Annotated in this window: 50 protein-coding genes, 1 tRNA gene, 1 other RNA gene and 1 pseudogene; 23 read left to right on the forward strand and 30 right to left on the reverse strand. The window is 45.8% G+C overall.

The features are described from left to right. Positions 1-414: 414 nt before the first annotated feature. A tRNA-Gly gene (locus RIB93_RS03880) sits at positions 415-485 on the reverse strand. 71 nt (positions 486-556) lie between these two features. Beyond that, positions 557-1,519, reverse strand: a complete 963-nt coding sequence (locus RIB93_RS03885) for a hypothetical protein (protein ID WP_446370458.1) — start codon at positions 1,517-1,519, stop codon at positions 557-559. A gap of 106 nt (positions 1,520-1,625) precedes the next feature. On the opposite strand from RIB93_RS03885, the gene RIB93_RS03890 reads away from it, so the two are divergent. After that, positions 1,626-2,408, forward strand: a complete 783-nt coding sequence (locus tag RIB93_RS03890) for a class I SAM-dependent methyltransferase (RefSeq protein ID WP_446370460.1) — start codon at positions 1,626-1,628, stop codon at positions 2,406-2,408. Positions 2,409-2,504: 96 nt separating this feature from the next. Here the strand turns inward: RIB93_RS03890 and RIB93_RS03895 are convergent, their stop codons facing one another. Further along, a complete protein-coding gene (locus tag RIB93_RS03895) occupies positions 2,505-3,137 on the reverse strand; it encodes a hypothetical protein (RefSeq protein ID WP_446370462.1) in 633 nt (210 codons plus the stop codon). Between the two features lie 103 nt (positions 3,138-3,240). Between RIB93_RS03895 and RIB93_RS03900 the strand changes: the two genes are divergently transcribed. Then, entirely contained in the window at positions 3,241-3,675 is a 435-nt protein-coding gene (locus RIB93_RS03900; protein WP_446370464.1) for a hypothetical protein, read from the forward strand. A gap of 39 nt (positions 3,676-3,714) precedes the next feature. Here the strand turns inward: RIB93_RS03900 and RIB93_RS03905 are convergent, their stop codons facing one another. From RIB93_RS03905 to upp, 4 genes are all read right to left on the reverse strand, one after another. Further along, positions 3,715-3,975 (reverse strand): YggT family protein, encoded by a 261-nt coding sequence (locus RIB93_RS03905; RefSeq protein WP_006106652.1) that lies wholly within the window; start codon positions 3,973-3,975, stop codon positions 3,715-3,717. An 86-nt stretch (positions 3,976-4,061) separates the two neighbouring features. Then, positions 4,062-4,496, reverse strand: a complete 435-nt coding sequence (locus tag RIB93_RS03910; protein ID WP_446370466.1) for a hypothetical protein — start codon at positions 4,494-4,496, stop codon at positions 4,062-4,064. 88 nt (positions 4,497-4,584) lie between these two features. After that, positions 4,585-4,857: a hypothetical protein gene (locus RIB93_RS03915; protein WP_446370468.1), complete on the reverse strand. Its 273-nt coding sequence runs from the start codon at positions 4,855-4,857 to the stop codon at positions 4,585-4,587. Positions 4,858-4,875: 18 nt separating this feature from the next. Further along, positions 4,876-5,526, reverse strand: a complete 651-nt coding sequence (gene upp / locus RIB93_RS03920; RefSeq protein WP_446370470.1) for a uracil phosphoribosyltransferase — start codon at positions 5,524-5,526, stop codon at positions 4,876-4,878. 485 nt (positions 5,527-6,011) lie between these two features. On the opposite strand from upp, the gene crtH reads away from it, so the two are divergent. From crtH to RIB93_RS03935, 3 genes are all read left to right on the forward strand, one after another. Next, complete coding sequence (gene crtH, locus RIB93_RS03925; RefSeq protein ID WP_446370472.1) at positions 6,012-7,556, forward strand: carotenoid isomerase; 1,545 nt, start codon at positions 6,012-6,014, stop codon at positions 7,554-7,556. A 494-nt stretch (positions 7,557-8,050) separates the two neighbouring features. Further along, positions 8,051-8,296, forward strand: a complete 246-nt coding sequence (locus tag RIB93_RS03930; protein WP_446370474.1) for a UPF0175 family protein — start codon at positions 8,051-8,053, stop codon at positions 8,294-8,296. Then, a complete protein-coding gene (locus tag RIB93_RS03935) occupies positions 8,293-8,649 on the forward strand; it encodes a hypothetical protein (protein ID WP_446370571.1) in 357 nt (118 codons plus the stop codon). Before RIB93_RS03930 ends, RIB93_RS03935 begins: the two co-directional genes overlap by 4 nt. 86 nt (positions 8,650-8,735) lie before the next feature. On the opposite strand, the gene RIB93_RS03940 is transcribed toward RIB93_RS03935, so the two are convergent. Beyond that, a complete protein-coding gene (locus RIB93_RS03940; RefSeq protein WP_446370476.1) occupies positions 8,736-9,635 on the reverse strand; it encodes a radical SAM protein in 900 nt (299 codons plus the stop codon). A 106-nt stretch (positions 9,636-9,741) separates the two neighbouring features. Next, the gene (locus RIB93_RS03945) at positions 9,742-10,041 is read right to left on the reverse strand and encodes a hypothetical protein (RefSeq protein ID WP_446370478.1); all 300 of its coding nucleotides are present in this window, start codon (positions 10,039-10,041) and stop codon (positions 9,742-9,744) included. 251 nt (positions 10,042-10,292) lie between these two features. Here RIB93_RS03945 and RIB93_RS03950 point away from each other — a divergent pair, with 251 nt between their 5' ends. Further along, on the forward strand, positions 10,293-11,672 hold the full coding sequence (locus RIB93_RS03950) for an ATP-binding protein (RefSeq protein WP_446370480.1): 1,380 nt from the start codon (positions 10,293-10,295) through the stop codon (positions 11,670-11,672). Between the two features lie 287 nt (positions 11,673-11,959). Here the strand turns inward: RIB93_RS03950 and RIB93_RS03955 are convergent, their stop codons facing one another. The 6 genes from RIB93_RS03955 to RIB93_RS03980 form a co-directional block, all read right to left on the reverse strand. Next, entirely contained in the window at positions 11,960-12,106 is a 147-nt protein-coding gene (locus RIB93_RS03955; protein WP_446370482.1) for a hypothetical protein, read from the reverse strand. 332 nt (positions 12,107-12,438) lie between these two features. Further along, complete coding sequence (locus RIB93_RS03960) at positions 12,439-12,930, reverse strand: DUF3368 domain-containing protein (RefSeq protein ID WP_446370484.1); 492 nt, start codon at positions 12,928-12,930, stop codon at positions 12,439-12,441. Next, complete coding sequence (locus RIB93_RS03965; RefSeq protein WP_446370573.1) at positions 12,927-13,178, reverse strand: UPF0175 family protein; 252 nt, start codon at positions 13,176-13,178, stop codon at positions 12,927-12,929. The genes RIB93_RS03960 and RIB93_RS03965 overlap by 4 nt, the downstream gene beginning before the upstream one ends. Positions 13,179-13,604: 426 nt before the next feature. Continuing rightward, on the reverse strand, positions 13,605-13,970 hold the full coding sequence (locus RIB93_RS03970) for a DUF4435 domain-containing protein (protein WP_446370486.1): 366 nt from the start codon (positions 13,968-13,970) through the stop codon (positions 13,605-13,607). Between the two features lie 2 nt (positions 13,971-13,972). Then, the gene (locus RIB93_RS03975; protein WP_446370488.1) at positions 13,973-15,394 is read right to left on the reverse strand and encodes an AAA family ATPase; all 1,422 of its coding nucleotides are present in this window, start codon (positions 15,392-15,394) and stop codon (positions 13,973-13,975) included. Positions 15,395-15,431: 37 nt separating this feature from the next. Next, the gene (locus RIB93_RS03980; protein ID WP_446370490.1) at positions 15,432-15,782 is read right to left on the reverse strand and encodes a hypothetical protein; all 351 of its coding nucleotides are present in this window, start codon (positions 15,780-15,782) and stop codon (positions 15,432-15,434) included. Positions 15,783-16,123: 341 nt separating this feature from the next. On the opposite strand from RIB93_RS03980, the gene RIB93_RS03985 reads away from it, so the two are divergent. Both RIB93_RS03985 and RIB93_RS03990 read left to right on the forward strand, forming a co-directional pair. Beyond that, positions 16,124-16,480: a nucleotidyltransferase family protein gene (locus tag RIB93_RS03985; RefSeq protein WP_446370492.1), complete on the forward strand. Its 357-nt coding sequence runs from the start codon at positions 16,124-16,126 to the stop codon at positions 16,478-16,480. After that, positions 16,467-16,670 (forward strand): HepT-like ribonuclease domain-containing protein, encoded by a 204-nt coding sequence (locus RIB93_RS03990; RefSeq protein WP_446370494.1) that lies wholly within the window; start codon positions 16,467-16,469, stop codon positions 16,668-16,670. Before RIB93_RS03985 ends, RIB93_RS03990 begins: the two co-directional genes overlap by 14 nt. Before the next feature lie 143 nt (positions 16,671-16,813). Here RIB93_RS03990 and ssrS read toward each other — a convergent pair. Continuing rightward, positions 16,814-16,995, reverse strand: a non-coding RNA gene (gene ssrS, locus RIB93_RS03995) — 6S RNA. Between the two features lie 160 nt (positions 16,996-17,155). Between ssrS and RIB93_RS04000 the strand changes: the two genes are divergently transcribed. Beyond that, the gene (locus tag RIB93_RS04000; RefSeq protein ID WP_446370506.1) at positions 17,156-18,085 is read left to right on the forward strand and encodes a pentapeptide repeat-containing protein; all 930 of its coding nucleotides are present in this window, start codon (positions 17,156-17,158) and stop codon (positions 18,083-18,085) included. Between the two features lie 109 nt (positions 18,086-18,194). On the opposite strand, the gene RIB93_RS04005 is transcribed toward RIB93_RS04000, so the two are convergent. Then, entirely contained in the window at positions 18,195-19,328 is a 1,134-nt protein-coding gene (locus RIB93_RS04005; RefSeq protein ID WP_446370508.1) for a 5-(carboxyamino)imidazole ribonucleotide synthase, read from the reverse strand. A 262-nt stretch (positions 19,329-19,590) separates the two neighbouring features. Between RIB93_RS04005 and RIB93_RS04010 the strand changes: the two genes are divergently transcribed. From RIB93_RS04010 to hisS, 4 genes are all read left to right on the forward strand, one after another. Next, on the forward strand, positions 19,591-20,415 hold the full coding sequence (locus RIB93_RS04010) for an inositol monophosphatase family protein (RefSeq protein WP_446370510.1): 825 nt from the start codon (positions 19,591-19,593) through the stop codon (positions 20,413-20,415). 568 nt (positions 20,416-20,983) lie between these two features. Continuing rightward, complete coding sequence (locus RIB93_RS04015) at positions 20,984-21,937, forward strand: J domain-containing protein (protein ID WP_446370512.1); 954 nt, start codon at positions 20,984-20,986, stop codon at positions 21,935-21,937. A 274-nt stretch (positions 21,938-22,211) separates the two neighbouring features. Then, positions 22,212-23,177 (forward strand): L-histidine N(alpha)-methyltransferase, encoded by a 966-nt coding sequence (gene egtD, locus RIB93_RS04020; protein ID WP_446370514.1) that lies wholly within the window; start codon positions 22,212-22,214, stop codon positions 23,175-23,177. Positions 23,178-23,443: 266 nt separating this feature from the next. After that, positions 23,444-24,832: a histidine--tRNA ligase gene (gene hisS / locus RIB93_RS04025; protein ID WP_446370516.1), complete on the forward strand. Its 1,389-nt coding sequence runs from the start codon at positions 23,444-23,446 to the stop codon at positions 24,830-24,832. Between the two features lie 192 nt (positions 24,833-25,024). Here the strand turns inward: hisS and RIB93_RS04030 are convergent, their stop codons facing one another. Both RIB93_RS04030 and RIB93_RS04035 read right to left on the reverse strand, forming a co-directional pair. Next, positions 25,025-25,561: a peptidoglycan-binding domain-containing protein gene (locus RIB93_RS04030; protein WP_446370518.1), complete on the reverse strand. Its 537-nt coding sequence runs from the start codon at positions 25,559-25,561 to the stop codon at positions 25,025-25,027. 444 nt (positions 25,562-26,005) lie between these two features. After that, entirely contained in the window at positions 26,006-30,310 is a 4,305-nt protein-coding gene (locus RIB93_RS04035) for a S8 family serine peptidase (RefSeq protein ID WP_446370520.1), read from the reverse strand. 1,122 nt (positions 30,311-31,432) lie between these two features. On the opposite strand from RIB93_RS04035, the gene RIB93_RS04040 reads away from it, so the two are divergent. Beyond that, positions 31,433-32,959: a hypothetical protein gene (locus RIB93_RS04040; RefSeq protein ID WP_446370522.1), complete on the forward strand. Its 1,527-nt coding sequence runs from the start codon at positions 31,433-31,435 to the stop codon at positions 32,957-32,959. A 298-nt stretch (positions 32,960-33,257) separates the two neighbouring features. On the opposite strand, the gene RIB93_RS04045 is transcribed toward RIB93_RS04040, so the two are convergent. Further along, complete coding sequence (locus RIB93_RS04045) at positions 33,258-34,223, reverse strand: acyl-CoA desaturase (protein ID WP_446370524.1); 966 nt, start codon at positions 34,221-34,223, stop codon at positions 33,258-33,260. 318 nt (positions 34,224-34,541) lie between these two features. Then, the gene (locus RIB93_RS04050) at positions 34,542-35,390 is read right to left on the reverse strand and encodes an acyl-CoA desaturase (RefSeq protein ID WP_446370526.1); all 849 of its coding nucleotides are present in this window, start codon (positions 35,388-35,390) and stop codon (positions 34,542-34,544) included. Positions 35,391-35,495: 105 nt separating this feature from the next. On the opposite strand from RIB93_RS04050, the gene RIB93_RS04055 reads away from it, so the two are divergent. Then, complete coding sequence (locus tag RIB93_RS04055; RefSeq protein ID WP_446370528.1) at positions 35,496-36,803, forward strand: TetR family transcriptional regulator; 1,308 nt, start codon at positions 35,496-35,498, stop codon at positions 36,801-36,803. Positions 36,804-37,372: 569 nt separating this feature from the next. On the opposite strand, the gene RIB93_RS04060 is transcribed toward RIB93_RS04055, so the two are convergent. Continuing rightward, positions 37,373-39,283 carry an aspartate kinase gene (locus tag RIB93_RS04060; RefSeq protein ID WP_446370530.1) on the reverse strand — a complete coding sequence of 637 codons (1,911 nt, stop codon included), beginning with the start codon at positions 39,281-39,283 and terminating at the stop codon, positions 37,373-37,375. Positions 39,284-39,565: 282 nt separating this feature from the next. Then, a pseudogene (locus tag RIB93_RS04065) lies at positions 39,566-39,904 on the reverse strand (RRXRR domain-containing protein); the annotation flags it as partial. A gap of 374 nt (positions 39,905-40,278) precedes the next feature. Between RIB93_RS04065 and RIB93_RS04070 the strand changes: the two are divergent. Both RIB93_RS04070 and RIB93_RS04075 read left to right on the forward strand, forming a co-directional pair. After that, positions 40,279-41,940 (forward strand): D-Ala-D-Ala carboxypeptidase family metallohydrolase, encoded by a 1,662-nt coding sequence (locus RIB93_RS04070; protein WP_446370532.1) that lies wholly within the window; start codon positions 40,279-40,281, stop codon positions 41,938-41,940. A 310-nt stretch (positions 41,941-42,250) separates the two neighbouring features. Further along, a complete protein-coding gene (locus RIB93_RS04075) occupies positions 42,251-43,027 on the forward strand; it encodes a hypothetical protein (RefSeq protein WP_446370575.1) in 777 nt (258 codons plus the stop codon). Between the two features lie 154 nt (positions 43,028-43,181). On the opposite strand, the gene RIB93_RS04080 is transcribed toward RIB93_RS04075, so the two are convergent. The 4 genes from RIB93_RS04080 to RIB93_RS04095 all read right to left on the reverse strand — a co-directional run bounded on the left by RIB93_RS04080 (position 43,182) and on the right by RIB93_RS04095 (position 47,866). Then, positions 43,182-43,883, reverse strand: a complete 702-nt coding sequence (locus tag RIB93_RS04080; protein WP_446370533.1) for a DevA family ABC transporter ATP-binding protein — start codon at positions 43,881-43,883, stop codon at positions 43,182-43,184. Positions 43,884-44,026: 143 nt separating this feature from the next. Beyond that, a complete protein-coding gene (gene devC, locus RIB93_RS04085) occupies positions 44,027-45,175 on the reverse strand; it encodes an ABC transporter permease DevC (protein WP_446370535.1) in 1,149 nt (382 codons plus the stop codon). A gap of 109 nt (positions 45,176-45,284) precedes the next feature. Further along, on the reverse strand, positions 45,285-46,661 hold the full coding sequence (locus RIB93_RS04090; protein WP_446370537.1) for an HlyD family efflux transporter periplasmic adaptor subunit: 1,377 nt from the start codon (positions 46,659-46,661) through the stop codon (positions 45,285-45,287). 464 nt (positions 46,662-47,125) lie between these two features. Then, complete coding sequence (locus RIB93_RS04095) at positions 47,126-47,866, reverse strand: phycocyanobilin:ferredoxin oxidoreductase (RefSeq protein ID WP_446370539.1); 741 nt, start codon at positions 47,864-47,866, stop codon at positions 47,126-47,128. Positions 47,867-47,978: 112 nt separating this feature from the next. Here RIB93_RS04095 and RIB93_RS04100 point away from each other — a divergent pair, with 112 nt between their 5' ends. Together RIB93_RS04100 and tatA are read left to right on the forward strand one after the other, a co-directional pair. Continuing rightward, positions 47,979-48,143 carry a hypothetical protein gene (locus RIB93_RS04100; RefSeq protein ID WP_446370541.1) on the forward strand — a complete coding sequence of 55 codons (165 nt, stop codon included), beginning with the start codon at positions 47,979-47,981 and terminating at the stop codon, positions 48,141-48,143. 15 nt (positions 48,144-48,158) lie between these two features. Then, positions 48,159-48,323: a twin-arginine translocase TatA/TatE family subunit gene (gene tatA / locus RIB93_RS04105; protein ID WP_006100800.1), complete on the forward strand. Its 165-nt coding sequence runs from the start codon at positions 48,159-48,161 to the stop codon at positions 48,321-48,323. Positions 48,324-48,489: 166 nt separating this feature from the next. On the opposite strand, the gene RIB93_RS04110 is transcribed toward tatA, so the two are convergent. Further along, entirely contained in the window at positions 48,490-49,332 is an 843-nt protein-coding gene (locus tag RIB93_RS04110) for an SPFH domain-containing protein (RefSeq protein ID WP_446370543.1), read from the reverse strand. A 388-nt stretch (positions 49,333-49,720) separates the two neighbouring features. Here RIB93_RS04110 and RIB93_RS04115 point away from each other — a divergent pair, with 388 nt between their 5' ends. From RIB93_RS04115 to RIB93_RS04130, 4 genes are all read left to right on the forward strand, one after another. Continuing rightward, the gene (locus tag RIB93_RS04115; RefSeq protein ID WP_446370545.1) at positions 49,721-50,608 is read left to right on the forward strand and encodes a mechanosensitive ion channel family protein; all 888 of its coding nucleotides are present in this window, start codon (positions 49,721-49,723) and stop codon (positions 50,606-50,608) included. A gap of 20 nt (positions 50,609-50,628) precedes the next feature. Then, positions 50,629-51,213, forward strand: coding sequence for a pseudouridine synthase (locus RIB93_RS04120; protein ID WP_446370547.1), 585 nt, complete (start codon positions 50,629-50,631; stop codon positions 51,211-51,213). Between the two features lie 143 nt (positions 51,214-51,356). Beyond that, entirely contained in the window at positions 51,357-53,507 is a 2,151-nt protein-coding gene (locus tag RIB93_RS04125) for a serine/threonine phosphatase (RefSeq protein WP_446370549.1), read from the forward strand. A 607-nt stretch (positions 53,508-54,114) separates the two neighbouring features. After that, complete coding sequence (locus RIB93_RS04130; RefSeq protein WP_446370551.1) at positions 54,115-55,341, forward strand: protein kinase domain-containing protein; 1,227 nt, start codon at positions 54,115-54,117, stop codon at positions 55,339-55,341. A 54-nt stretch (positions 55,342-55,395) separates the two neighbouring features. Here RIB93_RS04130 and RIB93_RS04135 read toward each other — a convergent pair whose 3' ends face one another. Beyond that, positions 55,396-55,614 (reverse strand): DUF4327 family protein, encoded by a 219-nt coding sequence (locus RIB93_RS04135; RefSeq protein WP_446343381.1) that lies wholly within the window; start codon positions 55,612-55,614, stop codon positions 55,396-55,398. Between the two features lie 343 nt (positions 55,615-55,957). Further along, on the reverse strand, positions 55,958-57,670 hold the full coding sequence (gene cimA / locus RIB93_RS04140) for a citramalate synthase (protein ID WP_446370553.1): 1,713 nt from the start codon (positions 57,668-57,670) through the stop codon (positions 55,958-55,960). Between the last annotated feature and the right edge of the window lies 1 nt (position 57,671).

A 57,671-nucleotide genomic window follows, 5' to 3' on the forward strand; every position in this document is an offset into this window, starting at 1 on the left:
TGTTAAGGAGGACTCGGATTTAGAGTATTGAAGGAACAACACACTGTTATGTGTGACTGGAGGAGCTAACTGAGGTCAAATCGCTGTCTGCCAAGGCTTTTAGAGTTTGCGATCGCTCTTTGTGTGAGAAATGCGGGTCTAGCCCTCACAGCAGCACCAAACTTTTCGCGAAGTGTCATCATTACCTCTGCTAAGGATTGCTGACGCTAATAATCGGGTGGTGATGACTAAGAGTCTACAGACTATAAGTAGCGCTTGAGGGTCTGCAATTCACTGGTTATTGTCCATTAAACAGTTAAATGTCACCCCTTAAACATTTAGTGTCATGTCTGAAATCCTTGCTACACTTGGATTGTGCCAAGACAATAATTGCTTAAGCTGGCGACAAATAGCTCTTTAATGAAGAATATAAGAAGCGGGCAGCGAGAATCGAACTCGCATCATCAGCTTGGAAGGCTGAGGTTTTACCACTAAACTATGCCCGCATGCGCTCATAACTTTTCTAGTATAAACCACGATCGCACAAGTTTGGCAAGTTTCTACCAAAATTATCGGCTTAATTCCCCTGGGGATTAATTTCCAGGGTCAGGGAGTATGATCCGTACACAGGCTTACCTGCCATATAAGTTGGAGAAAACCGCCAATCGGCAATAATCTGGTTGGCGAGTTTCGTCGCTTGTGCTGGACTTAGCGTTCCTTGTTGCACTTGGGTCTTATCCGGTATAACCTCAGCGTTTATAACCTTAGCTTTGCCCCTATCATTGATCAAAACGATAACCTTGAGAACCACAGGTTGATCCAGAGTCATCTCGAAGGACGTGAGTTCATCCACCGAGAGGGGTTGACTCTCTTCCTGGATTTCAGCAAGTCGATCGCCCGGATTGCGTTGCGGATCGATAATAGAACCACCCCCGCTACTCACAATCCTGAGTCCATTAATAGAAGCAATGAAACCCCCACCCGACTGATTTTCCGGTGACTTGGGTTCTGTTGGTTCCTCTGGCGATGGGATAGGAGACGGACTAGGCGTAGTCGGGTTTGGAGGTTCCTCTGATGGCTGCGGAGACAGCGTTTCTCCCATCCCTTCAGAGGTGGTGGATGCTGGCGATGGGTTCGGGGTTGGGTTCGGTGAGTTGGGCGAGGAAACCGTTGTAGGTGAAGGGTTTGGGGTCTCCTGAGTATTGTTTGCGATCGCCTGAGTCGGGCGATTTGTCTGTGGTGCTGATTCTTGTTGACTCTCAGAACTCTTCGCTGGCGTTTTTGGGGATACTGGAGAAGGTGGAGGTTGAGTCGCTGGAGTTGGCATGGTAGCATTTGAGGCGATCGCAATCATCTCAACCGGAATCAGTCGTTGACTCAACCGCCAATCCTGAAAGCGTCCCAATAGCGCCAGACGCAGCAACCCCAAGCCAACTAAATGAATCGCTACAGAACTTAGAATAACGGTTTTCCACAGTGCTGGCGGGTCAGCGTGACGGCGTTGGGGTATCTCAGTTTGGTTGAATGTTGGTTGTGTCATTACAATCAGGTTGGGATGCTTTAATTCCATACTGCCAAAGAGCCACTGAGCATCTAGATTAATTCTTACCGTTCTTTTTGCGATCGCCCAATGACAGTCGTTACCGATGAATACTTATCGCTTGTCTAGGTTCAAGATTTTTATTATTGCCAGTGTTCTCCTATTCGGACTAATCCTCAGTGGGTGGAGAATTACCTTACCCACAGTCGCCGCCGAATCGGACAGTATCTATCATTATCGACTGGTTCACAGCGCTGATGGGATTGGTAAATTTTATATGGGTCGAGAGATTGCCAAAGTTATGGGACACACCGAAGCCCTTTGGTTAGAACGACCTAGCCGTCAGACGAAAGAACAGCCACAGCAGGTGATTGAAGCCTTGAACCTAAAACCCACGGATATTGTGGCAGATATTGGTGCAGGTACAGGTTATTTTAGTTTTCGGATCAGTCCCCTCGTCTCTCAGGGTAGGGTGCTGGCGGTGGATATTCAGCCGGAGATGCTGGATATGATTGAATTCCTGAAAACCGAGAACAATGTGACCAATGTTGAGCCAATCTTGGGAAGTACCACTGACCCCAATTTACCGCAAGAAACCGTTGACTTAGCCTTGATGGTCGATGCTTATCATGAATTTGCCTATCCTAGAGAAATGATGAGTGGAATTGTGCGATCGCTAAAACCGGGTGGACGAGTTGTACTGGTGGAATATCGCCGGGAGAATCCCTTAATTCCGATTAAAGGGCTGCATAAAATGACTCAGAGACAAGCGCGTAAAGAAATGAATGCGGTGGGGTTACAGTGGCTGGAAACGAAAGAGTTCTTACCCCAGCAGCATTTGATGCTATTCCAGAAACCATTCAGGGGCGATAAGCTACGTGAAAAATAGGCAGGGTGTAGGGTGTAGGGTGTGGAGTGTAGGGAAGAATTGAACCCCTCGATACGCACTCAAAATGATTTTTCTGTTTTGGACAAATACGCTAAATCAGTTTATCCAACGCCAGTTATAGCGATTCCACTCATAAATCCCTTGAATCTCATATTCCATGCCATTATCGAAGCGCACGACGCAGTTCCATCCCGAACCATCACCCTCTATACCCTGAGAAATCTGCACCACTGTACAAGGAAACCACTCCCGACTACACGGTCCATTGTCTTGCACCCATTCCCAGAGTCCATTAGACACTTCAATGCGATCGCCGATTTTTAACTTTAACCATTCTGTGGGGTTCTGTGCGTCTAAATACTGTGCCAGATGCACGCGCTTGACCCGATTTAGCCATTGGAATCCATAGCGATCGCGAATAAACTGGACAGATGAAGACTCGCGATTATGCAGCCAGTCATTGAGGAGTTGGATTTTCCAGGAATAGCCAGTCCGTTCTTGTTCCGTGACAAATTGCAAAAAGCGCGATCGCTCATCTGGAGTCAGTTCATCCAGAGGATTAGCCATTGTCTGATTCCCTATAGCCGAAGACTGTAAGGATTGACCCCTAACCGCTTCTATCAGCACCTGCCGTAAAATTTGTTTCTGCGAGTCTGTCAGGGGACATAAAACCGCTTCGCATTGGATAAAGGCGAGTTGCAAGACGGCTTCAATCTCGGCTGGGTTCATAACAGGCTTAATCAGCAGCCCCTAATTAAGGACAGTTTGCGGATGGATTCGCGCTATGCTGAGGAATGGAATGATTCAGTTAAGATAATTATTACTATAGTTTATGCGAATTCCAGGTTGGTTCACTACCATTACAGTTGCTTGTCTGTTTTGGCTCATCAGTATGGTCATTGCCCCTGCTGCGTTTGCTTTCGTTCAGGTAGAACTATCTGATCTGTCTTACCACGAATGTTCCTCCAAGTTTTCCGAAGGATTGGTCACACCCGGTTCCATCCAAGCCGCCGATTGCTACATCATCACTGGCAAAGCCATCAACAAGTCAGGTAAACCCGTGATCAACGCTGACATTTTTGGTCGGATTTATGATGCCAATCATAATCCTGTCTTTCAAAATCGTACCCGGCTGGGTGCCATTGATGAAGTCCCACCGGGCGTTAGTGATTTTGAAGTGCGAATTACGGTTTCGGCTAATCAACCCACCCCCTTGCAGCTTGAACAATTCAAAGCGTCTGGCTTTACGGGCAAAGTCCGCCGCTAAAAAAAAGCGTGTTGACTTTCATTAATATCTAACCCAAGACTATGCCATGCCTCCAAAAAGTCCAGCGATAAGTTGCAGGACAATAATCGCCAAAAGAGGAGATAAGTCCAAACCTCCAATCGGCGGAATAAAGGAGCGGAAAATATTCAGGTAAGGGTCAGTAATTGGGCTGAGGAACCCAGCCACCTGGTTCATCCATTCAACCGTGGGGAACCAGGTTAACAGAATGCGGACAAATATCAGCAGTAAATAGATGTTGAGGAAATTGGCGAGACTTTCGGTTACCAGTGCTGTAGGCATAAATTGAAATGTTTCCTTACTAAGTTTAGAGGGCGGATATGATAGTGCCTTTCTAGTCAGTTTAACGGATATCACTCCATTTCGGCTTAGGAATCGAGCGAACCTTCCCTATCGGTGAGTTCTGTACTCCCACTCCCATTCACTGGACCCAATTGCTGGCGCACATCATCAATCGCTGTATTAAGCTGGGCAATTTTATCTTCTAAACTGCGACGCGCCGCTTCAATGCTCTCCTCGGAGTTGAGTTGAGACTTTTTACCCTTCATGGCTTTCTTCTCCGAGAGGCGGGATTTGAGTAAAGACTGATCGGCATCTTCATCGCTACTATTGCGTTGTCCGGCTAGTATGGCTCCGATAACGCCACCAACTACTCCCCCTATAGCGATTCCCGCCAGAAGTCCGCCTGTAAAACCATCGCGCTGACTCATTTTTCCTTTAGTACCCTTGAAATAAAAAACGCAACTGCTTTTCCAGATTAACGGTTGGCTGATGCAGATGCCTACATCTTCGTCATTTGTCATTTGTCATTTGTCATTCGTCATTTGTCATTTGTCATTTGTCATTCGTCATTCGTCGCAGAATGCTGGTAATCCTTTGGGACGGGTTTAGTTATATCAGGGTGCAAAGCTTCCCGTTAGTGGTAAAACCCGCCCCCATCTCCCCCATCTCCCCTATCTCCGCCATCTCCCCTATCTCCCCTATCTCCCCTATCTCCCCCATCTCCCCTATCTCCCCCATCTCCCCTATCTCCGCCATCTCCCCTATCTCCCCTATCTCCCCTATCTCCCCTATCTCCGCCATCTCCCCTATCTCCCCTATCTCCCCCATCTCCCCTATCTCCCCCATCTCCCCTATCTCCCCTATCTCCCCTATCTCCCCCATCTCCCCTATCCCTTGCCATCATGTGCCAAAGGCGCGATCGCCTGCATCACCTAATCCGGGTACTATAAATCCTTGCTGGCTTAATTCTTCGTCAATTGTGGCGGTGTAGATGGTTAAAGTGGGATAATTAGCCCCTAACTTTTGCAAGGCGGGTGGAGCCGCAACCACGCTGATAATCCGGATAAATCCTGGATCAGCACCTCGCTGGGTCAGTTCTGCGATCGCGGACATCATTGTACCCCCAGTGGCAAGCATGGGTTCGGTAATTAAGATATGTGTACCCGGCTCAAATTGTTGGGGCAATTTATTTAAATAACACTTTGCTTCTAACGTTCCTTCATCGCGCACCATGCCTAGATGGTAAATGGATGCCAAGGGCAATAAAGTTTGCGCCCCTTCTAATAAGGCTAATCCCGCCCGTAAAATCGGCACGACGACTAAAGGAGTCTCTGGATTCACCATTGTGGCTGGACAAGGGGCTAGGGGTGTCTGAACCATTAACTCTTCCGTCGGTAGCCAGTCTCGAATCGCTTCGTAGGTGAGCCAGCGCCCTAACTCCGTCATCGCACTTTTGAATAGGGGGGAGGGTGTCGCTGCATCACGGGCAACACCAAGCCAGTGCTTGATTAGGGGATGAGGGGGAACATAAACACGTAATTGCGGAGCCATAGCGAATTAATCGATAACGACGAAGGAATACCTAAACTGAATCATGATAATGCTTTTTTTTCCCGACTGCCGAGATGGTATCCGGGCTAAACGCTGCATTTGCCCGTTTATTGCTAATTGTTTTCATTAGTGTTGACATTAATTTTCAACAAGGATATAGTAGTCCTCAGTGTTCTCCTCTCATTAAGGATTGGTAGGTGGGACGGGCAAGCGGTAGCAGCCTGAACCACCCTCTTTTTTTTGGGGGGGTGTGAAAGGGATGAGGGAGCTGGGGGAGATGGGGGAGATGGGAGTTGTAGGGGTTTGGTCTCCAAACCCCATTTCTTATGTAGGGGGAGATGGGGGAGATGAGGAAGAAAAAATTAAATGAGAGCTTATCCAACCAGTATGACGTAGCACGGTACGTCTGGCATGACACATCTGGAAGGGAGAATAGAGAAAAGTTAAACTCGAATTTGTAAAAGACCTCTCTCGTCTGATAATTCATGGCTATTGCTTCTCAATCTCCTTCGTCAACTAATCACGCTCTGAACGAAACCTCTGTATTTGATGTCATCGTCATTGGTTCTGGTATTGGCGGACTCGTGACAGCGACTCAGCTAGCCGCTAAGGGTGCCAAGGTGCTGGTACTGGAACGCTATCTGATTCCCGGTGGTAGTGCTGGATACTTTGAACGCGAAGGGTATCGCTTTGATGTTGGCGCGTCGATGATTTTTGGTTTTGGTACTGAAGGAACCACGAATCTGTTGACCAAAGCCTTAGACGCGGTAAATGTTGGTGTGGAAACAATTCCCGATGAGGTTCAGATTCACTATCATCTACCCGAAGGCTTAGACCTGAAAGTTCATCGAGACTATGAGAAATTCTTACACAAATTGACAGAACGTTTTCCCCACGAACGCCGGGGAATTCGGCAATTTTATGATGAATGCTGGAAGGTATTTAATTGCCTCAACGCCATGGATTTGCTGTCTCTAGAAGAACCTCGCTATTTGATGCGGGTGTTTTTCCAGCATCCTTTAGCTTGTTTAGGATTAGTAAAATATTTGCCCCAGAATGCCGGAGATATTGCCCGTCGCTACATTCATGACCCTCAGTTACTCCAGTTTATTGATATGGAATGTTACTGTTGGTCAGTCGTACCTGCGGATAAGACACCGATGATTAATGCAGGAATGGTGTTTTCTGACCGCCATTATGGGGGAATTAATTATCCTAAAGGGGGTGTAGGTGAAATTGCCCAGAAATTAGTTGAAGGATTGGAGAAAGCTGGGGGACAAATTCGCTATTCCGCCAGAGTCAGCGAAATTTTAACGGAACAGGGTAAAGCTGTAGGTGTGCGGTTAGCCACTGGGGAAGAGTATCGGGCAAAGCGGGTAGTGTCTAATGCAACGCGCTGGGATACGTTTGAGAAATTATTGCCCCCAGAACAAATGCCTGCCAGTGAGGAAAAGTGGCAACAACGATATCAGAAATCACCGAGTTTTTTGAGTTTGCATTTAGGAGTTGAGGAAAAGGTATTCCCGTCCGGAACAGAATGTCACCATATTTTATTGGAAGAATGGGACAAGATGGAGGAGGCTGAGGGGACAATTTTTGTGTCGATTCCAACATTACTTGACCCGGAATTAGCCCCGGAAGGCTATCATATCATGCATACTTTTACGCCCAGTTGGATGGAGAATTGGCAGGGATTATCGGTTAAGGAATATGAAGATAAAAAGGAAGAAGCGGCTGGGCGAATTATTGAACGATTAGAGGCAATTTTTCCGGGTTTAGATGCGGGATTGGATTATATGGAAGTGGGAACTGCCCGCAGTCATCGACGGTTTTTAGGGCGTGAGGATGGCACCTATGGACCCATTCCGCGCCGCAAGTTAAGGGGGTTATTGGGAATGCCGTTTAATCGAACAGCGATTCCGGGATTATATTGTGTGGGGGATAGTACGTTTCCGGGACAAGGGTTAAATGCGGTGGCGTTTTCTGGGTTTGCTTGCGCCCATCGGGTGGCGGTAGATTTGGGTTTGTAAGCTCAGATTTTGCCCCATTTTCCACCATAAAATTGTAGGGTGCGTTAGCGAAAGCGTAACGCACCATTACTGAACGCTTTGGTAAGTTAAGCTGTCATGCATTTAAATTGGGAATGGGTAGCGAGCAAGATGCAAAGCCTGCGGCATGGCTTCGCTAAACGCACTACAAGGATTTCGCCATTATTGACACTAAAGTTTAAATGCCGAACATTGATTCAAAATCAGCCTTTTTTGTAAAAATTTGATATGTACATCACTTGTCTTTATACAAGTCAACTCACCCTATTTTAAGCTAAGGCGATCGCTCTCTAAGGAAACAGCGATCGCCCTTTAGGATGCAGTCTGGGAACCCTAGGGGTGCGCTCGATTGACGATTTGGTGGTAATCCTCGATCAACCACGGTAGGGGATGTTTGAGAGGGGTGGCTGGCATCGGCGATCGCTCCTTGGGCTGCTAAGATTTAAGCAGGAGATTTCAGTCAGGGAGAGTTCACCATGAGTTTAGTGATTTCCGATGATCTAGTCAAGGCGAGTGGCTTTTCTGAAAATGAGCTATTGTTGGAAATTGTGCTGATGTTGTTTCAGCAAGATAAAATTAGTTTGGGGAAAGCCAGTGAGTTATTGGGATTGCATCGGATGCAGTTTCAAAAACTCATTTCTGAGCGAGGTATTTGCGTTCATTATGATATTGATGAGTTTCAGGAAGACCTCAAATCTTTAGAGGAAACGGAGTGTTCATGATTTTGGTCAGCAACACTTCACCTATTTCCAATTTGGCGAAGGTCGGGCAACTCAGCCTAATGCCTCAGCTTTATGGTAGAATTTTAATTCCCTGTGCGGTGCATGAGGAATTATTGGATCTTAGGGCGGGGAATACTGTGATTACAGCAGTGCGATCAGCAACTTGGATGGATATTCAATCCGTACAAAATCACAGTTTGGTCAATAATTTAAAAAAGGGTTTAAGTAGTCGGACAAAAGTTTTTGGAACTGGGCAAAGTTTTGTGAACGCAACTCTAATTTCCTTTAGGCAAAGGTTCCAATTATTTTGGAATTCTGGGGATAGTACAGTTTATTTATGTCCGACTACTTAGCGATCGCTAAACCAAAAAGTTAACCGTAAAATATTGAGTCTCATTTCATTCCATTCCATTCAACCTACGGTAACAGGATGCAAAAACTAATTCTGACACCAACTACAATTTAGATTACTCCAACACACCTTAGCATTTTCATGAGCTTTTTTTAATGAACCTTGATGTTCCCATTTACCTAAACTTTTGCGTACTATGTCACAAGGATATATATCGAGTTCCGGAGAAATAACTAAAAATATAATTCCTGCCAGACAATCAATATGTGTTCTGGACATTTCAAAGCCACTTGTGTCCTTATCTTCTATGATGCGACCACGTAGTTTTTCTTGTTGAAAGATATCTTTTACAATGGGCAGATACTTAGTCTCGAACTCTCTCTTTTGATTGGTAGATAATTCTAGTTCATTGCATTTTTGCACAGCCATTAGATTAAGTCTATCAGTGTAATTTTTGAAAAAATTAACAATATTTGGAATTTGCATATAGTTATATTTGCTAATTACAATACCTACCGATGGCGCTCTATGTCTATCCTGAACTTGGTCACACAAATTCAAAAAGCCTTTTAATGATTTATTAAAGTCACGACGAGTTTTTTCATGTATTTTTTGATTATGCCCATCAAAGCTGACTTGCATATTTGAAATTACATCCAAAGCACTTAACTGACTTGCTTTTTTCTTTGTAATTAATGTTGCATTTGTTACTATTGATATACCAAGACCTAGGTTTTTAATTTTTGATATCATTTTCATGATATCTTTATGTATGAATGGCTCGCCTCCACTAATGCAAATTTCAAAAATAGACATTTTTTTTGCTTCTTCAACAATTTCATTAAATATTTCTAGTGAAATCTCAGCAGATTCTAGTGAGCTTGATTGATTAAAACAGTATTTACAATTTAAAGTACATTTATGAGTAATCTCAATGTCAAGGTGCAAAGGGGCTTGAAAATTGACAGCTTCAAAATTATGTAACATTTTAATTTATGCCAATTGAAATAAAACACACTTAATTGATCATGCAATTAAATAAATTTTTATGGTATAAGCAAAACACCATAAAAATTTATTTATGAATCCTTGTTTACTTCTTGTTACCAAGCAGTTTCTTTAAAGATACTTCATTCATAAGCCAAACTACTCCTTCTGGATCTTGTACCACATAAGTATCATCCGACTCTTTGCGCCATCTAATGCATGGTTGATTTTCTGAACCATGAAACATATTCCTTTTCCATTTACCACCCCACTTAGACCAACTAGCACCTGATTTAGGTTCAGAATGATATACGGAAGGTAAAAGTTTTACTGATAGTGATTGAGTCAGGGATGATTGAGTGTTTTCACCTTGGTTGGTATTACTTGATACGAAATAATTCTCCATAGCTATACTCCGTGAAAATCAATATTAACAGTATTAGGAAATCATCAGAATTGCATCTACTATTGTTATTGTTTCACCCTAATTTTTATTTGCCAACCCCTTAAAAGTGGCATTTAGGGAAGTATTTCTGAGGGGGGTTAAAGTCAAAAAGTGGTAAAATGTACGAATTTGTTGTTAAAAAGGTAAAAATGTGGTAAAATGTGGGGTAAGAGAAAAAATAATAATTTAAATAATAATTTAGTGGAATAGCTATGGGGATTCAGGAAGCGTTGCAGTGGATCGATCGCCTGCTTTTAACGACTACGGGAAAACACTTAGATACACTGCAACGCGCTATCTTAGAGGGAGCATGGCAAGGTAAAGGATATAAGGAAATCGCTGAAGAATACCACTGTACGAGCGATCATGTCAGGAAATCAGCGTCCGACTTATGGAAACTGCTGTCAGAACTGCTAGAAGAAGACGTAAAAAAGAAGAATGTGCGATCGCTCATCGAAAACCGAATATTCCATTCCTTTAATACTGAAGTTCAAATTGGCTCTCATATCAACCACATAAATAATGTCTGTAGCGATTTATACAACGAGCCAAAAAACTTAGCCAATCCATCCCCCAGCAATAGCGAATCCGACACCCTACCCCGCCACGATCTCAGCCAAGCCCCCGAATACGATCGCCTCTACAACCGTCACGACGAACTCACCACCCTAAAACACTGGATACTCAGCGAACACAGCCGCATCATCACCCTCACCGGATTATCAGGAATTGGCAAAACCGCCCTCGCCAGACAACTCGTCGAACAGATAAAAGACCACTTTACTCACATCCTCTGGTGTAACCATCGCAAATTCCCCAACCTAGAAACCCTGCAAAACCACATCCGCCAGTTTCTCGCCGCCACCTCCACCCCGAACGCATCACTCCTAGACCATCTGAGACATCACCGCTGCTTGATCGTCTTAGACAACCTGCAAGAGGCTCTAACCCCCGGTGAATTTGTCGGAACCTACCGTCGAGAGTATCAAGGCTATGGTCAACTCATTCATGAACTCGGGACATTCTCTCACCAAAGTTGTATTCTGCTGCTGAGTTGGGAACACCCCCTCGAAATCGCCGCCTTAGAAAGCGAAACCCGCCACTGTAAAACCCTTCCCGTTCAGGGGTCTCCTCAACTCGCTACCCAAATCCTCCGCGATCGCCAACTCAAAGACCCCAACACCTGGCCAGAACTTACTCAGCTTTATAACAACAATCCCTTGTGGCTAAACCTTACCGCTTCAACAATTCTCGATTTATTCAACGGTAGTGTTCAGCAATTCCTCTCCTATCCCACTCTCTTTTTAGGAGACTTAGAAGCCGTCCTCAAGCTCCATTACCAACGCCTTGGGAACGCCGAAAAAACCCTGCTGCACTGGTTAGCCAACCAAGACTCCCCAGTCAACCTGAACCAGAAACCCCCCAATCTCCTCTCAGATCGAGAGTTTCTCAAAGCCATCCAATCTCTCAAACGACGCAGTTTATTAGAACCCTCATCCAATTTAAGCCTACAGCCCGTCATTCGACAATACATCCGCAGTAACTATTCAGGTGGGGAAGGCTTGACAAACGAGCCAAGAGCCGTAGCGTAGAATTATGGACTTTAAGCCAAGCCGCTTCAATTCCATTAACAATAGTTTCAGAGTTAGGAAATCCTGATTCAACGGTTTCCGAGTAAACCGCTTGGCGAATGACTATCTCAGTAAACAGGGATTTTAATATATCTAAGCGGTTAACACTTGCAAAGTTAATCAAAGGCGTAGCATTACAAATGATTTTAACCATCCCACAATCCTAATTGAATCGCTTCGATATCCTCTGCTAAATCATCTTTGTCGTATTGCCGAACAATATGATTTTCTCCCAACAGTTTTTGAAATTACCACACAGAATAATTCAACAATCGACGGGCTTGACTAAAGGTAAATATCTGGTTTTCATAAAGTTGCATGGCAATTTGTTCCAAAACTGCCGTCTCACCTTGCTCAATTAATTCGATGGGAATTTGTATATTAATTGCTTGCATCTACCATCACCTCATCATTTCAAAAGACATCCATTAATCACTGGGCGATCTCCACCGGATAAGCTGTTCGGCATTTAAACCATAATGTCAAGAATTGCGAGATCCTTGTAGTGCGAGCATCTTGCTCGCTACTATAGCGCTTCGCGCTGGTCTAGTTACATCGAAATGAGTTATGAAGACTCAGAGTAATGGATTTGGCGGTATAATAATACAGAAACACAAGAATTGTTAGACCTATTAATTTTGTCGGAGTGAATTTTTCATTCCTTCCTAATGCTCTCAGTCAGGATCTGCGGAATGTAAGTTATAAGGCGATCGCCGTAAAATCAATTTTAATCAGGCTCTTGGGCAAGAGCTAAGATACGCTGATAAAGCTGGGGGCTGACGCGAAAACCAGCCTCGTTGATCAGGGCATCCATAACAGGTTGAACCTGGGGGATGAGGCTTCTTTGTTTGGCAACCAGCAGAATGCCCAGAATACCAATGATAGACAGCCCTAACCGCAGAGCTTCTTGCCGTCCCAAGCGTTCATCAATCAGTAGATCATCCGCTTGTAGCTCCAGTGCCAAGGCGATCGCATTCGCTTCTCCAGCATCCAATCCTCGTTCTTGTTGCAGTTGGTTGGCAAGTTGGGAGTGGGTGAGGGATTGGGTTTGAATCCAGCCGACTTGGAGAATGGCTGGAATGATGGGATTGCTGGCGGCGGCTAGTTCCCTAGCCACAATGTCAGGAATAATCACCCTTTGATAAATCGCTTCTAGCAACCAAAGATGATTAACAATGGCAAGATTGGAAACAGCAGAGGTATCGCTGACAACAATCATAGCCAGCCGCGATCGCGCAGGTGCTGAACATCCTGTTCAAAATCTGCTACATCGTAGTGAACACAGATACCACGCTCTGCCAGCAGCTTTTGAAAGTCCATAATATCCATCGCCGCAATTGTGCTGGCACGGCTGAGAGAAACCCGCTCTTGCTCAAATAGGGCGACAGCAATTTCCCTAAGCCAGTCCTTCTGATTAAAGGTTTCAGTTTGGCTAAGGCTATCCGGTAGATTCAGAGTAATTTGCATCCGCTCACCCTCCCACGCTGACATTGATTTTCTGGGTCAATTTCAGGATTAGCCAGAGTTTCCCGGCTCGCGCTCCTGACTCAATTATAATCCCGCCGCCGTAAACGCTGACCAATAATAGGCATGAGCAAAGGGGGGACATCTATAAACTACCAAGTCTATTGGTTAGGTAATCTCTTAAATCTGAAGGACAGGGTAGGCGGGGAGCCAGCAATTCAACGATATTGTTGATATTGATCTGCGATCTAATTTTTAGCTTAACTTTTCCGGTTTTTACCTCTTCCTCCAGTCGGTTCAGAAACTTAATTAAACACCAGAGTTCTTGTTTTCCCCGCAACCAAACTTTTGTCGGTAAGGCTTCCAGTTCTCTGATGGTGGAGTCAATTGTCCTCGGATCGGGCTGGATCTTGACATTACAGACTCTCCCTAAGTAGAGTAGTGTTGGGTGACGAATAAGCCTTGCTGAGTTGTTATTCCCCGAGTTTCACCGAGGAGGTCATCATGATCTTTATCCACAAAAAACATAATTCGGGGGTTGTTGGGAAATCGTTTACCTAGATAATCATAAGCATTCAACACTTCTTTTTTATTTCCCAATATAATGGTTTCCACCGATAAAGCCTTCTGTTCAGCGAATTGTTGAACATTAACTCGAATCAAGGAAGGATCATCGCGTCCCTCCAGAAAAATTGCCATCGCCTGACCCTGGGGTTGAAAACTGAGGAGAAATATATTTAATTTCGCTTGGGATGATGTCGGTGCAGCCTTCAAAGCATCCAAGAAAGATGACATTGTTAAATCTCCTCAATAAACTCACTGATAGAATGTGCATATTCCGCCAGTGAATTTTCAAAAACAAAAGGAGAATGAGTCACCGCAATTAAACCGGAACACTTTTCCGTATCTTTCAAGTCTTGCAGAAAACGGCGTTGCCAAGGTACAGAGATGGACAACTCCGGTTCATCAATCACCACAAAATACTTACTATAATCACTTAAGAATATATGCGAAAACAATGAAATAATTTGCTTTTCTCCAGAGGATAAGCCCGGGATTGGTACTTCTGTCATCTCTTTATTTTTGCGCTTAACAACCAACTTGAATTCACTGGGGTTAAATTCTAACTTTTTGTTACTGAGATACTGATTGACCAAATCAACTAGCTTTCGGATTGGGCGTTCTTTTTCCTGTTGACTTTTATGAATTTCGACCAAACGAGTCAAAAAATAAGCAGTCACCCGTTGTTCTTCCAATAAAACCTGGTTAGTTTTGACATCTTCAAGGATCTGTCCCAGTTTTTGGCGATCGCCTTCTGAAAGAATATCCCCAATCCTAGGGAGCATCACATTGATTGTTTCCGTAAATTCCTCCGTAGACAGTTGAGATGCCTCAACATTTTTATAGTTATTCCGAATAATGTCCCCTAAGTAACTTCCAGTCAATCGATTCAGTTCAGTGCGGAAATTTTGATCCAAGTCTGACAAGGTTGAGTCAAACGCCCGAATTACATCTTCCATGCCAAACTCAACAAGTTCGACATATCCAGCTCGTGGCTTCTTCCGATAACGATTAGTTTTAGAAAAAGGTAAAACATCATCCAAGTCTATATCAGGAAAAACATCGCTTAATTCTTTTTCAATCCTGCGATAAGTGGGCAAAAATAAGACTTGTTCTTTAGAGTTAGATTGGACAGCTTCAGCCAGTCTATCTGTAACCTTGCTTTCTTCATTTTCCTCTAAAGATACAAACCTTGGATTAATTGTAGCTATATCTCGCAATGCTTTAGGGGAAATTTCAGGGAATTTATGTTTTAATACCGTAAATCCGTTTTTTGACAACCAGTATTCTGAGCTATGCTCGCCTAATTCATTGAGCAGATTTTCAAGTTCTTGTGCAGATAACCTCTTTTCAAAATACTTAAGAATAAACCTTTTACCGCTAGGAATCATACTACGGATCATATCTTGAGCAGCGGGTAAATCTTCTCTTTTGAGGATATATTCTTCATTGCCAATTGTAACAATGCAGGAATGAAAGGGAAGCTGGGCTAGACGTTCCCACTGAGCCGTTAAGGTGTAATATAATAAATTAATCAGTGTACTTTTACCCGATCCATTTTCACCAACTAGGATTAAAGTATTGTCTTGAATGGGGATATCCAAATTATAAGCGTCAAAGAGACGCTCTATCCGAATTCGTTTCAGTTCCAGAGACATTTAATTTATCAAATCACTTTAGCAATCATCTTGACGGTCATCCCCCATTATAATCCCGCCGTCGTAAACGCTGACCAATAATAGGCGTTAGCAAAGGGGGGTCATCCTCAAATAAATCCAAACGGTCTTTCACGTATTCCACTTCCTCCTCCGTCGCCTTCTGCTCATGTTTGAGCCAGTCCATAACATCATTACAAGATAACCCCCGTAACCAGGTTTGAGCCGCTTGCAGGGCAACTGTGACCGAGGGATAATCCGGTAAAATTTGATAGAGGCGCAGGGTCACCAGAGTCGCCGCCAGTTCATCCACATTCCAGAGACGTTCCAAAACTGCCGTCTCACCTTGCTCAATTAATTCGATGGAAATTTGTATATTAATTGCTTGCATTTACCATCACCTCATCATTTCAAAAGACATTCATCGAAGCTGGTCAACCTCTCACCACAGCGAGTCAAAAAACTCTTTGGAATTTTGTCTTAAGTGGGTGGACACAATTAAAGTTAACGGTTGAGATTAGGGAACAGGGAACAGGGAACAGGGAACAGGGAACAGTAAGGGTTTGAGGGTGACTTACAAAACTTAATACAGCACCGTTTTCTTTTGTCCGACTACTTAACAATGTTCGTGCGGGTAGATTGGTGGCGTCAACCCTTGCCCAAGGGATTTGGCGGTAAAATATAATTTTTGCTACAGTCCTTTTTAAGACGGTGTAGTACGGAATATTCATTATGAATGATTCAAGATTATCAACAGTAGAACATCAAATCCCTATTCCTCATGGTCTAACTATTTCCGGTGAATCCCTAAAAAAACTATGTCAACACTGGCAAATCGTAGAGCTTTCTCTCTTTGGCTCAATCTTGAGAGAAGACTTTAATGCCGATAGCGACATTGATTTATTAGTGAAATTTTCAGAACAAGCCAGAATTACATTTTTCGATCTCGATGTTATTGAGCAACAACTGAGCCAACTGTTTCACCGCTCCGTTGATGTCGTTACCAAACCAGCAATTGAACAAAGCCATAACCCTATACGTCGCCAGAATATTTTAGACAACTCGAAAGTGATTTATGAACAGAGATAAAGAGGTTTTACTGGATTTGATTAGAGCCAGTCGCTTAATTGTGGAATTCTGCGAAACCTTGGACTATCAAACCTTTGCCGAAGACTTAAAAACTCAATCCTCTGTCCTCTATCAAATCGTCATAATTGGCGAGGCTATAAACCTTAATCGGGGCGGGTTTAGTCCCATCTGGGTGCAACCGAAAAGATAGTAGTAAAACCCGCCCCTACACAATTTTCCAATCTCCCAATCTCCCAATCTCCCACTAAAAATTTACCTCCCTCGCTCAGAGAAAGCCCAATCGCAAAATCCCCCAGTCACCTAAGACAGGGGGAAAATTTTGCGAATTATTGCAGGTTCACCAGAACGCCGTCTTGCCTCAGCTTATGACCTGGAAAACCAGGTGGGTATCGTGGACACTCGTTTTAAGTTTCCGGGTTCATGCCCGGTCTACTGCCACAAGGTCTCTCGATTCCCTTTTACATACAGACAAGATCAAAAAACACTATTGGCAGTCACCAACGTCCCAGTGGAACCTGTACCCCTATTTTAACGATTTATTTCTAGATGTCTACTGTCCCGTATCGCCACCTTCTGCAGGGGCGCATGGCGTGCGTCATGAAACAGTCTGCTGTTCATGCCTAATCATGGGCTGTCGCTCTAAGCTAAACTGATGAGTGTCATCGATCGCAAATTATGTATGATGTTCGGGGTTATGGTCAGATGGTGTACAGCGAACCCCATTCCTATCTTGTCAAACTGGGGTTATTCCACTGGAACAGTTGGCGCGAGAAGCATCCTGATGTTACTCCCATGCTGGAGGGTGCTAACCTAAATTTATTGGATTTGAGTGGGTTTAACCTGAGAGGGGCTAACATTCAAGGGGCGAACCTCTTTGGCACGGATTTGCTGGAAGCCGACTTGACCGATGCCAATCTGAGAAAAGCTGATTTTACCGGCGCAGATTTTAGAAATGCTCTTTTAAGCGGCGCTGATTTATCTGAAGCCCGATTGATTAGAACTCAAGCGTTAGGTACAAACTTTGAGAGAGCCATATTTACAGGAGTTTGCTTAGAAGATTGGAATATTGATAGTACAACCAACTTAACTGGAGTTATCTGCGACTATGTTTATCTTAAATCCAGATATTCTCCTAAGAGTAAACGATATGTACTGCAAGAACGCCGTCCTCATAGTGGTACATTTGAGCCGGGTGAGTTTACAAAGCTTTTCCAAAAAACGCTGGAAACCGTTGAGTTGATTTTCCGCCAGGGGATTGATTGGCAGGCTTTTCTGGTTGCTTTTCAAGAGTTAGAGAAGGAAAACGATAATTTTCCGGTTTCTATTCAAGCCATTGAAACGAAGCATCGAGGTACTGTCGTTATCCACCTCAAAGTTTTTCCAGAGCAGGATAAGGCAAAAATTGAGCAATCGTTTAAGCAGCGCTATAAACAGGAACTTCAACGCATTGAGGCAGATTATCTAGAAAGGTTAGGTGTTAGAGTTCAGTCAGAGGATTTAATCACCAAGTATCGCCAACGAAATGCTGATTTTAAAGCGATGATTCAGATTATGGCTCAAGCTCAAAGTGACTTTGTTTTAAAGGGAATTTCCGAGTTCGAGTGATTTGTCTTATGTCTTATGTCCTTGGCTGGGGCGGGTTTAGTCACGTTATCGGTTGTGTTGGATAGTATTATCGGTAAAACCCGCCCCTACACAATCAACAATCAAGACTTTAACCGTACCACAGGGTTTCTATTGTTTGGGCGATCGCCTGGGGGTTCTTCCCTGAGCTAGAATCTAGGAGAACGGTGACATGACCGAGTTTGCGCCCAGGGCGCGATTGCTTTTTCCCATACCAATGCACATAAGTTTGCGGCTGACTGGCGAGTTTTTGCCGTTTTTCAAGGTAATCATTTTGGGAATATTCGTAACCCAATAGATTAACCATGACCGCTCCATTACACTTAAGTGTTGGTTTTGTCAATGGTAATCCGGCAACTGCCCGTAAATGCATTTCAAACTGCGAAGTTTCACAAGCATCTAGACTAAAATGTCCAGAATTGTGGGTACGAGGGGAGACTTCGTTGACATATACCTGATTATTGGCGGTGAGAAAGAGTTCAATCCCAAACACACCCACGGCTTGTAGACTATTGAGTAAGGTACGTGCGATCGCGTTAATCTCTTGTTCTGTCTCTGGGCTAATCGGGGCGGGAATAATCACCCGACGGCAGACTTGATTTTCCTGCTGGGTTTCGACAACCGGGTAAACCACTACCTCACCGCTTACAGAACGAGCCGCGATCACAGCTAATTCTCGTTCAAAGGGTATAAATTCCTCGACGAGTAGAGGTGTATCGGCAAGTTTTTGCCAGAGTTCCTGGAAACTCTCTCTATCCTTAAAAATAAACGTGCCTTGACCATCATAGCCGTGACGTCGCGCTTTGAGAACCAGGGAAAAATTCAGTGTATCAGGGTTGAGGGGTGTCTCTAGTAAGTTAAAAGCAGGTTGGGGTAAGCCAATGTCACGTAAATAGCAACGTTGGTGATATTTATCGAGTAGGGGGGCTAAGGCGTCTAGGCGGGGGCGAAAACAGACACCTTGGTTTGCCAAGGGAAACAACGCATCCAAATTAATAAATTCATTCTCAAATGTGATCACATCACAATGGGCAGCTAACTTTGCCGTCGCGGCGGCATCATCAATCGGGGCAAAGATGGTATCGGAGGCAACACTAACGGCTGGATCAGTAGGCTGGGGTGTTTGAATCACCAAATCCAAACCCAATGATTTAGCCCCACCTCCCATCATCCAAGCCAGTTGTCCACCACCGATTACCCCTACTCGTTTCACAGTCTTAGCCATCAATAGGTTTGAGTCACTCGTTTGCCATGTTAGCGGATTTTGGTGTCAACGTTTTAGGACTTAGGCACAGATCCTGCTTAGGTTAGCAGGGCTAATTCATTTAAGGAAAGCTGTATTATTCATTTAAGGAAAGCTGTATTTATGAATTCAGCCAAACCGGATTGGTAAATTATTAAGGCGCAAGTTCTTAAGTGCTTTATTATAGTCAAACCCATCCCGACTATCCGAAAAACTCAAAACTCTAATAACCTAATAACCAACCATGAGCCAACCCACACCCGATCAACTGCAAATCTTTCTTGATATCGCCACAGAAGCTGCGATGGCAGCCGGGGCAATCTTGCAAACCTACTGGGGTAAACTAGATGCCGTAGAAGAGAAAGGGCGTCCAGGTGATTTAGTCACCGTTGCAGATAAAGAAGCAGAAGCCGTCATTTTAAAAGTCTTAAGGCGTCATGTCCCCCATCATGCTATTTTGGCAGAAGAATCGGGTCAAGGGGGAGATCAACAGAGTAAATATCGGTGGGCAATTGATCCCCTCGACGGCACTACCAATTATGCTCATCAATACCCCATTGCCTCTACATCAGTGGGATTACTCATTAACGAAATCCCGCAAGTGGGAGTGATCTATAATCCCTTTCGCAATGAACTCTTTCGCGCCGCTAAGGGATTAGGGGCGACTTGCAACCGCCGTCCCATTCACGTCTCTAACACATCTACTTTCAATCAAAGCTTACTGGTAACTGGCTTTGCCTATGACCGTCGCGAAACCCCAGATAATAACTATGCCGAGTTTTGTCACCTAACTCACCTCACCCAAGGGGTTCGCCGCAGTGGTTCAGCCTCACTGGATTTGGCAGATGTGGCTTGTGGACGCTTAGATGGTTATTGGGAACGGGGAATTTCGCCCTGGGATATTACGGCTGGTGTAGTATTAGTGCAAGAGGCAGGTGGCACAGTCACCGCTTATGATGGTAGCCCCCTCGTCCTAAAATCTGGACGAATTCTCGCCACCAATGGTCAAATTCATGACCAACTCAGCCAGGAACTTTTACAGACACCACCCCTGTCCAGTTGGAATTGAGAGCAAGTCCGTCTAAACTGAACTCTTACACCATTTTTAGTCAGTCCCGACATCCGCCAAGACCTTAAGGATGTTGTCGGCTAATTCGGAAAACCTAATCCCCAGCCCCCTTCCGTTCCCCTTATAGATCCCCCTTCCGTCCCCCTTATAGATCCCCCTTCCGTCCCCCTTATAGATCCCCCTTCCGTCCCCCTTTTGATCCCCCTTCCGTCCCCCTTATCGATCCCCCTTATCGATCCCCCTTCCGTCCCCCTTCAAAAGGGGGAGACCAAAGGGTGCTTCGCTTTTGGTTCCATGGGGGAGACCAAAGGGTGCTTCGCTTTTGGTTCCATGGGGGAGACCAAAGGGTGCTTCGCTTTTGGTTTCATGGGGGAGACCAAAGGATGCTTCGCTTTTTTTCCATGGGGAAGCCAAAGGATGCTTCGCTTTTTGTTCCATGGGGAAGCCAGATTACCCCTATCTTGGGAGATGTATTTTCTACAATAGCTATGAGGATGTCAAGGGGGTCTCTTATCTCTAAGGCAGACTATAAAACTATTCTTTCGTCACAGCAATTGGACAGCACCCTATGGCTTTTGAAATTGAACGCGGACTTTTTAAGTATGATTTCACGGATTATCATGCCATTCTAGGCGTTCCCGTCGATGCGGATGAGAAGACAGTCCGGAAGCAGTATCTCAAAGTAACTCGCCGTCTCCACCCTGACAGCAGCAAATTCAAAACAGATGAGGAAAAACAGCAAGCCAATGAACTGTTAACCAAACTCGTCAATCCTGCCAAGGAACAACTGTTTCGCGGCAGTCGCGACTATAGGATCAGTTTAGGACACATGGGCAAGCGTCTAGCCGCAGAAGGAGGAAAAATTTCTATTTATAGTGACGTGGCTAAACAATTGGCAAAAGCTGGTGCAAATGCCGATGCTGTTTATCGAAACTCCTTGAAATCGCTAGCATCTAAGCAATACGAATCTCTTGATCGAGTCGTGGACGTCACTGGCGAAATCAGTGAACTCAACTTAGTTTACTTGATGCTTCAAGGAAAAACATCCAAATCAGGCATCGGCAAAACCTCTCCAGGAACAGCCGTTTCCAAAACAGCAGGACCGGGTAAGGCGGTCAAGAAAACCCAAGCTGGTGCCGCTACCAGTGATGCCTCAACCAAGGGGGGTGGAACTCAAGAAGGCTCAAAAGTTGCTGCCTATATCAGCCGTGCCGACAGCTACATGCAGAAAAACAATTTTGCGGGTGCTGTTTTAGAATTACGAGAAGCCCTCAAATTAGAGCAAACCAATAGCAAATGTCATGGTTTATTAGGGTTAGCTTATTTAAAGCAAAATCAAGTGTCCATGGCTAAGGTTCACATTAATAAAGCCTTGCAATTAAATCCGCAGGAAGAAAACGCCTTGAAAGGGAAACAATATATCGACAAATTAACCCAGAAATCGGGTTCAGGCAAAAAGCCGAAAGAGCAATCGGGTGGCGGGGGTCTATTTGGAGGATTGTTTGGCGGCAAGAAAAAGTAAGGGAATCAGGGACAAAGGGTCAACTGCTGCGTCCCCTTGTGGGCGCAGCTTGTAACTAATGTATAGCATCACCTTGCTCAGGGAAAATGTATCCTGGCTTCCCCAGCTCCCCCAGCTCTCCCAGCTTCCCCCGCTCCCCCTCACCACAACACTTATTCCGCAGCCCCTAAGTATTCAACCGGACAATGAGATAACTTGCAAAAAGGATCGTTGGCGGTAGATGATAGGAGAGGAATCCACCCTTTAGGTGGTTAGCAGATTGAACGATAGGTGGATGAATAATCTAGAGTTTTACGATTATAAGCCGCACCTAAGCAGCTTACGTGAGGAGATATTCAAGGGTTTGACTCAACCCCAAAAAGCGATCGCGCCCAAGTTCTTTTATGATAAACGTGGGTCGGAACTGTTTGATCAGATCTGTGAGGTGGAGGAATACTATCCCACCCGTACAGAAATTTATCTGTTAAAAACCTATTGCGCTGACATTGCCCAACTCGTGGGTCAAGATTGCTTACTGATCGAGTATGGTAGTGGTAATAGTACCAAAGTCCGCTTACTGTTAGATGCCTTGCCGCATCTAGCCGGCTATATGCCTATCGATATCTCTCAAGAACACATGCTGCAAGCGTCAGCAGAATTAGCACAACGCTATCCTGACTTGGATGTGATCGCCGTTTGTGCAGATTACACTCAGGATTTTCAACTGCCACCCTACAGCAAAAAACCCGTCAATCACAAGCTAATTTTCTTTCCGGGTTCTACGATTGGCAATCTTCATCCCCAGGAAGCACTCCATCTGCTCAAAACTTCAGCCAGTCTTTTGGATAAAGGCGATGGTATGTTAATTGGTGTCGATTTGAAAAAAGACCCAGCTATTTTAAATGCTGCCTATAATGATGCCCAGGGAGTTACGGCTGAATTTAATCTCAACCTGTTAGAACGGATCAATCAGGATTTAAACGCTAATTTTGATTTATCCCATTTTCGCCACTGGGCTTTTTATAATAAAGATGAAAGCCGCATTGAGATGCACTTAGTCAGTCTCAAGGAACAAACCGTGGTTATAGATAACACACCGTTTCACTTTCGTCAAGATGAAACGATTCACACCGAAAACTCATATAAATACAGTGTTGAAGAGTTCCAGGATATGGCAACTTATGCGGGATTCGAGGCTCAAAAGGTATGGACAGATGCTGATCATCTCTTCAGTCTCCACTACCTAACGATTAGCCATTAGAAATTTTAATTCCCGGTTCCCTAGAAGGGCGGGTTTAGTCAAATTATCGGTTTATGGCAAAATGTGAGCGGTAAAACCCGCCCCTACATCCCTGTTCCCTGTTCCCTGTTCCCTGTTCCCTGTTCCCTGTTCCCTGTTCTCCGTTCCCTGTTCCCTGTTCCCTGTTCTCCGTTCCCTGTTCCCTGTTCCCTGTTCCCTGTTCTCCGTTCCCTGTTCCCTGTTCCCTGTTCCCTGTTCCCTGTTCCCTGTTCTCCGTTCCCTGAAAAATGGCAAAAGCTGACAAAATAAACTTTTCTTGTCCGAGTGGTTTTCCCGAATTTCTCCCAGGCGAAAAGCGCCTGGAGATGTATTTAATCGATACCATCCGCCAAGTTTTTGAGCGATATGGATTCACACCCATCGAGACGCCAGCAGTTGAGCGATTAGAAGTTCTGCAAGCCAAAGGAAATCAAGGGGATAATATTATTTACGGGTTGCAACCAATTTTGCCGCCCAATCGCCAAGCCGAAAAAGAAAAGGCGGGAGAAAGTGGTTCAGAAGAGAGAGCATTAAAGTTTGATCAGACGGTTCCCTTAGCGGCTTATATTGCCCGTCACCTGAATGAACTTCAGTTCCCCTTTGCCCGCTATCAGATGGATAATGTATTTCGGGGAGAACGGGCAAAAGCCGGACGCTATCGCCAATTTCGCCAATGTGATATTGATGTGGTGGGTCGTAATAAGCTAAGTTTGCTCTATGATGCTCAAATTCCAGCGATTATTGCCGAAATTTTTACGGCGATTAATATTGGAGACTTTTTGATCCGCATAAACAATCGCAAAGTTCTCAGTGGGTTCTTTGAGTCGATTGGTTTAGACGAGAGCAAAATTATGCCCTCCATCCGGATTGTGGATGCAGCCGAGAAAATTGGCGAAACAAAGGTGAAAAAAGCGCTCCTGGCTGAAGGGTTATCCGATGAACAAGTCGAGCAAATTCTCACTTTCACCAAGATTCAGGGTTCGGTGGATGAGGTGTTGGCACAATTAAACGCCATGCTTGAGGATAAACCAGACGCTCAGGTATTGAAAACGGGCATTGCTGAACTAGAAACGGTGATTACCGGAGTGCGGAATTTGGGGGTGAGCGATCGCGTATTTTGCATTGACCTCTCCATTGCCCGTGGATTAGATTATTACACGGGAACGGTGTATGAAACAACACTCGTTGGTCATGAAGCCTTGGGCAGTATTTGTTCCGGGGGACGGTATGAAGAACTCGTGGGTATGTTTGTTGGGGATAAAATGCCAGGAGTGGGCATTTCCATCGGCTTAACTCGGTTGATGAGTCGGTTGATTCAAGCCGGGATGCTAGAATCCTTCTCCTCCACACCCGCTCAAGTGATGGTGGTGAATATGCAAAGTGACCTGATGCCTTTATATTTAGAAGTATCTCAGAAACTGCGTCAGGCCCGAATTAGTACAGTGACCAGTTTTGAGGAGCGTTCTGTAGGCAAACAGTTACAGCAAGCTGATAAACGGGGAATTCCCTTCTGTGTCATTATTGGCTCGGAAGAAGCAGCCGCTCAAAAATGCGGTCTGAAAAACATGAAAACCGGGGAGCAAATTGCTGTCAATATAGAGCAGCTAGCTGATGAGGTGAGCAAGCAACTAGCCTAAGCATTCCTGTAGAGACGTTGCATGCAACGTCTCTACAGAATGGGCAATTTTGTAGCATCAATTACAGACAATGCCGTTAATAATAGATATAAAAAGCAGCTACTGTAAGCCTTACAGCCTTCTTCCATCTGCCTTCGGACTTGGAGCTTTCTTGTACTAGCGATCGCACATTTGAGAAAAATCAACCATGAACTACACTGCCACCAAAGCGTCTTGATAACGGTTATGGAGTAAACTGACATGAACTTGACTAAGAGCATACCAGGTTTGCTCACTGACCACTCCATCTTCCACTAAGCCATGACGTTTTTGGAACGATCGCACAGCCGATTCCGTTTGTTCGCCAAAATCACCATCAATTGGCGCTGAATAATCCTGAGTCAGATGCAGCACCCACTGTACAGGAATCACCATATCATGTCTGCTCCCTCGATTGAGTACAGGCATATTAACCGGGGCACCCTGATAAAGAGCTTGCCACGTCAGGGAATCGACAATACCATCGGCTTTGAGGAACATACTTTGCTGAAATTCCATCACAGCATCATGGACACAGCGATCAAAATACCCTCCCATTGGACCCGTGTAGGTACCGCACTGAGCCAAAAGCTTTTGCAGTTCTAAAACCTCGGCTCCCACCGAACCCAGTTGCAGTATAGGTTTTTGAACCGACGATTTAGCTGTGAGTCTAACCTTGGATGTTGTTTCTGGATTAAAAAGCGCTTGCATAATACAGTCCTCATAAGTTTAAGTACTGGACGCCAGGAAATAAATTTCCGGCTTAAAGCTAAAGTAAGCTAAAGCTTACTGGGTAAGTCTTTGAACCCGTTTGAACGGGATAAGAGCTTTGAGAGGAGTATTTGAGTTCAGGGCTTAATGAGCGTGACATTAATTTTAAGATACTGTTGATATCTGGGAACTTATCCTAGCTAACCCAATCAGCCTTGTCATCATCCGATTGGGCAATTGGGTGCAAGGATGCATTCTATCTCAACTTAATCCTACAGTAGGTTTAACGGAAGGGAAATCATGCAAAAGCGATCGCGCCTGAGTGGGAAGGTTCAAGTACGCGATCGCTTAATTCAATTTAACGGATTTTATCTCAACCTGTGGAAACCCGCGCAGGCGGGTTTCGTTTGTGTAGCTGCGGTTTCAACCGCCAAATTAACTAGGCTAGGCGAGGATAAAATCGCTACTGTTGAGGGCACTCGCTTGAATCCCACTCAAGATAGCTAGGTCTGTATTGAAGGCACTAATCCGAGTATCATTACCATCTTGAATCAGGTCGAGCTGTTGGAACGTGATACCCAAACCACGAATGCCAATCCGGTCAATTTCTAGCTCAAAGTCGGTAATCGTGTGAGCCGCACTCGGAGCAAAGCCATTCACAATCCAGAACTGCTCATCACCATTACCGCCTGTCATGGTGCTACCCCCATCACCACCGAACAATAGATCATCACCGTCGCCGCCTGAGAGTTGGTCATTGAAACCAGCAATGAGGATATCATCACCTTTGCCGCCATCAAGACTATTATTGCCGGAACCAAACGAGGCATTAAGAATATCATCGCCATCGCCACCAGACAGTTGGTCATTAAAGCCAGCTAAGAGATTGTCATCACCTTTGCCACCATCTAGGCTGTTATTTCCTGTACCAACAGAAGCATTAAGGATATCATCACCGTCGCCGCCCAAAAGTTGGTCATTGGAGCCAGCGAAGAGGTTGTCGTCACCTTTGCCCCCATCGAGCAGATTGTTCCCGCCACCATTAATGGCATTGAGGATATCATCGCCTTTACCGCCATCAAGCACGTTATGACTGCCACCACCGGAAACATCAAGGATATCGTCACCCTTACCGCCTAATAGGTGATCATTAGAGCCAGCTAATAGAACATCGTTACCTTTGCCGCCATCAAGCAGGTTATTTCCGCCACCATTGGAAGCATCAAGGGTATCATGACCTTTGCCGCCAAACAACTGATCGTTGAAGTTAGCTAACAGTTCATCCTTGCCTTTACCCCCATCGAGCAGATTATTCCCTGCACCATTGGATACATCCAGAAGATCATTGCCAGCTTCACCAAATAATTGGTCGTAGCTATTGCCAATCAGCGTATCATTGCCTTTGCCGCCGTAGAACTGATTCCCACCTGCACTGGCTGAACCATCAACCTGATCATGACCACCCAGGGCAAAAACGATGACTGGACTATCCGTAATGGTGAAAACATCATTGCCATTGGTGCCAAATAGAGTTTGTGGAGGAATTTTTTGGTTGCCAAAGTCGATATTGGTGACTATATCACCAGAGCCGAGAGTTACTTTCTGACTACCACCGATAGGAAATGAATTACCCGTGAACGATAAGTTGTCAACCAGTAATCCTGAGTCAACAACGGTATCTCCCACGTCCACAACCCCGATTCCCAGGGTAAAAGTACCGGCGGTTTGGAAGGTATAGGAAAAGGTGTCAAATCCTGTTTCTTCATCGAAAATGGTTGGAGAGAATCCAAAAGAGCTATTGGTATTCGCTAGCGTGTCCAACGTGTTTGACACAATCGAAACGAAGCCAAAATCGTTGAAGGAAGTGGGCGTAGCTTCGTTGGTAAGGAAGTTCCAATCAAAGCTCAATTGAGTGCCAGCCGACACTGTTACTGTTTGCTTGATTGCTGAACCAACGGTAGCATTGCCATTGCCCAAACCATCTAGGCTTCCGGAAGTCAACCCCAGGAAAGTTTCTAGTTGGGTATCGCTTACAGAAGCACCGCCGTTAGTGAGTAACGCTTGATTGGTTCCCTCGGTTGGACCCGAACCAAAGGAAGCTGTCTCGATAGTCGTGTTACCCGTTGTTTGCCAAGGATCAAAGCTACCCGTTTCAAAACCACCGTTAAAACTTGGAAAGGTCTGCTCCCAACCGGGTTTTAGCACCTCGGCAACGGTGTAAGTCCCTGGATTCAGGTTAGTGAAGGTATAGTCGCCGTTGATATCGGTTTTCGTAGAGGTCTCACCAGGATCGAGTTGACCGTTTTGATTATCGTCTAAGTAAATTGTCCAACCCGCCAAACCTGGCTCATTGGCATCTTGTTTTCCATCCCCATTAAAATCATTCCACTTACTGCCGCTAATTTCTCCTGGCTGAGGTACTCCGACAAACACATTATCGATCGCCCAGTTATCGAAGCCATTACCACTATGATTAACTTGACGCCAGCGGAAACTGGTGCTACTGGTTTGGGCTGCGGTAGGAACTGTTTCGGTGAGGGTTGTCCAACTGGTGAAGTCTTCGGTGTCATAGAGTCCAAGCTGAGTCCAGCTAGTACCACCATTGATGGAATATTCCAGTACTACATCTTCCCCTGGATCAGCATTCTCACCACCATTCGAGCCATTGCCAAAGATGATGTCGAAGAAGACTGTACCGCCGCTGGAGACATCGACAAAGTTGGTGGTGGCAAAGCGAGAGTTCCCGCCAGAAGCACCACCGTTAAACCATAGGGAGTTCCCATCACTACCGACAAAGTTGCTATTGGCTGTGCCATTGGTGATGGTTGACCATTGGCTATTGTCAATGTCGGGGTCAAAGTCATCAACAACACTGTTGAGAATCGGTGGTCCAACCGTTACATTGTCTATTGCCCAGTTATCGAAATTATTGCCACTGTGAGCGATTTGCCGCCAACGGAAGTTGGTGCTACTCGTCTGAGCCGCAGTAGGAATCGTCTCCGTTAGGGTTGTCCAAGTGGTGAAGGCTTCAGTATCGTAAAGACCAAACTGGTTCCAGGTGCTGCCACCGTTTGTGGAGTATTCCAGCACCACGTCTTCTCCGGGATCGGCATTCTCGCCACCATTGAAGTTATCGCCAAAGATCAGGTCAAAGGTAATCGTGCCGCCATTCGCGACATCGACCAGGTTGGTGATGGCAAAACGAGAGTTCCCGCCAGGAGAACCGCCGTTGAACCACAGGGAGTTCCCATCACTGCCCACAAAGTTGCTATTAGCTGTACCGTTGGTGATGGTTGACCATTGGCTATTGTCAATGTCTGGGTCAAAGTCATCAAAAATTACGGGAAGCACTGCAGGAGGGGTAGAGCCAGTCAGGGCACTGTAGGCATTGAGCCGCCCACCTGTAACGGTTTTTCCTTGTAATGCTGGAATTGGGTCAACAGTTGCCAGGATACGATCCTTGACCTGTTGGGCTGTTAATGTCGGGTCGTCAGACCAAATTAAACTGGCAACACCCGCTACGTGAGGGCTTGCCATGGAAGTCCCACTTGCAAAGCCGTATGCACCCCCAGGAATTGTACTGTATACGGAAGAGCCTGGTGCGCCTAGGTCTACGGATGTTGATCCGAAACTAGAAAAACTAGACAGTTGATCGTCATCGTCGGTGGCAGCGACGGAAATAATGTTATCTAGGTTATAACTGGCAGGGTAATGGGGGGAAATGTCGGTATTTCCACCAGTATTCCCCGCCGCCGCGATAAATAACTGGTTTGCAGCACCCGCCGCCGCGATCGCATCATACAGAGCCTGAGAATAAGGACCTCCCCCCCAACTATTATTGGTCAGGTTAACGTTGACTCCATATACCTGCTTCATCATCGTTGCATATTCTAAACCCTCAATAGCATCAAAGGTATAGATACCGTATGTATCTCCAATTTTGAGGGTCATAATTTGGGCGTTCCAATTGACACCCGCTACGCCAATGCCATTATCTCCTTCAGCACCTATTGTTCCTCCTACGTGAGTGCCATGTCCGACATTATCTTCAGGGTTAGGATCATCAAAAGCAAAGTCATAGCCGTGGACATCATCAACGTACCCATTGCCATCATCATCAATCCCATTCCCTGGAATTTCTCCTGGATTTGTCCAAAGATTATCGTTCAGATCTGGATGGGTATAATCCAAGCCAGAATCCATCAAACCAACCACCACATTACTGTTTCCGGTCTGGATATCCCAGGCTTCTGGAGCATCAATGTCGGCATCAGAAGTACCGCCTGTTTGTCCAGTATTGTTTAGCCCCCAAAGTTGATCAAAACTAGAATCATTGGGAATAGTTGCATTGAAACTGTGGATATAGTTCGGTTCAATATATTTAAAGGCGGGATCGTTCCCATAAAGGGCAATGGCTTCAGCGACGCTCATCCCTTGGATTTGCCAACGCTCAATTCCCAAGCTTTGAGTTGACTCTATTACCTTGGCTCCCAGGCTAGTTTTGAGAGCGCTAATTTGATTCGTGGAAGTCTGTTGTTGGGGTCGAACAACTAGCTCACCGGCGGCGTAGTGTGTTCCTTCTACACCCATTGTGCTAGATAGTTCTTGCACTAAGGCTTGGAATTCAGGTGACTCCATCTCTCGCTTGGACGCAACGGCTACCTGATTCGTACTCTCACCTTCTACGTCTACTGAGCCATTGAGTTCAATTTGGCTGTTTTCATCAAACAAATCATCGTTAACTGACATAGTTTCCGCTTTCGGGCGTCAGCCCTTAAAAATTAACCTGAATTTAACCTTACTTATGTAGCCGTAAGGTTAGGACATCGATGTCTAGTTGATGAGTATAGAAGTTTCTTTGCCGGAAATCTAAATAGTTAACAAAACTTATGAATATCCACATAACCAACTGTGCCAGCCGACATTGAAACCCCTATAGGACTAACGCAATCAGGTTAATTTAGCCAAGGGTGACTTCATCGGATTGGGTATTAATCGAGCGCTCAAAGGATAAAAAAATGATTAGCTGGTGGGGGGATTATTTAGTTGTCTGTGTCAATCTGTGTCTCTTAGGATTTACTGTTCTAGAAAGTCCTATCCCCTCTGTGTCATCTGTGTTTTTGTCAAGACTTAGTAATGATTTTTATCGAAACTTTAACAAAATACATGCGTCCAAGGAAACATGGGGAATGAGACGAAAACCAAACATTATACAAAGTGTTACGAAGATTCAAGGGGTTGAGCTGTCTCAAAATTAATTTTGCCCGAAAAATACCCACCATAGATAATATACCTGAAAATCGCACACTAATCTCACAATTGCTGCAACCCTTGAAAATTCGTAGATAATTCCGGAAAACGGGTCAAAAATGAGCAATTATGACGCTTTGTTGAGATGGAAGCATGATTTAAAAATTTAAACCGTTCTGGTGGAAAGAATAGTTTAAATTATCATAGATTGACAAATTTAGCCGAAACGATATGGAGTCAAGCTAAAGATCATGTCAGTAGCGCAGGATACAGAAAGAGTCAAGGGGTATGTCGTGAATCGTGGTATCAAAAGAAGTGCGATCGCTCGCTGTGCCGGATCGGATTCGTCTAACGTCCACTATTAATCAAGTACCCGATTCTGTGATTAGAGAATGAAGCGAAGCGAAATGAAGAATATCTCCAGATACTGATGCTTATTCCGACGCTTGTTACTGGCTAACACTTCGCGTTACGCTACTGGATTGACACAGCTAAAATGATGGAAGAGACTTGACGATTGAACGCGCACAACCTGCGCCCCTACAGTTTCCGGGCTAATGGTTAATTGCTCAAATAAGGTGTGCCGAGCCACTACTAACATGACACAGCTAAAATGGTGGAGTGGATTCTACCGTTAAATCGGGCGCACGCCATGCGCCCCTACAGTTTATGCACTACTCATCTTTATTGGTATTACTATCCTTATCCCTATCGTTCCCGCTACTTTCGCCTTCAACGGCAAATGCTCAAGAGACAACAGCACAATCTAGCTTTGCCCAAGGATTTTGGCGTCCCGCCGAACGATTGGTGCAAGAACAACTGAATTTGATTAATCGGATTGAGCGAGCATACTACAGTCCGAATGTATATCAAGTAGAAGCGACGCGATCGCAACTTTTCTTACATCTGGGCAAAGTGGAACGCTTCTTGAATAGTCAGTATCGAATTCCCCAGTTTCTCTGTAATAATGGAACGCCTGATCCCAATGTTCCTGCACCGTTAACCTTACCCCAGCGACAGGTGTACTGCACTCTTTATGTATCTACCCAAAAGCTGGAACCAATGGTTGATCTGTTAGATATGCGGTTACCGATGCTAGCTGGGTTAGCTGCACCCAGTACCGTACCCGATGAACAACGCCTGGGTTTACGGCTGAATTTAGCCACACCACTTCGTCCTGAATTTGCACCTGTACCCGACTTCCCAGAACCGGAACCGCCTGTCTTGGGTATGCCGACAAAGCGCCCCCTTACAGACTATCAGAGACAGCCGTTACAACCTGCGATCGCGCCTCCGGAAGCTGTCACCCAAACTCTTTTAGCCACACGGGAACAACTATTACCCACATTACCAGCGTTTCCCGACTCTGCTCGTATAGTTGATCCTGGTGTTTACTCAGTAATTCCTACCCAAAGCACTTTGGGTCTTTTGCCCTTAGAACCCCAGCGATATGCCGAGTTTCTTGACCAACCCAACACCGGAATTGCCCGTATCTTTCTCGCCGAAAGCTATCAACCCGATCCCAATAAGCTGCGAAACCGCCTGCAATCTCCCCTCCCCCAACCGTTTCCCTTAACGACTGGAGAAGAACCTGCTACGGATTACGTTCCCAGCTTGGCGTTGGAAATTGAAAATGGAAACTTCACCATTCCTTTGCAGGGGCTAGATTATGGTTTTATCGTCAATTTGGGTGATGTTTCTTTAGACGAAATCAACGCCAATCTAAACACAATTTCTACGCTTACACCCGAACAACGGGATTTATTCCTAAATTATCGTCCACCCAATGAAGTAGAAGCCTTACAAATAGACCAACGGCGCTTTTATACAGGTAAAGATGGGATTGGGTTTGTCCCGCCTTTAAGCCCACCGGCGGCTATCGGTTCAGAGGTAAAATTAAATAATACGTATTTGGTTCGATTAATTCAATTCCAGTTACCCGAAGCTGTACTGGAAGGAGAACCAATTTCCCGGGCGCAGCGCCGTTATCTACCAGAAATACTCAACACACCCAGCAGCGATGTGATTGTGGCGTTTCAACCCGTTCACCAGCGTTTAGATGGGAGTTATACCGTGCTGTGGCGTTTACTGTATCGGTTTAGTGATCCCCAAATTGAAAATTTAGCCGAATATGTTGATTTAGAGTAGGGGCTTGGTTCCCAAGCCCTTACTTGGTTCCCAAGCCCTTACTTGGTTCCCTTGGTGACCAAGCCCCTACGAATGCCCGGTATATAATGGCAAACGCGATCGCACTCCCTCTGCTCCCAGACGTTCCACGCCTTACGTCTCTACAACCCCTTGACGGAGCGTGCGCCCCTAGGATACGGGTTAATTTGGCTCTGGGAATAATTAATTGTATCTGAATCAATGTTTAATCCTTATCGTCATCAACAACAGTCAAGTATTCCCTCCAAACCGGGTTAAGAGTGAGGATGACAACGCCATATCAACCTTTCACCCTTCTCGGAGCCGGTTTCTTGACCGATGTCCTAGAGGGGTGTTCAGAACCTACCGATGTTTTTACGCTAGCTGGTAACTCGGAAGACTGAAAGCTTAGAACCTTGGCACACGCCAGCAGCTTGGTTTCAGTAGGCACTTTAAGCTTTGACGCTAACTTGAAGAACTCAAGCGTTTTAATGAAGCTAAACGTGGGATCTGGAAGATAGACAACCTGTCCAGAACGAATGGTTATCCCCTGGCGACTGGATGACTGAAAGGCATGATGGAGATTATGCCAGCCTTCACCCAGAGTTAGAAAGGCTACTAACTTATTATTGCGACTGAGATCATCAGTGATAAAAGGTTGTTCCCCCACAATATGGCAAAGGGAGTTGACGGTTTGCACGCCATGAAACAGCAGCGTTGTGCTGAGAAAAAAAGCACCCAGATATTCAACACCACCGATGAAATAAGAAATCACTCCCAGTGCTACTAGAGGGATAAAGTGCAAACGATCAATCACCTTTAAAACAGTATCACTCTCAACATCGGCAGGTAGCTTGTCAGGAAAAAAGCGGGGAGATAATAGCCAACCTCCTTGAGACCAATAGAATCCTCCGATCCCTTGAACGGGTGTATAGGGGGAATGGGGATCGAGATCTTGATCGACATGCTTATGATGGGCTATATGGTGCGCTTTCCACCAACTTGGACCCATCTGTCCCGCCGATGCTCCCACAATACTTCCCAGCCATAGAACTGGAGCAGGAGCCTGATAGCTTTTGTGGGTGAGTAGTCGATGGTAGATGCCGGTTGTTGCCAGCATACGGATGACATATAAAAATATGATCCATAGGCAAGCGCCCCACGATAAACCCGTGATTAAAACAAGTAACGATCCGATATGGCTAAAGATAATCAGCGTTGGACCGATTAGATAAGAAATAATTGTCAGTGGAGAATACTGTTTCATTTTGTTATATTGTCATAAAATGATGGTGGAATAAGCCGTTAATGAAACCTGCCCCTAGTTTCCTTTTCCTATTACCGAAAAACTCCTCTGACCTACAAAACAACCACATAACCTACCCTTGTCAAGTCATGCGGTTCAATGTAACTACTGAATACTAAGTTCAATTATTAATTGAGTTAGCATCAAGCTATCTTCAAATTGAAAATCTAAAGTAGAACAATACCTACGTTGGCTAACTCTTCAAAAAATCTGATGAAAACAAACTTTTGACCCTTCGCGACACTCAAGGGCATACTTTTAAACTCCCCAAGAGTGTTACTAGGCTGCCTTTTTGGGTGGTAGGACAACTTTCTTCGCTAAACCCACTCCTTGCAGCAGTTGAATTGCCCACCATGTCATATCGATTTCCCACCATTTACGTCCAGCCGGAGCAACATTGGGATGAGCGTGGTGATTGTTGTGCCAACCTTCTCCGTAGGTTAAGATTGCTGCCCACCAGAGATTTCGAGACCCATCATTAACTTCATAAGTTTGATAACCACGCAAGTGAGTGGCAGAATTAATCAACCAGGTGCTGTGCCACAGTACGACAGCTCGGACAAAGACACCCCAGAATACAAATTGCCATCCCCCGATTACGTAAAGCAATAGACCCAGAGGAAGTTGTAACAATAAGAAATAGCGATCTAACCAGCGATAATAAGGGTCTCTTGACATATCGGGAGCATTTTTCTGATACACTTCGTAATCAAAAAAGTCGGGCTTATGATAGAACAGCCAAAGCATGTGACTCCACCAAAATCCATACCGTGCTGAGTAAGGGTCTTTGTTGGCATCTTCTGGATGAGCATGGTGCTGACGGTGTCCTGCTACCCAGAAGATTGGTCCTCCTTGTAGAGCTAAAGCCCCGATGGTGGTCAGGATATATTCTAACCACTTAGGCACTTGAAAACTCCGATGGGTCAAAAGCCGATGATAGGCTAAACAAATGCCAATGCTGCCAAAAAGCCAATGGAGAAATATCATTACTCCCAAGGCTGACCATGAAAAAAACCAGGGTGCCATCAGTGCTAAGGCGTGAATCGTGCCAAAAAATAGCAGACTGGGCCAATGGAAGGGTAAGTTAGTGCGACTTTGAGGAGGCACTGAGATTGAATGATTAGTCATGAGAATCGTTACAGTAGGAATTGAGGTGCAAGTGTTACTTACACTTCTATCATCAGCTTAACGATTTATCCATCAAAATGCAAGTGTTACTTACATTACTAAACTATGTCTCGTACCAGTTCTACAACACGAGCGCGTTTGATTCAAGCAGCGCTTGAGTTGTTTACCGTTCAGGGGGTTACGGAGACGACCACACGTCAGATTGCTGAATTAGCCCAGGTTAATGAAGTCACACTGTTCCGTCACTTTGGGAATAAACAAGGATTACTCTTAGCCGTGATCGAAGACTCTGGGGTGTTTACCCGTCTGGGCGAATCACTCAGATCTCAAGTCGATCAGACAACGACGTTTGAGCAGGCGCTGATTAACTATGGACGCGATCGCCTTCAGGTTCTCACGCAAATGCCAGAGTTACTGCGCTCTGTGGTGGGGGAGTCGGGAAAATATACGGTTGAGCATCGTCAGGCGTTAGGAGAAGGGGTTACTCAAGCCAACCTGGACTTTGCTGATTATCTTACCACCGTGATTCAACGCGATCGCTTATCATTGCGATTGTCGGCGGAAAAATTAGCCAGCTTGGTTAATGTGATGTTATTCGGGTATCTGGTGATTGAACTAACTAGCGAGTTCCACCAGCTTTGGCAAAGTCAGGAGGAGTTTTTGCAAAGTTTGGTCGAACTCATCTTACACGGAGCTTTTGCAGACGGAGAGCTACAGAGACGGGAAGAGACACAGAGACGGGAAGAGGTGGAGGAAGAGCCGGGAAGCGGCGACACAGGGAAGACAGTGCGCCAGCCTGTCCCCGATTCTTCACTGAATGCGCCTTCTCCGGTGATCTTCTCTGAGACTGTAGCCGATTTACCCGCATCGTTAGTTCACGAAATTTTGCAACAAGCGAAAAAAAGCGGATTACGGGATTATGCTCTTGCCTATATCCTCTTTGGTGCGGGGTTGCGGATAGAAGAAATTACTGCCTTAGAGCGATCGCACCAAATTAGTGACGCCCACAGACATTTGTTGCAAGTGACTCACGGTAACGTGCGCCAAGTCCCTGTCAATCAGTGGATTATGGGCAAGCGCTATGGTTCTTACACCCGCAATCCCTTAAACCAATGGCTCAAAAGTCGTAAAGATGATCGCTCACCTATGTTTGTCAATGAAGCCTTAGAACGGATGTCTGTGCCAGAATTAAGAGCCGCATGGCGTAACTTTACCGCTAAGTTGGAAACGCCATCTCCCTCAATTGAGCAAGCGCGACAGACTTGGTGTGTGGAACTGTTAATGCGAGGAATGAATGTGGAGGATTTGAGTATTTTAAGCGGTTTGGATGTGAAACAATTAGAACCTTATGTGCGTCGGTCAAGGGAAAAAACGGCATTGGAGCGGGCGATTCGTTTAGATCAAAAACCTTGAGTAGGGATTGCTGAATATGTATTATAGTGAGGATAGGGAACAGGGAACAGGGAACAGGAAACAGTTGTAGTGCGAGCGAGACGCTCGCGATTTTGCATGTTTTTATTTATCAAGGTAAATTGGCTTGCACTCAATGAACCTTTAATTGTCCTTAAATCTATTAAAAATGGCATGAATAATACAGTTATACTCAATTCTTTTGAACAGGCGCTATAGCAGTAGACACATCGATTAGGACTTTCGGCATCATTGTAGAGACGTTGCATGCAACGTCTCTACATAAATGATGTGTCCTAACCACTATGGCGGTTGCTATAGCCCTACGCTAGGCGTGTATTTACACATTAGAAATGGAGGCTTTATCAGGAGTGCCTTAGAACATTTATACTGTAACCACGCGAGAGCGTACTGCTATATAATTAAAAAAATCCGCGACTTACCTCCTGGAAAACTTGAAGAAGTAGCCGATTTGGACGCAGCGAACAGCATCGGATGATGGTTCGATAATCCACTAAACTTTCGGATAAGACATTTGCCAAGGTCTGGAATAATCCAGATGATGCTAACTCCTAGGCGGGAACTTCAACTTGCTGATTTCCGGCTAAACCAAATGCCTGGTGAATGGCTTGTAATGCTGTCACCCCTTGCTCTTTATTCACCACACAACTAATTTTTATTTCCGACGTGGTAATCATTTGAATATTAATTTGGTGTTGAGAAAGGGCGGCAAACATTCGCGCTGCTACACCAGGTTGTCCAATCATCCCTGCACCAACAATACTGACTTTAGCAATATCGGCATCAAGGAGAACCTCGCCGTACCCTAAAATAGGTGCAGCCTCCTGGAGAATTTTCTGGGCATTTTCCGCCTCAGCTTGGGCAACAGTGAAGGCAATATCGCGTGTGGGAATTCCATCAATTACTCGACAGCGCTGAGATTGAATAATCATATCCACGCTAATGGTTTGCTCGGCTAAGATACTAAATATCCGAGCCGCCATACCCGGACGATCAGGAACATAGCGAATAGCTAAACGGGCTTGATTTTGGTCAAGAGCAACACCTCGGACAGGGGTTGACTGTAGAGACGTTGCATGCAACGTCTCTACACCGCTATTGGTGGTATCGCTTTTACGAAACTTGCCCTGATTCAGTTTTGACCCTTCGCTGGCTGCAAGGGAATTATCGGTTAACTCTGTTGGTAAACGGGCGGGGGAACTCTTAATATTAAACTGGTCACACAAAACCGCGATCGCACGATTACAATCAGCCGCATCAATCACACAGCTTACTTTTACCTCAGAGGTAGAAATCATCTGAATATTGATCCCCGCATTTGCCAGGGTGGTGAACATTTGCGCCGCAATCCCAGGATGTCCAATCATTCCCGCCCCCGCGATCGCGATTTTGGCGATATTCGATTCCACTAAGACTTCCGCCTCATCAGCACTGGGATTAGTAGGGCTACGGAAAGCGGGTGCGATCGCTTCGGCGACGGCTTCAGCCCGTTTGAGAATACCCTTACTTACACTAAAGGCAATATCATTCGTATTCCCCTCGTGAATCGACTGGATAATTAAATCCACATCCAAATCTTGACCCGCAATCTCCCCAAACAATTGGGCGGCGACACCGGGATGATCCGGAACCCGCAGCATTGCCACTTTTGCCTGATCAGTATCAAATTCTACAGCATCGACCGAGCGAGCTATTTCTAAACCCTCTAACGAACGGGGTTGTGGCGTCGGAGAAATCACCTTTGTCCCCGGATCATCCGTCCAACTGGATAATACAACCAAAGGCATCCCGTAATTGCGAGCAATTTCCACCGCACGGGGATGCAGTACCTTCGCCCCTAAGCTTGCTAATTCCAGCATCTCATCGCAGGTAATCTCGTCCATGAGTTGAGCATCAGGGACTAAGCGCGGATCAGCGGTTAAAATACCCGGAACATCCGTGTAAATCTCACACCGATCTGCCCCTAATGATGCCGCTAATGCTACGGCGGAGGTATCTGATCCACCGCGTCCCAAGGTGGTAATCTCTAAGTCAGTTAGACTACTGATCCCTTGAAAGCCCGCTACCACAACCACTTTCCCCTCGTTGATATGCCGAGAAATCCGTTCGGTGTGGATACTAAAGATACGGGCGCGGCTATATTGGGCTTCCGTGACAATACCCACTTGTGCGCCAGTCAGAGAAATCGCGGGTTGTCCTAATTCCTGCAACGCCATTGCCAAGAGCGCGATCGAGACTTGTTCTCCAGTGGAGAGTAACATATCCATTTCCCGACGGCTGGGATTGGCGGAAATTTCGTGAGCCAGTTTGACTAACCCATCTGTCGTTTTACCCATCGCGGATACGACAACGACTAAGGAGTTACCCGCTTTGACTGTTTTTAAGAGACGTTGAGCGACGGTTTGAATCCGCTCAACTGAACCAACAGAGGTTCCACCGTATTTTTGGACAACCAGCACCATAAATCTTGCTCCTACACCTTGTCATTTGTCATTTGTCATTTGTCTTATGTCATTTGTCAAGAGTCATTTAGTCGGGGCGGGTGTAGTGGCGTGGCACAGCTAAAATTGTGGAATAGATTTTGCGGTGAAACCGGGCGCAAGGATGGTGCCCCTACAATGCTAATCCACCAATTAAGGTGTGCCACGACAGTAGGGTGCGTTAGCGAAGCGTAACGCACCATTTCAAACGATAGTAGTGAAAGTGAACCCCTACATAATCTCCTTCATCTCCCTCATCTCCCTCTCACGATTGATCCGCCGCCCCCGCCGTCCCCGTCGCATCATCGCCCGTTGGCTCATCCGTTTGGTCACGTTCTTAAACGGTAAGTTCAGGTGGGCTAGGAATAGGGTAGCGCCCCTCGACTGGACGGCTACTCCTGTGAACAGCTTGCCCGGATCAATTCCCGTCAGAATATCCTGAGTTTTCTTACCTGATGGTTCCTTAACTAACTGGACTTGAAATACATTTAGGTCGTTGTGTACGACCTTGGCTTTCCCAGCTTTTAACCAGCGTCTAACACGGCTAGCTTTAGCTGGCATTAACGGTTCACCATCTGGTGATAATACTGGTACACGAATCATGGTGATAAACCTCTCGTGTAGTAGAGACGCGATGACAGAAGCGTCTGTACAAAGTACAAAGTCCCCTCGACCACCACCAACAAAATGTCCTCTCTTAAAGCGTCTATGACAAGTAGACTTACAGTTAGTCCAAACTGGGGAAGCATTTGGAGGTGTGTATCAGTTGGTGGCTAATGGTCTATTCAACGCTTACGTTGCCAGCCCTGTCCCTGGCAATCCCTGACTTCAAGCGTCCCTCAAGTCAGGGTTGTTGAAATCCGTGGCAATCAGACGTAGCGTTTTCCAGCAATGGGCGGCTATTGCTGAGTTAATCGATGAACAAGCCATAGATTATTGTGTAATGGGTGCTATATCTTGGATTATCAAAATTCGTCATGGCAATACTATCACCAGACCAACGGAATTATTATTATCTTCTAGCCGCCGAACGAGCGGGGATTCACAAGCCAATTTTGGCGGCTCTCTATCAGGTTCATTCGTCTCCGACGCTTGCTGATGAAGAAACAGGATTAGGCATCTCGCCTGCCAATCGGGTATCCCCCGATCAGGTGAATACGTTCGCGGAACAAGTTCAGTATGCTGCTAATGTTATCCGATCGCTGACTGATAGTTTAATTGCTCAGGGACAGCAAGGAAATGATTTATGGCTCTCCGAACAGGGACGCTATAGTGACGAGTTCCTACAAAACGTGGCTAGAGGATATGTACCGCCAGCCAGTCAACCCCATACAGCACGTTTAGAACCGAGTAACTTTGAGTCCCTCAAACAAGCCTATCTAGCTGATTTAGCCGCCGACTTCAGCAGCGAAAATCTGCCCCAAAATCTTGCCTATCTAGATAAAGCCTTACTGACGCTTGTGGATCGACTGCCGGAGTATTATCAGGGATTACCTCATCAACGGGATGCGTTGCTCGAAGGGGTGCGAGTGTGGCGGGAACTGGATACGCCGGATGCTGCTATTGCTTCGTTAGTACCAACGGATCAGGTAGAATCAGCGCGTAAGGATGAATCCCTATTGGATATTCCCCTGAAGCAATTTATGGGACGGGTGTCTGCCAACTATAGCGGTTATCCCCATCAACGGGAGGCATTGCTGCGCCTAAGTCAACTATGGCGTCAACTGCGAAGCCGAGAAGAAGCGATCGCGTCTTTGGAAAAAAGTGCCTCCCCCGAAGAAGATCTCGATATTATTGATCCGGCGCTAATTGCCTTTGTCGAGCGCATACCGAAGTTCTACCAGGGACAAGGTAGCCAACGCAATGCCCTCACCGAAGGCTTTCGACTCTGGAATCAATTTGACTCCCGCGCCACGGTATTAAGTCATCTGGGCATTAATCCAGACATCCTCCAAGCGAGTACCACTGATCCCACCGCGATGCAAAAACTGGCAGCGGAACTGGATCGAGAACTAATCAGCTTTGTCGGGAAGATACCCAAAAACTACAAAGAAGAGGACAACCAACGGGAAGCATTAATCCGTCTGGTGCAACTTTGGCGAGATTTGCCCACCCGAAATCAGGCAGTGCAATCTCTCCTGGACGACCAAAAACGGATGAATGAAGCCCGCCGCCAAGCCCAAGAAGCACCGCCCAAGCCCACACCTGTAGTCATTCCCAAACGTCCGGAACGGTGGACACCCTACAATATTCAGCTATTAGCACCAATTATTCCCGATGGTAACTTTACCTGGGCAGAAGCCACCCATGGAGGTACACGTATGCCCCCGAACCAAGCTACAGTGGATGCTATGATTCGCATTGCGAAACTGGCACAACGGGCACGCGATCGCATTGGGCGACCTTTTATCGTCACCAGTTGGTATCGTCCCCCTCACATTAATCGAGCAGTTGGGGGTGCCAAGTATAGTCGGCATCTGGTGGGAGATGCCATGGATTTTGTGGGTGAAGGGTTAAGTGGTAATCAGATTTATTGGTCTCTGGAACCGTGGTGGCCCGGTGGTTTAGGTCGCTATAGTCGGTTTCCTAATTTGTGCCATATTGATGCTCGCAGCTACCGGGCACGCTGGCGCCACTAAGGGTAACACTCAGCAGGAACACCTCTGTTTGCTGCTACCTTTTTCCAGGACTGTAATTCAAAATCTGCATGGGTGCATCTGTAATTGAAGCGACAAATCGATCAACCACACAAATCCAGAACAATCTAACATTCATGGCGGAGTCCTAGGGGACTTTCGCAAGAGTTTACGACTCGGTACAGTGTTTTCCCCACCGACAAAAAATGGCTGTCGGTATACCCCAGCAGACTTAGCAAGGGCGAGATTGCACCCGATGCACTCCCTGGAAGGCATTCTAGAAATAACTCTTACGTTTTCTCCAGCAGGCATTATGTCCAGTTCGATTATCCCTAGAGAATCTACATTAGCTCAAGTTTCTCAGCCGTCACCCACGGCTGTCTCTCCTTCACCCCCAAACAATCAGTCTTTCGGATCACCCTGGATGTTTGTCTCCATGGGACTGTTCTTACTCGTGATCGGCTTACTGGTCTATGGCAAAATGCAATTGAATGCCATGACGAAAAAGCTGAAATTTGAGCAGTTTAAAACCAAAGACCTCCAGAAAAAGTTGAAGTTGGCGCTCAACACGATCCGTAAAATGGAAACCAATCCGGATTTGGTTCACTCTCGCGAGTTCAATTTAGACTATCTGCGATTGCGGATGGAGGAAGAGGTATTCCATTTTGCTATCGTTAATCAAATCAAAATCAAGGTTAAACAAATCATCAGTGTGGCACTACGACCGAATCAAGCGACTCAAAGCGCGGTCGGGATTGCTAGTACCACGGGGAGGCAAGTTGATGAACTGTTTGATGTCAAGTACGAGACGGAAAGCAGCGGTAAACGTACCATGCGAGTGCTGTTCCGGATTCAAATCAAGTTGACTAAATTACCGACTCAAGCCACCTCAGCCACGATTAGCCAGATTATTGATTGTATCGAAACCTTTCTCTCTCCAGAGGATGAAAGCTGGCAACCCACGATTCAAGGACGAATTGTTTCAATTCACTGGGATCAAAAAGCTAAACCGACTCCTTTACTGGTGCTTCAGCAATCTAGTGAGGGGGTTAACGTGACCTTAAGAACAAATCGGGCGCGGATGCACTGAACCTATTTAGGGGTTCTCAGTCATTAGATAAACTGGCTCATCCTTAAACGTCGTTTATGGCTACAGCTATATAATGTATTCCTTATGACTTATTACTTCTTTGAACGAAAATATTGAGGGCAATGCCTACCCATAATTTTCAATTTGGGTAGTGTTAGCGAAGCAATTCAATATGTCCATCTTCGATATGAATAATCCGATCCGCAATATCTAAAATCCGATTATCGTGGGTCACGAGTAGAATGGTGCATCCTTGTTGTTTTGCTAACTGTTGCATTAATTCCACGACATTCCGTCCTGATTGACTATCCAAAGCTGCTGTGGGTTCGTCAGCTAGAACTAACTGAGGACGACTCACTAACGCCCGTGCGATCGCAACGCGCTGTTTTTGTCCGCCAGAAAGGTTATCAGGGTAGTTATTAAGATGATTGGTTAAACCAACTGTGGTTAATATCGCTGTTGATTTCGCTACCGCCTCGACGGGAGAAATATTAGGGTGAAGTTCCACAGACATTTGCACGTTTTGGCACGCGGTAAGACTCTTGAGCAAATTATGAGATTGAAAGATATAACCAATATGGCGGCGCACTTGCACCAGTTTTTCTTCGGTTGCACCCACAAGTTCCTGTCCTAAGACGTGAACTTGACCCGATTGGGGTGAACGTAAGCCCCCAATTAGCGTTAACAAGGTCGTTTTACCTGAACCCGAAGGACCTGTCACCAATACAATTTCTCCAGATAATAGTTCTAGGTTGATATCAAAGAGAATTTGTTTACGTAGAGAACCTTTACCAAAATAATGGTTGAGATTTTTAATCGAGACTACAGGAGATTGACGTAATACGTGATAATTCATAACTCATAAATCTATTATAATTTTATACGTCTCTTGTAGGAGCGGGTTTAGGGACAATCGTAGGGGCGGGTTTAGGGACTCAATTCATATATTCACCAATAACGGAACAACAAAACCCGCCCTTTCACACCAATAACAGAACTCTAAAAAATATCAGCCGGATCAGCCGCTTTCAGTTTTCGCACAGCAATTGCCCCTGATACACAACACATGATAATTGTCAAGATTAAAATCGTTATCGTTTTAGTCAAGGACATCATCATCGGTAGACGAGTTGCGGCTTTTGTTAAACCATACAATCCCGAAGCAATTACCATTCCGGGAATATATCCTAAAATAGCCAGAATAAGCGCTTCTTGGAAAACCACCATCAATAAATAACGATGGGTATAGCCCATGGCTTTGAGTGTGGCATATTCGGGTAAATGATCGGAAACATCAGTATAAAGAATCTGATAAACAATCACCGTACCAACCACAAACCCCATTATTGTTCCTAAAGTGAAGACAAAACCGATCGCGGTACTGGTTTGCCAGTAACTTTTTTCAAAATTAATAAATTCTTGCTTAGATAAAATTGTGACATCATCAGGAAATTCCTGTCTCATGTCAGTTAAAACGGTTTGAATATTTGCTCCGGGTTGTAATTGAACTATACCAATATCAATTAGTCCCTTATCTCGTCGTGGAAATATTCGCAAAAAATTAAGATCACTTGTAACAATATTTCCATCAGCCGCAAATGAAGCGCCTAGACTAAATAATCCTACCACCCGGATGCGACGTTCTTCTACTTCTGTCGTTACCTCTTCGTTTTGACGAAATAATTGAGCAATTGAACCATATTCGGGTCTAGACGTATCATCGAATAAAACCCCATTTTCTATTTTTATCTTATTCAAATTTTGATTAACATCAGGTAGTTCTAAGACTGGATTAGCTGGATTAAATCCCAAAACCATAATGGCGCGAGTTGCTCGATTTTGCGGGTTTTTCCATAATCCAAAATCCATATAGAGTGGACTAATAGACTGAACACCCTCAAAACCCAAAGCTTGATATAATCGCCGCTGGGGAAAGCTTTTCATGGCGATAGTTGATGTGGACTGAGGGCTAATCAGAAAAATGTCACCTTTTAACTTGTTATGTAGGGTTACATTACTTTCAAACAAGGCATCGCGAAACCCGAGTTGCATAAACATTAAAATATCAGCAAAGCCAATTCCCGCGATCGCGACCAATAATCGGATTTTTTCGCGGCTTAGTTGTAACCAAGCAAGAGGAATTTTCATTTAAGTTTTAAGTTTTAATTTTTGTGTAGGCGCGGGTTTCACTACTATCTTTTCTGACATGACCCAAATGCAAATAAACCCGCCCCGACTAAGTTTTGAACTAATTTTACTATGATTCTAGGAATATTTCTACGATAACTTTTGAATTAGTTAAGCCAGCAACTTTTTGGTTATCTTCTGGACGTAGACGAATATCCACTTCCACGACTCTGGCATCAACATCAGCAGCCGGATCGGTATCCAGAATATCTTTTTTGCCAATTTGTAGTCCAATTTTGCTGACATTCCCTTGAAGTTTTTCCTCAAATGCTTTGCCTTCACTACGGATAGCAACACGTTGTCCGAGACGTACTTGGCTAATATCGCTTTCGTAGACTTCAGCAACCACTATCATCTCGTCTGTTTTTCCCAGTTCAACAATTCCTTCCCCTTCTTTAATAGTTTCTCCAGCCCGGGTATTAATCTCTAAAATTCGACCATCTTCTGAAGCCCGCACGTAAGCTAATGAATCTAAATCAGCTTGGGCTTGTTCAACGGCTGCTAGTGTACTTTCCACTTCAGCTTCGGCTTGTTTAATATCAACCGGACGAATTTCTTGGATTTCTTCGAGGCGGGCTTCTTCTTCTTTAATCCGAGCTTCTAGAATGGCAATTGTTTTATTGCGGTTAACTCTGGCTTCTTCAAGCTGTTCGTTAAGATTAGCAATTGTTTGAGCTTTGTTTGCTTCGGCTTGAATTAGATTCGCCTGTTGTTGACTGAGGTTTTCTTGTGCCTCACTCAGGCGTTCTAGAGCTGTTTCCACCCTCAAACGGCGGCTTTCTAATTCTGAGGTAGAAATAGCTCCATCTTCGGCTAACTGCTGATAGCGGGCAAAGTCGTTATCAGCGTTGCGTTTTTCTGCCTCGAGTCGTCTAATCGTAGCTTCTTGACCTTTAACGGTGGCTTGTTGGGCTTGAATCGTGGCTTCTTGAGCTTTGGTGGTTTCTCTCAGTTCAGTTTCTAAGCGATTAATTTTGCTCTGTTGGGCTTTTGTTTCTCCCTCTAATTCTTTTTCCAGGCGATTAATGGTTTCCTGTTGGGCTTGAATTGCACCCGCTTTAGCACCTGCTTTCACTCGTTCCAGATTCGCTTGAGCAATTTCAACTTGTTTTTTCGCCAGATCGACAGACGCTTGCAAGCGATCGCGGTTATCCATAATCGCAATCACTTGATTTTCCCGCACGCGATCGCCTTCCGAAACCAGTAATGATTTCACTACACTAGCGCCCTCCAGTGATGTGGGAGCGGATATTGTGATCACTTCGCCAGCCGGTTCCAAGCGTCCTAAGGCAGTTACCGCTTCGATTGCAGGTGTCGCCGTCGGCTGTGAATGTGATTGATTTGGACGGAGTTGAACCCGATTTAGGCTGTAAACCGCCGCCACTCCAGTCGCCAGAGTTCCGCCCACAGCTAACGCGATCGCCCAACGAGTTATTGGTTTTGACAATAGTCCTTCATCCATCCCTGGTTTATGCCGTTCTACAACACTTGGACAAAGCTAGACAAGATTGGATCTTGTTAGACATTATCCGAATTGCTTCCTGCTTCACTCTGGCGGTGACGGCACTCAACCAGTCCACAGGTTTAAATTTGGACAGAACTTGCCCTATTTAATTTTTATTGATCGAAGTAATTTGAGAAGCTTTGCTGCTTTAATCCGTTATTTTCAGCGCCATTAAGGTATGCTGGATTTCTCAACCGCCTTATTATAGGTGCGCTACTCTTAAAAGCTTTGTTACGGGGTCTCAAGCCCTAATATTGTTCGCTTGGTTTTCGCTCCTGCGGACTATTATAGCACTGCACCGCTTAGACAAGATGCTGGAGCATTTTCCAATGTTCCCTGTTTCCTGTTTCCTATTCCCTATTCCCTATTCCCTATTCCCTGACAAATGACAAATGACGAATGACCAATTACGCCGATGGCAAGTCAAACAATACCGTTGTCATATAATACTCTGCCCAATCCGCACCAAAGGCTTTTTCTAGGACACGACGGGTTTTATCATTCTGCTGCTGCTTGGTGCAATAATAATGCTGACCCGCTAAAACTTCTGCTTGGTTTTCAGCCGAAACGGGTGTCGCATTAGCCGCCTGAGTACAATGAATTTGGAGAAAATTCTCTACTCGCGATAAAAATTTGTGTTCCTCTTCAGGGGTGTTGGGTCGAATAAAAATGCAAAATTCAGAAAAAATATCGCCCCACTCTGGCAACTCACGGACGTCTTGGAAATGAGGCGTTGGTAAGGCTTGTAACGGTTGGCGGTAAATGTCAGGTAAGATACGCTGAGCATTCACTGGAGAAAGGTCTGCGATCGCGGCACTGATTTTCCCGCGTCCACCAACTAGATCGCAGCCGAACATGGGTAAATCATACTCTGGACGAGGAAACATGACACAGTGGAGGATATCGAGCATTGTTCCCACTTTTGCCAGTTCCAAGTGCAGTTTGCGAAACTGTGGTGTCTGATAACAACGGTTTTCAATCGTAAGTTTCTCACCCTCTAGACGCCCCTCTACATAACCTAAATCAGCAGGAAGCTGATAGGGCGACAAATCCAGGTAACGCCGCCAGTTAGCTTCAATACAGTCGGCTAATTGGTGGATGAGGGGGTGTTGTTGCTCTCGCAGGGAAGGCTTAGTAGTTGCTGACATTCCTTGAACCTAAACAATTAACCTAAACCCGTCAGGATAAGGCGGTAGGTCTAGGATATCAGCTTCTGATTCCGTTGGGATAGCCACAATCTTAATCTGCCTGCTTTTTATCGTGACTGAACTTGGTGTGATGTTGGAGAGTGAAGACTTAGATAGTGTGAGTTGGCTTGAAGAACCCAGAAACCCCGTTAGCGATGATGGATATCCCCCAAGTGGTGCAGCTACTTCGTTAGCTCAGGAAGTCAGAAAGGATGTCAATATAAGTAAGCAGAGTTGATAGGAGTAGACGAGTATGTTTGGCTTAGGATGGCCCGAAGTGGCGATTATTGGAATTGTCGCTCTAGTAATTTTCGGTCCCAAGAAGATCCCTGATATGGGTCGCGCATTAGGAAAAACGCTTAAAGGTTTTAAAGAAGAGATGAATACTCCAACATCTGAGGAGGATGACGCTGACTAGAGTTGATTTATCGGTGGGGAGGGCGGGTTTTGTTGTTGATTTATCGGTGGATGTCTAATTTAGCGGCTAAACCCGCCCCTACAAATTTTGCCTAAACCCGCCCCTCAAACAGGCTTTCTCTTTGGCAGAAGCAGCAGCCAAAGATGGGAATTATTGAGCCGAAAGCTTAATTCGAGCCATTTCCGCCATCCTTCTTGATTGGCAATTCCGGAGTCTCCATTAAATCAGTCATCGCTTCAGTCAAGGCTTTGGGGTCCATGAATACGATTTTGGAGTTGCTACTTTCTCCCAATTTCTCGTTCGCTTCTACATATCGAGTGGCAATCAAATACTTGAGTACATCTTGACTGTTAGGCTTTTCGAGCAGCGCTTTTGAGATCATCTCTAGGGATTTCACCGTTCCCTCTGCCTGGGCGATCGCGGCTTCTCTCTCACCCTCTGCCTCATAAATCGCCGCTTTTTTCATGCTTTCTGCGGCTCGCTCCTGTTCCAAGGACTCTAGCACTGTCTGGGGTGGTTTAATTTCTTGGAGTTCCACACGGATAACCTCTACCCCCCAACTATCGGCAGCTTCCTTGAGGTAAACAGACAAATTTTCATTGATCTCAGAACGGGATGAATAGGTTTGATCTAAATCCATTTTGCCAATCTCCGACCGTAATGCCGTGAGCACTAAATTTGTAATTGCCTCTTTGACATCTTCAACATCGTAGTAGGCTTTATAGAGGTTGTTGATTCTCCAGAACACCACTGCATCGACTTCCAAAGAAATATTGTCTTTCGTGATTGCCTGCTTGGGTTCGGTGTCTAAAACTTGCTCACGAGTGGTTTCTTCTACAGCAATATTTTCCAGAGGGAACCAAACCCACTTTAGACCGGGCTGTAAAGTCTTCTTATATTTCCCTAAACGTTCAACGATAGCTTGATTGCCCTGATTGATAACTCTGGCTGAACCAATGCCGTAGCCGCTTAAACACAGTGCCAAAATAATTGCCCAAAGAGATTCCATAGGTTTTTAAACTTTTACGAGAAGGTTTTGGAGTGACAAATAGAATTGTCTAGAACGTTCTTCAATAAGATGGTGGGTAACACCTAGCTTAAATTTACATAACCTTAGATCTAAGCCACTTGCAGATTTACCCAAATGATGCTTGTCCTCAAGCCGCTTTGTCTGGCAGCAAGTGTTACCTACTATTTACTCTCAGCCAAGACACCAGATAAAGAGGGACAATTCCCACCACCAGTGAAACATCCTTAGCTCATGCCAGAACGAGACGCTAGATTTAACCCGATTATCTCAGCATTTTAGCGGAATTTTAGCAAAATTTTGCCATCGGCATAAACCAGATTCCCTATAGCTGCTAAGTTAACAGGAGAAATATGTCCATGATCAACCTGTGAACCGTCTTATTCAACAAATCCAATCCAGCTTGTTCAATCTCCTTGGCTCTGCTATTGAGGTTTTGCCCGGGCTTATCGGCGGAGTGATCATTCTCCTGTTAACTCGCTACACTGCCGAGGGTACCCAGCAAGTCACCGCTAAGATAGGAGAGCGTACCATCCGTAGCTCATCGCTGCAAATGCTGCTAGCAAAAACGACGTATGTGACAACATGGGTCGTTGGCATTTTAGCCGCTAGTGTGATTGCCTTTCCGGGCTTACGGCTAGGTGACATTATCGCGGCGCTGGGGTTGGGTTCAGTCGCCGTTGGTTTTGCCTTTCAAGATATCTTCAAAAACTTCTTAGCTGGGGTGCTATTACTGGTGCAAGAACCGTTTCGCCTCAATGATCAGGTGATTATTGAGGACTATGAAGGAACGGTGGAGCGGATTGACATCCGTACCACCCAAATTCGTACCTATCAAGGCGAACGAATTCTCCTGCCGAATTCAACAGTCTTTACCAGTGCGGTGCAAGTCAGAACCGCCTACGGACAGCGACGAACGGATTTAGGTGTTGGAGTTGACTATAATACCCCCTTGTCTGAAGCGGCTGAACTGCTCGAGCAAACCATTACTCAGGTGGAGGGTGTCTTGTCCCAGCCTTCACCAGAAATCGATTTAGTCAGCTTTGGCGACAGTTCCATTGATTTCGTTGTCCGCTATTGGACGTTACCCCAGCAGCAACGAGTCCGTCAGGTGCAAACTCGATCGATTATGGCGATTAAAAAAGCCTTTGATCACGCCGACATTAATATTCCATATCCTATTCGCACGCTTTACTTCTATGACCAGCAACGGTTCAATGATTATTTACCCCCGTCCCCAGATGAAGCTTCTAACTGACAACGGTTAAGATTGAATATGTGTATCGATACCTTTTGTTCTACAAACCCTACGATGTCTTAAGTCAGTTTACGGATAGGGAGGACAGTCCCCGTCGAACGCTCAAAGACTATATTCCGGTGTCGGAGGTTTACCCCGTCGGACGCCTTGACCGAGACAGCGAGGGATTGCTCTTGTTGACCAATCATGGGCGCTTGCAGCACCGTCTCTCTAACCCGCGCTTTCGACATCCCCGTACCTATTGGGTGCAAGTGGAACGTATCCCCGATGAAGCTGCCTTGAATCAATTACGCCAGGGTGTAGTGATTAAAGATTATCAGACCAGAAAAGCTCAAGTGCAGCGATTACCACAAGAACCCGATCTACCCCCCCGCGATCCCCCGATCCGCTTTCGCAAAACTGTACCGACTTGCTGGTTAGAAATCACCTTGACCGAAGGGCGAAACCGTCAAGTACGGCGCATGACAGCAGGGGTGGGATTTCCCACCTTACGATTAATCCGGGTCGCGATCGCTCATCTGCGTCTGGATGGGTTGCAACCGGGTCAGTGGCGTGATCTGACGCCCCCGGAACTTGTCTCTCTCCAGAAACTGGTGAAGTTTTGAGAAAACCCTTGTAGAGACGCGCTATGGCGCATCTCTACACTCCCTTAAAAGCTGCAACCTTTGATTCTGGCGTGGCAAACTAGATGGCAGCTAGCTTATAATCCCAGCCTTAGAAACCCGATAGGAATTGAGGAAGTTCCGTTATGTTAATTTGTCCCCAGTGTCATTTTGAAAACCCGAATACTCACAAGTTTTGTCAGCGATGTGGAACTTCCTTGATCCATAAACTGTGTCCTGAATGCGATACCCAAGTTCCCGTTAATGCTGAAACCTGCCATAATTGCGGTGCGTTTACGGGAACGGTTTGGTGGGCAATGATTGCCAAAGAGCCAGAGTATGGCGTAACCTCAACCCCTAATCCAGAACGTTCCTCAACTAATTCTGAGTCAATCGCTAGCCCTGCGGATCTAGAGTCATCAGCCCAGGGGACACAAACGAAGGAAAGTGAAGTAACGTCTGCCGAAATTCCCGATGATGCCAAAACCGATTCTGAGGCTTTTTCTCAGGAAACGGATCAGCCAGACACGGCAAAGAGTCCGACATTGATGGCACAATCAACGGTTGAACCCGATCCAGAGACTCAAGCCTCATCGATAGCGACGTCTGAGGCAAGTTCTGCTTACAATGCTCACTCGATCGCCTATCTGGATGCTCAACAACGTTACCGACTCATCGAACCCCTAAATCCCGACATCTTAGCGAATGCCCCCGCCGGATCGGAAACGTTTGTCAAAGTGTTGGACTGCCAGCCCTTTCAGAAATCACTTCTGGAAGCCCTACTGGAGCAACAATCAGAGCAATCCCCGTCCCAATCCTCACCAATCCTGGGAATTCCGGCGATCGCACAACCCTATTTGGCGTTGAAACAAAACCATTATCCGACTGTGCCAGAGGTTCATGATGCGTGGCAACAGGATAATCAGTCAGTGATGTTGCTCGAAGATCGCTCAAGCTGGCAGCTTCTCAGTGACTTGTGGGGCAGTGAAACGTTATCTACCTTACAGCTATTGTATTGGCTCGATGAAATGGCAAGACTTTGGCAGGCACTTGAACCTTGGAATTGTTGCCAAAGTCTATTAGAAATTACCAATTTACGAGTTGATGAAGACCAGGTGCTGGGGTTAGAGCGCCTCTATCATGATTCTGAAGATGATCCACCCCTGTTAGAGGATTTGGGGCAAATGTGGCGGCTGCTATTTAACCAGTCGCAACGGACTCAACTGACCTCATTGGGGACGGTATTTCGGCAGATGTGTACCGAGGAAATTACCACGATTGACCAATTACGATCCGAGTTAGAAGCGATCGCTCACGCTGAAGAAGAGGCACAAGAAGAACAGGCAACGGCAGTTACCTTAGAGAGGGAGGAACCCCTGTCTGACGAGGAAATCAGTTTTCTGGAAATGCCCACAGCAGACGTCGTGGGGAGCTACGACGATGGTGGTCCTACGGTTGTTCTACCCATGCAATTACTCAGCCTTGACGATGTTGGCTGCACGGATATTGGTCGTCAACGAGATCACAATGAAGACTGCTTTGGGATTCAGGCGCAGGTGAAAAAGCACGAAACCCCCATAGGTCGAACCTTAGACGCTCGCGGTCTTTATATTCTCTGTGATGGAATGGGTGGACATGCTGCCGGAGAAGTGGCGAGTTCTATGGCGGTGGAGAAGCTGGAGGCGTATTTTCAAGACCATTGGCAAGATGAGTTACCCACAGAAGAAAGTATTGGCGAAGCGGTACGCCTAACTAACCAAAACATTTATGATGTCAACCAACAAAATGCGCGATCAGGCAGTGGTCGCATGGGGACAACCTTGGCAATGATGTTGGTTCAGAATACCAACGTCGCGATCGCCCATGTGGGCGATAGTCGTCTCTATCGGTTAACCCGCAAAGGTGGTTTAGAGCAACTCACCGTAGACCATGAAGTCGGTCAACGGGAAATGAAACGCGGCGTGGAAGAAGCGATCGCCTATTCTCGCCCGGATGCTTATCAACTCACTCAAGCTTTAGGACCACGCAGCGACCAGTTTGTTACTCCTGACATCAATTTTTTGGAACTGAATGAGGATACCTTATTCGTTCTGTGTTCCGATGGGTTGTCCGATAATGAACTTATCGAGAATAACTGGCAGACCCACCTGGCTCCTTTGCTCAGTTCTCGCGCTAACCTTGAGCAGGGTATCCTACAGTTAGTTGACCTAGCCAATGAGCAGAATGGTCACGACAACATCACCGCCATACTCATCCGAGTAAAAGTGCGACCTAATTTTCAGCAACGGAGTTGGTGATTGATGATTGGTCAAATGCCTGTTTGTACATCATTTTGGGAAACGGGGAACAGGAGCAAGGAATTGAGGCAAGATTGCAAGGGATAGGGGAGCAGGGGGAGCAGGGGGAGCAGGGGTGCATGTAGAGGCGTTCCGGTGGAACGTCTGGCAGAAAAAATTAAATTAGGGCTTATGCGAGCAGTATTGGCAGGCTACCAACAGCCCTAGTCGAAGCTGTAAGTAAACCTCAATGTCCGGCTATGGGGGAATTGTATTAGTTTTATATATAGCTGTCGCCATCAAGGTTAGGACAGATTAAATGGCTGAAACGATTACGTACCAGTAAGAAACCTTTTGCCTTCTGCCCTGGAACCTTCTATCTTCTGCTATGGCAGGTGCATCGGTAGGTTCATCAAGGACTCAGAGGAATCCTAATCCCGAAAAAGGACGGGAGCGACTAACTTTAATTAAGGACTAGATTATTTTTTATGCCACGAGTAACAGTAATCCGTCTAACTAATAAACCACGGATACCAAACCGGGCTTCAAGAGCCAGAGTTTGGCTCAAGGGACTCCCGCCAAGACATTGAAACAAGCCCTGTGAGTTAAGGACAAAAAACTGAGGACTATGGTCACGCTGACCCTTCTACATCCGCAGGCATCCACTCCATTACAAAAGTGGAAATTCCACAACCAGTCTACAATTCGTATTGGTCGATCGCCAGATAATGACGTGATTCTAAACAATCCGTTAGTATCTCGGTATCACCTCGAATTGAGAGTCACCGTCGTCCAATCTGGACATAAGTGGCAGTTGGTTAATCAGGGAACCAACGGCACGTTTCTGAATGGAGTGCTGGTATCACGAGAGGTACTCCCGAATCAGGGCTTGATTCGGCTGGCTCGAGAAGGACCAATGCTCAAATTTGAACTGAACCCGGTTTCTGTGCCAAATTCTGGCTTAGTCTCGCCAACGCCTAAATCTAAACAGTCCTGCACTCACCTGGGCAATCCACCCGGTAATTTATTTTGTATTCACTGTGGTCAACCTTTAGTCCCTGTACAACGAGTTATCCGCCACTATCAAGTCCTGCGAACCCTGGGACAGGGAGGAATGGGGACAACCTATCTCGCCTGGGATAATACAGGCAAAATCGAGGGACGCCCGACGTTACTCGTCCTCAAAGAAATGAATGCGGATGTGGCACAAATTGCTAAAGCCCAAGAACTGTTTGAGCGAGAGGCGCGTGCCTTACAAGCCCTGCATCATCCCGGAATTCCTGAGTATTATGACTTTTTTGTCGAAGGGGGTAAAAAGTATTTGGCAATGGCGCTCATCCACGGACAAGATTTGGAGCAACGGATTTTGATGGCTGGACCGGTTACTCCAGATCAAGCCGCTGAGTGGATGATTCAAACCTGTGATGTTCTAGATTACATCCATTCGAGCGATCCGCCCTTAATTCACCGGGATATTAAACCTGCGAATCTGATTGTGCGTCATCGAGACAACAGCATAGTTGTCCTTGACTTTGGCGCAGTGAAGGAGATCGGGACAATGCCAGGAACTCGAATTGGTGCTGAAGGATATAGCGCCCCCGAACAAGACCGAGGGACTCCAGTCACTCAATCCGATCTCTATGCCATTGGTCCGACCCTGATTTTTCTGTTAACTGGGATGACTCCCCTTAAATTTTATCGCCGCCGCAGTTTGGGCTATGGATTTGACTTGTCCAAAGCCCCCACGATTACTCCCGCGTTACGGGAAGTAATCGACCGGGTATGCCAACTCAAAGTGTGCGATCGCTACCAAACGGCGAAGGAGCTTGCAAACGCCTTAGACGCTTGTCGCTAGAGCTTCTGCTGGCGCGATCGCTTCGCTATTAACGGTTCAAAGACGTCAGAACATCTATTCTTCATCCCATGCTTCCACGGCGAGTAAATCACCAATTGGATCTTGCATGGTGAAGCCAAATTCGATGAGTTCCTTTTTCCAGAACGACCAGTCGTCGCCATATAGCAGGGCGATTTTCCATATACTGTCGCTGGGTTTGATTATCTTGGATTCCACGAGTGAACGCACCTGACGCTGCATCTTCACCATGGGGTGAGTAACTTGCTGAGTCATACTCTCAATTTTCTCGAAATAACTTTTGCAAATGCTTGGATCAAAAAAACGCTTCCTGTTATTTATTTTTGCCGGTTCGTAGAGTTGGCTCTCGGCAAGGAAGCATTACCCTACCCTTATAACCCATCCGAGGACATTTACGCAACCCTTTTTAGAAAAATGTACGGAAATCACTACCATTGCCCCTGGAATGGCTGCCGTTAAGGGAAGGGGGAGCATGTAGAGACGTAGCATGCTACGTCTGGGAGCTGGGGAAGAAAAAATTATAGCTGTCGCTAAAAAGGTTAGGATTTCTTTATGGGTTAAGAGAATCTAAGCCAACTGACTTAGATTCTTCTATAGTTCACACCTTCTGTTCAACCGCTGTCTTCACAGCAGACTGTAACAACAGACCATATTCAATCCCCTCAACCACGGCTTGATAAGACGCTTCTAGAATATTGGCAGAAACACCCACTGTCGTCCAGCGCTGCTTGCCATTACTCGATTCCACCAGCACACGAGTTTTTGCTGATGTGCCAGCCGCACCATCCAGAATCCGCACTTTGTAGTCGGTCAGGTAAAAGGTTCCTATCTCTGGATAAAATCGCACCAGGGCTTTCCGTAACGCGGCATCCAGTGCTGACACGGGTCCATTACCTTCAGCCACTTCTAAAATATCCTCACCATTAACCGTAACCTTAATTGTCGCCATCGCATTACTGTAAGGCGTGTCGATACCTTGAAGCATGTCACTGTGAACTTGAAACCCTTTCAGTTCAAAATGCTGCTGCTTCTGCCCCAGGGCGTCTCGCATCAGTAAATCAAAACTGGCTTCGGCGGCTTCAAATTGATAGCCCTCATTTTCCAACTCTTTCAGGCGTCCTAAGATTTGGCGACAGGCGGCGTCTTGTTTGTGGAGTTCATGTCCAAAACTCTTGGCTTTTGCCAGAACGTTACTGAGTCCGGATTGGTCAGAAATCACAATCCTTCGCTGATTCCCCACCTGTTGGGGCGGAATATGTTCGTAGGTGAGTGGATTGCGTTCAACGGCGGAAACGTGAATCCCACCTTTATGGGCAAATGCCGACCGACCTACAAATGCTGCATGGTCATCAGGGGCAAGGTTTACCACTTCACTAATGGAACGACTAACTTGAGTCAGTGTGGCTAATTGTTCTTTTTGCATACAGTGATACCCTAGCTTGAGCTGTAAGTTAGGAATCAAGGAACACAGATTTGCATTACCACAGCGTTCACCATAGCCGTTCATCGTTCCCTGAACCATACAGACGCCTTCCACCACACTCATCAACGCATTCGCCACGGCGGTATCGGAGTCATTGTGGGTGTGAATGCCCAATCGAGGCGAATGTAGAGACGCGCCATGGCGCGTCTCATCTGGTTCTGTTGTTGGTGATAACGTTGGTTCAAAACCCGCCCTGCCTTGGTTTTCAGGGTTGAGTTCTAAACGTTCAATCACATCTCGGACGATTTGACCAATTTCATGGGGTAGAGTTCCACCATTGGTGTCGCAAAAGACTAACCATTCAGCCCCTGCATCCATAGCAGTTTTAAGGGTTTTCAAGGCGTAATCTGGGTTATTTTTGTACCCATCAAACCAATGTTCGGCATCATAAATCACTCGCCGCCCTTGACTGTGAAGGTATTCTATAGTATCGCGAATCATTGCCAGGTTTTCGTCAAGGGTAGTACCTAACCCTTCCGTGACATGGAGATCCCAAGACTTACCAAAGATAGTCACCCAATGTGTCCCTGCTGCCAAAATTGCTTGTAGCATCGGATCATCAGCCGCCGTTTTATGAGGGCGTCGCGTTGAGCAAAAGGCGACAATTTCTGCTTGGGTTAAGGGTTCTTCTTTGAGTCGCCAGAAAAATTGCACGTCTTTGGGATTCGCACCGGGCCAACCGCCTTCAATAAAGGGAATCCCTAATTGGTCGAGTTGTCGGGCGATGCGGAGTTTGTCTTCGATGGACAAGGAGAGTCCTTCACGCTGGGAACCATCCCGCAGTGTTGTGTCGTAAATCCAGATGGGGGTGGGGGTTTGAGAAGTCATA

The organism is Coleofasciculus sp. D1-CHI-01, from assembly GCF_040218875.1.
GTDB lineage: Bacteria > Cyanobacteriota > Cyanobacteriia > Cyanobacteriales > Coleofasciculaceae > Coleofasciculus.

Bases quoted from the DNA above. Each gene is read 5' to 3' on its own strand.
- RIB93_RS03885 (WP_446370458.1), bottom strand. From the start codon at position 1,519: ATGACACAACCAACATTCAACCAAACTGAGATACCCCAACGCCGTCAC.
- RIB93_RS03890 (WP_446370460.1), top strand. From the start codon at position 1,626: ATGAATACTTATCGCTTGTCTAGGTTCAAGATTTTTATTATTGCCAGT.
- RIB93_RS03895 (WP_446370462.1), bottom strand. From the start codon at position 3,137: ATGAACCCAGCCGAGATTGAAGCCGTCTTGCAACTCGCCTTTATCCAA.
- RIB93_RS03900 (WP_446370464.1), top strand. From the start codon at position 3,241: ATGCGAATTCCAGGTTGGTTCACTACCATTACAGTTGCTTGTCTGTTT.
- RIB93_RS03905 (WP_006106652.1), bottom strand. From the start codon at position 3,975: ATGCCTACAGCACTGGTAACCGAAAGTCTCGCCAATTTCCTCAACATC.
- RIB93_RS03910 (WP_446370466.1), bottom strand. From the start codon at position 4,496: ATGACAAATGACGAAGATGTAGGCATCTGCATCAGCCAACCGTTAATC.
- RIB93_RS03915 (WP_446370468.1), bottom strand. From the start codon at position 4,857: ATGGGGGAGATAGGGGAGATAGGGGAGATAGGGGAGATGGGGGAGATA.
- upp (WP_446370470.1), bottom strand. From the start codon at position 5,526: ATGGCTCCGCAATTACGTGTTTATGTTCCCCCTCATCCCCTAATCAAG.
- crtH (WP_446370472.1), top strand. From the start codon at position 6,012: ATGGCTATTGCTTCTCAATCTCCTTCGTCAACTAATCACGCTCTGAAC.
- RIB93_RS03930 (WP_446370474.1), top strand. From the start codon at position 8,051: ATGAGTTTAGTGATTTCCGATGATCTAGTCAAGGCGAGTGGCTTTTCT.
- RIB93_RS03935 (WP_446370571.1), top strand. From the start codon at position 8,293: ATGATTTTGGTCAGCAACACTTCACCTATTTCCAATTTGGCGAAGGTC.
- RIB93_RS03940 (WP_446370476.1), bottom strand. From the start codon at position 9,635: ATGTTACATAATTTTGAAGCTGTCAATTTTCAAGCCCCTTTGCACCTT.
- RIB93_RS03945 (WP_446370478.1), bottom strand. From the start codon at position 10,041: ATGGAGAATTATTTCGTATCAAGTAATACCAACCAAGGTGAAAACACT.
- RIB93_RS03950 (WP_446370480.1), top strand. From the start codon at position 10,293: ATGGGGATTCAGGAAGCGTTGCAGTGGATCGATCGCCTGCTTTTAACG.
- RIB93_RS03955 (WP_446370482.1), bottom strand. From the start codon at position 12,106: ATGCAAGCAATTAATATACAAATTCCCATCGAATTAATTGAGCAAGGT.
- RIB93_RS03960 (WP_446370484.1), bottom strand. From the start codon at position 12,930: ATGATTGTTGTCAGCGATACCTCTGCTGTTTCCAATCTTGCCATTGTT.
- RIB93_RS03965 (WP_446370573.1), bottom strand. From the start codon at position 13,178: ATGCAAATTACTCTGAATCTACCGGATAGCCTTAGCCAAACTGAAACC.
- RIB93_RS03970 (WP_446370486.1), bottom strand. From the start codon at position 13,970: ATGTCATCTTTCTTGGATGCTTTGAAGGCTGCACCGACATCATCCCAA.
- RIB93_RS03975 (WP_446370488.1), bottom strand. From the start codon at position 15,394: ATGTCTCTGGAACTGAAACGAATTCGGATAGAGCGTCTCTTTGACGCT.
- RIB93_RS03980 (WP_446370490.1), bottom strand. From the start codon at position 15,782: ATGCAAGCAATTAATATACAAATTTCCATCGAATTAATTGAGCAAGGT.
- RIB93_RS03985 (WP_446370492.1), top strand. From the start codon at position 16,124: ATGAATGATTCAAGATTATCAACAGTAGAACATCAAATCCCTATTCCT.
- RIB93_RS03990 (WP_446370494.1), top strand. From the start codon at position 16,467: ATGAACAGAGATAAAGAGGTTTTACTGGATTTGATTAGAGCCAGTCGC.
- RIB93_RS04000 (WP_446370506.1), top strand. From the start codon at position 17,156: ATGTATGATGTTCGGGGTTATGGTCAGATGGTGTACAGCGAACCCCAT.
- RIB93_RS04005 (WP_446370508.1), bottom strand. From the start codon at position 19,328: ATGGCTAAGACTGTGAAACGAGTAGGGGTAATCGGTGGTGGACAACTG.
- RIB93_RS04010 (WP_446370510.1), top strand. From the start codon at position 19,591: ATGAGCCAACCCACACCCGATCAACTGCAAATCTTTCTTGATATCGCC.
- RIB93_RS04015 (WP_446370512.1), top strand. From the start codon at position 20,984: ATGGCTTTTGAAATTGAACGCGGACTTTTTAAGTATGATTTCACGGAT.
- egtD (WP_446370514.1), top strand. From the start codon at position 22,212: ATGAATAATCTAGAGTTTTACGATTATAAGCCGCACCTAAGCAGCTTA.
- hisS (WP_446370516.1), top strand. From the start codon at position 23,444: ATGGCAAAAGCTGACAAAATAAACTTTTCTTGTCCGAGTGGTTTTCCC.
- RIB93_RS04030 (WP_446370518.1), bottom strand. From the start codon at position 25,561: ATGCAAGCGCTTTTTAATCCAGAAACAACATCCAAGGTTAGACTCACA.
- RIB93_RS04035 (WP_446370520.1), bottom strand. From the start codon at position 30,310: ATGTCAGTTAACGATGATTTGTTTGATGAAAACAGCCAAATTGAACTC.
- RIB93_RS04045 (WP_446370524.1), bottom strand. From the start codon at position 34,223: ATGAAACAGTATTCTCCACTGACAATTATTTCTTATCTAATCGGTCCA.
- RIB93_RS04050 (WP_446370526.1), bottom strand. From the start codon at position 35,390: ATGACTAATCATTCAATCTCAGTGCCTCCTCAAAGTCGCACTAACTTA.
- RIB93_RS04055 (WP_446370528.1), top strand. From the start codon at position 35,496: ATGTCTCGTACCAGTTCTACAACACGAGCGCGTTTGATTCAAGCAGCG.
- RIB93_RS04060 (WP_446370530.1), bottom strand. From the start codon at position 39,283: ATGGTGCTGGTTGTCCAAAAATACGGTGGAACCTCTGTTGGTTCAGTT.
- RIB93_RS04070 (WP_446370532.1), top strand. From the start codon at position 40,279: ATGGCAATACTATCACCAGACCAACGGAATTATTATTATCTTCTAGCC.
- RIB93_RS04075 (WP_446370575.1), top strand. From the start codon at position 42,251: ATGTCCAGTTCGATTATCCCTAGAGAATCTACATTAGCTCAAGTTTCT.
- RIB93_RS04080 (WP_446370533.1), bottom strand. From the start codon at position 43,883: ATGAATTATCACGTATTACGTCAATCTCCTGTAGTCTCGATTAAAAAT.
- devC (WP_446370535.1), bottom strand. From the start codon at position 45,175: ATGAAAATTCCTCTTGCTTGGTTACAACTAAGCCGCGAAAAAATCCGA.
- RIB93_RS04095 (WP_446370539.1), bottom strand. From the start codon at position 47,866: ATGTCAGCAACTACTAAGCCTTCCCTGCGAGAGCAACAACACCCCCTC.
- tatA (WP_006100800.1), top strand. From the start codon at position 48,159: ATGTTTGGCTTAGGATGGCCCGAAGTGGCGATTATTGGAATTGTCGCT.
- RIB93_RS04110 (WP_446370543.1), bottom strand. From the start codon at position 49,332: ATGGAATCTCTTTGGGCAATTATTTTGGCACTGTGTTTAAGCGGCTAC.
- RIB93_RS04125 (WP_446370549.1), top strand. From the start codon at position 51,357: ATGTTAATTTGTCCCCAGTGTCATTTTGAAAACCCGAATACTCACAAG.
- RIB93_RS04130 (WP_446370551.1), top strand. From the start codon at position 54,115: ATGGTCACGCTGACCCTTCTACATCCGCAGGCATCCACTCCATTACAA.
- RIB93_RS04135 (WP_446343381.1), bottom strand. From the start codon at position 55,614: ATGACTCAGCAAGTTACTCACCCCATGGTGAAGATGCAGCGTCAGGTG.
- cimA (WP_446370553.1), bottom strand. From the start codon at position 57,670: ATGACTTCTCAAACCCCCACCCCCATCTGGATTTACGACACAACACTG.